At 34.6% G+C, this 54,871-nt stretch carries 47 protein-coding genes; 31 read left to right on the top strand and 16 right to left on the bottom strand.

Translation table 11 applies throughout. From position 1 onward, the window contains the following. Window positions 1-331 precede the first annotated feature (331 nt). The 12 genes from yajC (at window position 332) to M0Q24_RS05265 (ending at window position 14,506) form a co-directional block, all read left to right on the top strand. Complete coding sequence (yajC, locus tag M0Q24_RS05320; RefSeq protein WP_295048163.1) at window positions 332-598, top strand: preprotein translocase subunit YajC; 267 nt, start codon at window positions 332-334, stop codon at window positions 596-598. Further along, window positions 588-2,159 carry a protein translocase subunit SecD gene (gene secD, locus M0Q24_RS05315; protein ID WP_295048161.1) on the top strand — a complete coding sequence of 524 codons (1,572 nt, stop codon included), beginning with the start codon at window positions 588-590 and terminating at the stop codon, window positions 2,157-2,159. The genes yajC and secD overlap by 11 nt, the downstream gene beginning before the upstream one ends. An 18-nt stretch (window positions 2,160-2,177) precedes the next feature. After that, window positions 2,178-3,149 (top strand): protein translocase subunit SecF, encoded by a 972-nt coding sequence (gene secF, locus M0Q24_RS05310; protein WP_295048158.1) that lies wholly within the window; start codon window positions 2,178-2,180, stop codon window positions 3,147-3,149. Window positions 3,150-3,322: 173 nt separating this feature from the next. Next, on the top strand, window positions 3,323-3,661 hold the full coding sequence (locus tag M0Q24_RS05305) for a DUF6394 family protein (RefSeq protein WP_021287206.1): 339 nt from the start codon (window positions 3,323-3,325) through the stop codon (window positions 3,659-3,661). Between the two features lie 14 nt (window positions 3,662-3,675). Beyond that, window positions 3,676-6,126, top strand: coding sequence for a leucine--tRNA ligase (leuS, locus tag M0Q24_RS05300; RefSeq protein WP_295048155.1), 2,451 nt, complete (start codon window positions 3,676-3,678; stop codon window positions 6,124-6,126). A 2-nt stretch (window positions 6,127-6,128) separates the two neighbouring features. Continuing rightward, the gene (gene lptE, locus M0Q24_RS05295) at window positions 6,129-6,650 is read left to right on the top strand and encodes an LPS assembly lipoprotein LptE (RefSeq protein WP_295048152.1); all 522 of its coding nucleotides are present in this window, start codon (window positions 6,129-6,131) and stop codon (window positions 6,648-6,650) included. 2 nt (window positions 6,651-6,652) lie between these two features. Next, a complete protein-coding gene (locus M0Q24_RS05290; RefSeq protein WP_295048150.1) occupies window positions 6,653-8,203 on the top strand; it encodes a GGDEF domain-containing protein in 1,551 nt (516 codons plus the stop codon). 62 nt (window positions 8,204-8,265) lie between these two features. Further along, window positions 8,266-9,363, top strand: coding sequence for a bifunctional folylpolyglutamate synthase/dihydrofolate synthase (locus M0Q24_RS05285; protein WP_295048148.1), 1,098 nt, complete (start codon window positions 8,266-8,268; stop codon window positions 9,361-9,363). Next, window positions 9,360-10,316: a peptidoglycan DD-metalloendopeptidase family protein gene (locus tag M0Q24_RS05280; protein WP_295048146.1), complete on the top strand. Its 957-nt coding sequence runs from the start codon at window positions 9,360-9,362 to the stop codon at window positions 10,314-10,316. The genes M0Q24_RS05285 and M0Q24_RS05280 overlap by 4 nt, the downstream gene beginning before the upstream one ends. Further along, a complete protein-coding gene (locus M0Q24_RS05275; protein WP_295048144.1) occupies window positions 10,313-10,636 on the top strand; it encodes a polymer-forming cytoskeletal protein in 324 nt (107 codons plus the stop codon). Before M0Q24_RS05280 ends, M0Q24_RS05275 begins: the two co-directional genes overlap by 4 nt. 54 nt (window positions 10,637-10,690) lie before the next feature. Beyond that, entirely contained in the window at window positions 10,691-13,696 is a 3,006-nt protein-coding gene (locus M0Q24_RS05270) for a DEAD/DEAH box helicase (protein ID WP_295048141.1), read from the top strand. Then, window positions 13,697-14,506, top strand: coding sequence for a TIGR00282 family metallophosphoesterase (locus M0Q24_RS05265; protein ID WP_295048139.1), 810 nt, complete (start codon window positions 13,697-13,699; stop codon window positions 14,504-14,506). Here M0Q24_RS05265 and M0Q24_RS05260 read toward each other — a convergent pair. The 5 genes from M0Q24_RS05260 to M0Q24_RS05240 are packed head-to-tail and all read right to left on the bottom strand — an operon-like array spanning window position 14,503 to window position 18,924. Next, a complete protein-coding gene (locus M0Q24_RS05260) occupies window positions 14,503-14,958 on the bottom strand; it encodes a hypothetical protein (RefSeq protein WP_295048137.1) in 456 nt (151 codons plus the stop codon). The genes M0Q24_RS05265 and M0Q24_RS05260 overlap by 4 nt on opposite strands. Window positions 14,959-14,999: 41 nt before the next feature. Further along, entirely contained in the window at window positions 15,000-16,232 is a 1,233-nt protein-coding gene (locus M0Q24_RS05255) for a diguanylate cyclase (RefSeq protein ID WP_295048135.1), read from the bottom strand. After that, window positions 16,226-16,720, bottom strand: coding sequence for a Rab family GTPase (locus tag M0Q24_RS05250; RefSeq protein WP_295048133.1), 495 nt, complete (start codon window positions 16,718-16,720; stop codon window positions 16,226-16,228). Before M0Q24_RS05250 ends, M0Q24_RS05255 begins: the two co-directional genes overlap by 7 nt. Before the next feature lie 7 nt (window positions 16,721-16,727). After that, on the bottom strand, window positions 16,728-18,353 hold the full coding sequence (locus M0Q24_RS05245; protein ID WP_295048132.1) for a BON domain-containing protein: 1,626 nt from the start codon (window positions 18,351-18,353) through the stop codon (window positions 16,728-16,730). After that, window positions 18,346-18,924: a hypothetical protein gene (locus tag M0Q24_RS05240; RefSeq protein ID WP_295048130.1), complete on the bottom strand. Its 579-nt coding sequence runs from the start codon at window positions 18,922-18,924 to the stop codon at window positions 18,346-18,348. Before M0Q24_RS05240 ends, M0Q24_RS05245 begins: the two co-directional genes overlap by 8 nt. 160 nt (window positions 18,925-19,084) lie before the next feature. Between M0Q24_RS05240 and M0Q24_RS05235 the strand changes: the two genes are divergently transcribed. The 11 genes from M0Q24_RS05235 (at window position 19,085) to M0Q24_RS05185 (ending at window position 34,532) form a co-directional block, all read left to right on the top strand. Next, a complete protein-coding gene (locus M0Q24_RS05235; RefSeq protein WP_295048128.1) occupies window positions 19,085-20,008 on the top strand; it encodes a HAMP domain-containing sensor histidine kinase in 924 nt (307 codons plus the stop codon). Further along, complete coding sequence (locus M0Q24_RS05230; protein WP_295048126.1) at window positions 20,001-20,687, top strand: response regulator transcription factor; 687 nt, start codon at window positions 20,001-20,003, stop codon at window positions 20,685-20,687. The genes M0Q24_RS05235 and M0Q24_RS05230 overlap by 8 nt, the downstream gene beginning before the upstream one ends. 116 nt (window positions 20,688-20,803) lie before the next feature. After that, a complete protein-coding gene (locus M0Q24_RS05225) occupies window positions 20,804-22,822 on the top strand; it encodes a TolC family outer membrane protein (protein WP_295048124.1) in 2,019 nt (672 codons plus the stop codon). Next, a complete protein-coding gene (locus M0Q24_RS05220) occupies window positions 22,822-24,000 on the top strand; it encodes an OmpA family protein (protein WP_295048122.1) in 1,179 nt (392 codons plus the stop codon). The genes M0Q24_RS05225 and M0Q24_RS05220 overlap by 1 nt, the downstream gene beginning before the upstream one ends. 9 nt (window positions 24,001-24,009) lie before the next feature. Beyond that, window positions 24,010-26,166 (top strand): type I secretion system permease/ATPase, encoded by a 2,157-nt coding sequence (locus tag M0Q24_RS05215; protein WP_295048120.1) that lies wholly within the window; start codon window positions 24,010-24,012, stop codon window positions 26,164-26,166. Between the two features lies 1 nt (window position 26,167). After that, window positions 26,168-27,502 carry an HlyD family type I secretion periplasmic adaptor subunit gene (locus tag M0Q24_RS05210; RefSeq protein ID WP_295048118.1) on the top strand — a complete coding sequence of 445 codons (1,335 nt, stop codon included), beginning with the start codon at window positions 26,168-26,170 and terminating at the stop codon, window positions 27,500-27,502. Window position 27,503: 1 nt separating this feature from the next. Next, entirely contained in the window at window positions 27,504-28,091 is a 588-nt protein-coding gene (locus M0Q24_RS05205; RefSeq protein ID WP_295048116.1) for a LuxR C-terminal-related transcriptional regulator, read from the top strand. A gap of 93 nt (window positions 28,092-28,184) precedes the next feature. Beyond that, the gene (locus M0Q24_RS05200) at window positions 28,185-32,060 is read left to right on the top strand and encodes an immunoglobulin-like domain-containing protein (protein WP_295048114.1); all 3,876 of its coding nucleotides are present in this window, start codon (window positions 28,185-28,187) and stop codon (window positions 32,058-32,060) included. A gap of 124 nt (window positions 32,061-32,184) precedes the next feature. After that, the gene (locus M0Q24_RS05195; RefSeq protein ID WP_295048112.1) at window positions 32,185-32,859 is read left to right on the top strand and encodes a response regulator transcription factor; all 675 of its coding nucleotides are present in this window, start codon (window positions 32,185-32,187) and stop codon (window positions 32,857-32,859) included. Then, window positions 32,853-34,247 (top strand): HAMP domain-containing sensor histidine kinase, encoded by a 1,395-nt coding sequence (locus tag M0Q24_RS05190; protein ID WP_295048110.1) that lies wholly within the window; start codon window positions 32,853-32,855, stop codon window positions 34,245-34,247. The genes M0Q24_RS05195 and M0Q24_RS05190 overlap by 7 nt, the downstream gene beginning before the upstream one ends. A gap of 72 nt (window positions 34,248-34,319) precedes the next feature. After that, window positions 34,320-34,532: a hypothetical protein gene (locus M0Q24_RS05185; RefSeq protein WP_295048108.1), complete on the top strand. Its 213-nt coding sequence runs from the start codon at window positions 34,320-34,322 to the stop codon at window positions 34,530-34,532. On the opposite strand, the gene M0Q24_RS05180 is transcribed toward M0Q24_RS05185, so the two are convergent. Next, a complete protein-coding gene (locus M0Q24_RS05180; RefSeq protein ID WP_295048106.1) occupies window positions 34,529-36,226 on the bottom strand; it encodes a DNA polymerase III subunit gamma/tau in 1,698 nt (565 codons plus the stop codon). The genes M0Q24_RS05185 and M0Q24_RS05180 overlap by 4 nt on opposite strands. Before the next feature lie 130 nt (window positions 36,227-36,356). Between M0Q24_RS05180 and M0Q24_RS05175 the strand changes: the two genes are divergently transcribed. Next, window positions 36,357-37,400, top strand: coding sequence for a chemotaxis protein CheX (locus tag M0Q24_RS05175; protein WP_295048104.1), 1,044 nt, complete (start codon window positions 36,357-36,359; stop codon window positions 37,398-37,400). Window positions 37,401-37,613: 213 nt separating this feature from the next. Here M0Q24_RS05175 and murI read toward each other — a convergent pair whose 3' ends face one another. The 9 genes from murI to M0Q24_RS05130 all read right to left on the bottom strand — a co-directional run bounded on the left by murI (window position 37,614) and on the right by M0Q24_RS05130 (window position 45,282). After that, entirely contained in the window at window positions 37,614-38,357 is a 744-nt protein-coding gene (gene murI, locus M0Q24_RS05170) for a glutamate racemase (RefSeq protein ID WP_295048102.1), read from the bottom strand. Then, window positions 38,357-39,697 (bottom strand): transcription termination factor Rho, encoded by a 1,341-nt coding sequence (gene rho, locus M0Q24_RS05165; RefSeq protein WP_295048100.1) that lies wholly within the window; start codon window positions 39,695-39,697, stop codon window positions 38,357-38,359. Before rho ends, murI begins: the two co-directional genes overlap by 1 nt. A 113-nt stretch (window positions 39,698-39,810) precedes the next feature. After that, window positions 39,811-40,302, bottom strand: a complete 492-nt coding sequence (locus M0Q24_RS05160; protein WP_295048098.1) for a MarR family transcriptional regulator — start codon at window positions 40,300-40,302, stop codon at window positions 39,811-39,813. A 39-nt stretch (window positions 40,303-40,341) separates the two neighbouring features. Continuing rightward, window positions 40,342-40,779 carry a hydrogenase maturation protease gene (locus tag M0Q24_RS05155; RefSeq protein ID WP_295048096.1) on the bottom strand — a complete coding sequence of 146 codons (438 nt, stop codon included), beginning with the start codon at window positions 40,777-40,779 and terminating at the stop codon, window positions 40,342-40,344. Next, window positions 40,779-42,209: a Ni/Fe hydrogenase subunit alpha gene (locus M0Q24_RS05150; protein WP_295048094.1), complete on the bottom strand. Its 1,431-nt coding sequence runs from the start codon at window positions 42,207-42,209 to the stop codon at window positions 40,779-40,781. Before M0Q24_RS05150 ends, M0Q24_RS05155 begins: the two co-directional genes overlap by 1 nt. Before the next feature lie 2 nt (window positions 42,210-42,211). Further along, window positions 42,212-42,745 (bottom strand): hypothetical protein, encoded by a 534-nt coding sequence (locus M0Q24_RS05145; RefSeq protein WP_295048092.1) that lies wholly within the window; start codon window positions 42,743-42,745, stop codon window positions 42,212-42,214. Further along, entirely contained in the window at window positions 42,742-43,461 is a 720-nt protein-coding gene (locus M0Q24_RS05140) for a 2Fe-2S iron-sulfur cluster-binding protein (RefSeq protein WP_295048090.1), read from the bottom strand. Before M0Q24_RS05140 ends, M0Q24_RS05145 begins: the two co-directional genes overlap by 4 nt. Beyond that, a complete protein-coding gene (locus M0Q24_RS05135) occupies window positions 43,454-44,812 on the bottom strand; it encodes an NADH-quinone oxidoreductase subunit F (protein ID WP_295048089.1) in 1,359 nt (452 codons plus the stop codon). Before M0Q24_RS05135 ends, M0Q24_RS05140 begins: the two co-directional genes overlap by 8 nt. Further along, window positions 44,809-45,282 carry an NAD(P)H-dependent oxidoreductase subunit E gene (locus M0Q24_RS05130; RefSeq protein ID WP_295048087.1) on the bottom strand — a complete coding sequence of 158 codons (474 nt, stop codon included), beginning with the start codon at window positions 45,280-45,282 and terminating at the stop codon, window positions 44,809-44,811. The genes M0Q24_RS05135 and M0Q24_RS05130 overlap by 4 nt, the downstream gene beginning before the upstream one ends. 300 nt (window positions 45,283-45,582) lie before the next feature. Here M0Q24_RS05130 and M0Q24_RS05125 point away from each other — a divergent pair, with 300 nt between their 5' ends. The 7 genes from M0Q24_RS05125 (at window position 45,583) to M0Q24_RS05095 (ending at window position 53,762) form a co-directional block, all read left to right on the top strand. Further along, entirely contained in the window at window positions 45,583-46,620 is a 1,038-nt protein-coding gene (locus tag M0Q24_RS05125; protein WP_295048085.1) for an efflux RND transporter periplasmic adaptor subunit, read from the top strand. Then, window positions 46,620-49,772 (top strand): efflux RND transporter permease subunit, encoded by a 3,153-nt coding sequence (locus M0Q24_RS05120; protein ID WP_295048083.1) that lies wholly within the window; start codon window positions 46,620-46,622, stop codon window positions 49,770-49,772. Before M0Q24_RS05125 ends, M0Q24_RS05120 begins: the two co-directional genes overlap by 1 nt. After that, window positions 49,769-51,010 (top strand): TolC family protein, encoded by a 1,242-nt coding sequence (locus M0Q24_RS05115; RefSeq protein ID WP_295048081.1) that lies wholly within the window; start codon window positions 49,769-49,771, stop codon window positions 51,008-51,010. Before M0Q24_RS05120 ends, M0Q24_RS05115 begins: the two co-directional genes overlap by 4 nt. Continuing rightward, window positions 51,010-51,327 (top strand): multidrug efflux SMR transporter, encoded by a 318-nt coding sequence (locus M0Q24_RS05110; RefSeq protein WP_295048079.1) that lies wholly within the window; start codon window positions 51,010-51,012, stop codon window positions 51,325-51,327. Before M0Q24_RS05115 ends, M0Q24_RS05110 begins: the two co-directional genes overlap by 1 nt. An 86-nt stretch (window positions 51,328-51,413) precedes the next feature. Further along, window positions 51,414-51,887, top strand: coding sequence for a Spy/CpxP family protein refolding chaperone (locus M0Q24_RS05105; protein WP_295048077.1), 474 nt, complete (start codon window positions 51,414-51,416; stop codon window positions 51,885-51,887). After that, window positions 51,859-52,530, top strand: a complete 672-nt coding sequence (locus M0Q24_RS05100) for a response regulator transcription factor (RefSeq protein WP_295048075.1) — start codon at window positions 51,859-51,861, stop codon at window positions 52,528-52,530. Before M0Q24_RS05105 ends, M0Q24_RS05100 begins: the two co-directional genes overlap by 29 nt. Beyond that, a complete protein-coding gene (locus M0Q24_RS05095; protein WP_295048073.1) occupies window positions 52,527-53,762 on the top strand; it encodes an ArsS family sensor histidine kinase in 1,236 nt (411 codons plus the stop codon). Before M0Q24_RS05100 ends, M0Q24_RS05095 begins: the two co-directional genes overlap by 4 nt. Here the strand turns inward: M0Q24_RS05095 and M0Q24_RS05090 are convergent. Beyond that, window positions 53,759-54,622, bottom strand: coding sequence for an SPASM domain-containing protein (locus M0Q24_RS05090; RefSeq protein WP_295048071.1), 864 nt, complete (start codon window positions 54,620-54,622; stop codon window positions 53,759-53,761). The genes M0Q24_RS05095 and M0Q24_RS05090 overlap by 4 nt on opposite strands. Window positions 54,623-54,871: the final 249 nt, after the last annotated feature.

Below are 54,871 nucleotides of genomic sequence, written 5' to 3'. Positions count from 1 at the left end.
ATATCTAGATGCAAATATGAGTAAGTTTAATCTAGAAGCACAAAGTTCCATCGCTTATGAAGAGGAAAAAACTTTGAAATTAGCAGAGACTATAAAGCAGATCAAAGGAAATAACTTAGTTAGACTCGAAAATGATTTTACTCTTTATTAGGAAGTGAAGTTTTGTTAGATTAGTGAAAAATATCTTTTTTTTAAACAATTCTACTAAAGAAGAATCAAAATCTTTAAAGATATATATACTAAACTAGCAATATTTAAGAGCCGACATTCAGTCGCTTATTAATCATTTTTTTGTATAATCGCCACAATTTAATAAAAGGACACTACACCCATGGAAATTATAGGTCAATTATTACCGTTTGTTTTTCTAATAGCAATCATGTATTTTGTAATCATCCGCCCACAACAAAAAGAGGCTAAAGCTAGAAAAGAGATGATAGAAGCTCTACAAAAAGGCGATAAAGTCGTTACTAATGGCGGTTTTATAGTAGTTATTCATAAAGTTGAAGAGAAATTTTTAAGTGTTAAGATGAATGATGATGTAATCACTAAAATAGCAAGAGACGCAATCGCAAGAAAGTATGAGGATGAAGCTTAATTACCGCACAGTAATCTTTGCTGTTGCAATAGTGTTTGGGATCTTCTTTTCAGCTCCTTCCCTTCTGCAACTTCAAGATGGAAAAAAAATAACCTTAGGGCTAGATCTACAAGGTGGTTTGCATCTTCTTTTGGGTGTTAAAACCGAAGAAGCTACGAAGTCTCGAGTAAAATCAATAGCGGCTAGTATAAAGCACTATACTCAAAGAGAAGATATCTTAGTTGATGCTCTTACTTTTGATGAGTCATCTATCACATTTTCACTTCTTGATATCGATGATGTTAAACGTGTAAAAAACTACTTAAAAGATACAACCGGAATTAGTATAGATGTAAATGGTGAATCTTTTTTACTAGAACTTACTCCCCCAGAGGTCATAAGAACGCAAAAACAAGCTGTAGATCAAGCTATTGAGACTATAAGAAACAGACTAGATCAGTTTGGCTTGGCTGAGCCTGAAGTAGCTCGTCAAGGGGATGAAAAAATCCTTGTTCAACTAGCTGGTATCAAAACGCAAGAAGATGAGCAAAGAGCTAGAGAGCTTATATCTCGTGCTGCAAAACTTGAACTTATGGCAGTTGATGAAGATAGAGCAGCAAGAGTTCAAAACATGAGCCATGCAGATGCGGCAGCTTATGGTGATGTTATTTTGGATGATGTTAAAAATCCTGATATTAAGTATCTTGTCCGTGAGATTCCAATCCTTGATGGTGGAATGTTAACAGATGCATCTATGGGATTTGATCAAAATAACAGACCACTTATTAACTTTAAGTTAAATGCTGAGGGTGCTGAAATCTTTGGAGATTTTACAGGTAGAAGTGTTGGAAAAAGACTAGCAGTTGTGCTTGATGGCAAAGTTTACTCTGCTCCAAATATCAATGAAAGAATTGGTGGGGGCTCAGGGCAAATCTCTGGAAGCTACACAGTAGAAGAAGCAAAAGATCTATCTATCGCTCTACGTTCAGGTGCACTTTTAGCTCCGATATATGTTATGGAAAAACGTTCAGTAGGACCTAGTTTGGGAGCTGATAGTATAGAAGCTAGTATGATTGCACTTATAGGTGGATTTGTCTTAGTCGTACTTTTTATGATGCTTTACTATAGAGCCGCTGGTGTTGTTGCAAATATTGCACTTATTGCTAACTTATTTATTATTTTAGCGGTTATGAGTCTTTTTGGTGCGACTCTAACTCTTCCTGGTATGGCTGGGATCGTTTTGACTGTTGGTATGGCAGTTGATGCCAATGTTATCATCACAGAGAGGATACGAGAGCTTCTGCTTGAGGGTAAATCTATCCATAAAGCCATAGAAGAGGGCTATGCAAATGCTGTAAGAGCTATACTTGATGCCAACGTTACTACGCTAATCGCAGCAGTTGTTCTATACGCTTATGGAACTGGTGCTATAAAAGGTTTTGCTGTAACTATTAGCATTGGTATTTTAGCATCGATGTTAACAGCAATTTTAGGTACTCATGGAATATACCAACTCCTAGAGTCTAGAATACAAAAGAGCAAAAACAACAGATTTTGGTTTGGAATAAGGGAGTCAAAATGACTCTAGTTAGGAAAATATATGGAATTTTTTAAATATACAAGACCACTTAACTTTATGGGTAAGTCAAAGCTAGCTTTGGCTATATCTGTATTTATGTTGTTAGCGTCTTTTGTACTTCTCATGACAAAAGGTCTAAACTATGGAGTTGACTTTGCTGGTGGAACAATTGTTCAGGTAAAGTACAACACAGAAGCACCAATAGATGAGATGCGAGAAAAACTAAAGTCAAACGAGCTTTTTGATGGTGCATCTATCACAAAATTTGGTACGGCTGATGAAGTAGTTATCCGAATGAAGAGTGCCACTAGTAGTATCACTGTAGATATCGGAGATGTAACTCGCGAAGCATTAGTTGGAACTGGCGAGTATGAGATAAGAAGAGTAGATATAGTTGGACCAAAGGTTGGTAATGAGCTAAAAGAGAAGGGGATAATGTCTTTAGTTCTAGCTACCATTGGGATACTCATCTACGTTGCTTTTAGATTTGAGTGGCGTTTTGCTGTTGCATCTATACTAGCACTTACTCACGACATTATTATAGCTCTTGGGGCTATTGCACTTGTTGGACTAGATGTAAATCTTGATGTTTTAGCTGCACTTTTAACACTGCTTGGGTACTCGCTAAACGATACTATCATCGTCTTTGACCGTATTAGAGAAAATGTAACGGGAAGTAAAAATACAGAGCTTAGTGAAGTGATCAATGAGTCAGTTACAAGAACACTTGCAAGAACAACACTAACTTCACTTACAACTTTCTTTGTGGTCTTTATGCTCTTTATGTTTGGTGGAGAGATTATCCACGCCTTTGCATTTACTCTTTTAGTTGGTGTGGTAATCGGTACTTACTCGTCTATTTTTGTAGCATCACCTATACTTTTATGGTTTGGCTTTGATATAAAAGCTTATCATGTAAAACTAGCTGATAAATCAAAAAGAGAATTAGAAAAACAAAAAATGCGTGATCAGTTTGAATCAGGAGTGATGTAAAAACTCACTTCAAACTACAACTTGACTCATATTTGACATGAGTCAGGTGATACCTTCATCAAAAATAGGTTAATCTCTTAGACTCAAGAAGCAAGCTTATTCAGTCACTACTTAAGTTTTTTTTTGTATAATCACTCAATTTTAGTGTAAAGAATTTTGGTTAAAGGATTGTGATGGATTGGGGTAAAGTAATATATGTATTTTTCTCGTTGATGAGTTTGACATCTATAGCGGGGTTTTTATACGAACATAGTGCAGTAGCACTTTTTGTCGCGGCTAGTCTGAATCTAGTATCAACGGTACTAAAAATAGGTGTTAGAAACTTGCTCTCAGCAGAGCTTTTAGCATCATCACTTGTGGCTGATTTGCATCTTATACCAGCTTTTATCTACTTAGAAGTTGTTGGAAATTTAGAGTGGGCTATAGCACTAACTATTGGTGCATTAATTGCAAATCTTTTTTCTGTTGGACTTGTTTATATAGAGAGTTCCAAAACACACGAAGAATATTAACTTAGGAACTTTTTTTGGATTACAACTTTAAGATTATTGAGAAAACATGGCAAGATTTTTGGGCTAAAAATGATAGTTTTGAACCTAGCGAAGACTTCACAAAAAAGAAAAAATACATATTGAGCATGTTTCCATTTCCAAGTGGAAGACTTCATATGGGACATGTTAGAAACTACTCTATTAGTGATGCACTTGCTAGATACTATCGTCAACAAAACTTCAATGTCCTTCATCCTATAGGCTTTGATAGCTTTGGAATGCCAGCTGAAAATGCAGCTATAAAAAACAACGCAGATCCAAAAGAGTGGACTTATAACAATATAGACTATATGAGGGGTGAGTTTAAAGCTTTAGGCTTTTCTTTTTCAAAAAATAGAGAGTTTGCAACGAGTGATGAACTCTACACTAAGTTTGAACAAGGCTTTATAATTGATATGTACGAAAAAGGCTTAATGTACAGTCAAAAAGGGCTACTAAACTGGTGTCCCAATGATCAAACAGTCTTGGCAAATGAGCAAGTGATCGATGGATGTTGCTGGAGATGTGATACTCCTATAGTAAAAAAAGATATGAATCAGTACTACTTTAAGATAAGTGAGTATAGCGATGAACTTTTAGACTCTTTAAAAAATCTAGAGGGTGGTTGGCCAAAACAAGTTTTGACTATGCAAGAGAACTGGATAGGAAAGTCAAATGGTTTGGCTTTTGATCTGTTTTTTGGTTCTGCTTCTAAAGAAAAACTAAACAACACATTTGACTCTTTTGATGTGTTTACAACTCGCCCAGATACAATTTATGGTGTAACATATACAGCTCTAGCACCTGAACACAAAATTGTCACTTACATGATAGAAAACTCTCTTTTAAGCGATGAAGTAGTCGCTAAAATAGATGCGATGAAAAAGACATCTTCCATAGATAGACAAAAAGAAAAATCTGGTGTAGCACTAAACATTAGTGTAATTCATCCACTTACAAAAAAAGAGATTCCAGTTTGGGTTGCTAACTTTGTTTTGATGGATTATGGAAGCGGTGCTGTTATGGCAGTTCCAGCTCACGATGAGAGGGATTTTGATTTTGCTAAGAAGTATAACTTAAATATAAAGTCAGTCATTAAACCATTTGCTGGAGATGTGAAAGTTGACTCAGCATTTACAGAAGTGGGAGAGCTTTTTAACTCTGGATCTTTTGACGGACAAAACTCTCAAGAGTCTCAAAAAGAGATTATAAAATACTTTGAAGATTCAAAAATGGGTCAAAAAACAACTAACTATAAACTCAAAGATTGGGGAGTGAGTCGTCAGAGATATTGGGGCGCTCCTATTCCTTTTGTGCATTGTGACTCGTGTGGTTTAGTAATGGAGAAAAAAGAAAATCTCCCTATAGCACTTCCAAAAGATGCAGAGATAACAGGTGAGGGTAATCCTCTTGAGAGACACCCCACTTGGAAATATTGCAAGTGTCCAAAGTGTAGTAAAGATGCTACAAGAGAGACAGATACAATGGATACTTTTGTTGAGTCTTCATGGTATTTTTTACGTTTTTGTGCCTCAGAGAGTAACTGGAAAGATGAAGCTTTTTCAAAAGAGCAGATCTCTTACTGGATGGGAGTTGATCAATATATTGGCGGAATAGAACACGCGATACTTCATCTTTTATATGCAAGATTTTTTACAAAAGTATTTCGAGATCTAGGCTACTTAGATTTTGATGAGCCATTTGACAATCTCCTAACTCAAGGAATGGTTCTAAAAGATGGTGCAAAGATGTCAAAATCTAAAGGCAATACTGTAGATCCTGATGCCATTATAGAAAAATATGGTGCAGATACAGCAAGACTCTTTATACTCTTTGCAGCTCCTCCAACTCAAGAGCTAGAGTGGAATGATAATGCAGTCGAGGGTGCATATAGATTTATAAAAAGATTTTATGAGCGAAGTGTAAATGTAGTAAAGTGTAATACTATTCCTAAGATAGAGCACTCAACTCTTAGTAAAGAAGAAAAATTTGCAAGAGTAAAAGTCTATGAAGCACTTGTTCGAGCAAATGATGTTTACAATGAAAGACATACTTTTAACACACTTATAGCAGGGGTTATGGAAGCTTTAAACGCACTTAACTTACAGCAAAACAGTGATGTTTGGAGTGAAGCATACTGGATTCTTAGCTCAATTATGGAGCCAATTATTCCACATGTTTGTTATGAGATAAGCAGTAATTATTTTGGACTTGCTAACCTAAAGCCTCAAGTTGTCCTTGATGAAGTCTTTGTTTGCGACTCTATGATGCTAGGAGTATCCATAAATGGTAAAAGAAGAACTGAGATAGAAGTTAGTACAGATGCTAGCAATGAAGAGATAATTACTCTTGCAAAAGAGGCCGCATCAAAGTGGCTTGAAGATAAAGCCATAGTAAAAGAGATAGTAGTTCCTAAAAAACTTGTAAATATCGTAGTAAAAGGATAGTAGTGAGAATCTTATTGCCCTTTATCTTACTCTTAGTTATTAGTGGATGCGGATATACTCCAAGTTCAAAGTTTGCTCGCGAAGTAATGGGCGAGAAAATAAGTACTAGTATTAGCATATCTGCACAAGATCCTGAAAATACGGTTATCATTAAAGATGCAGTTGATGAGGCTATTATAGAGGTTTTTCACGCTTCACTAAGAAGTAGAGATGAGTCAGATACACATTTGGAAATCTCTATCTCAAACCCAACTTACTCACCTCTTGTTTATGATAAAGATGGTTTTATTATAGGTTATAAGATGAGATTAAATCTAAATATATTAAGACACCATAGTGGCGTAAGTAAGAGATATTCTCTTAATGGAACATATGATTTTTCAGTCTCTCCTAATGCTGTTGTAACTGACCAAGAGAGATTTGAAGCTATAAAATTTAGTGCTGCTAAGGCTATACGCTCTTTTGTTGCTAAGGTTTCAGCTGAAGGTGCAGCTGCTAAAAAAAAGAGTGAATCTAAGGAGTAGTTATGACAGTTGGGACGATTATAAAAAAGACTATTAAAAGACTGGATCTAGAAGGTAAGTTACTTACCCCTGATTTTTATGCTGATGCTTTTTGCAAGGAAGCTCAAAAGGCTGGAGTTGTATATGAAGATTGTGCCCATGTAGATAAATTCTCTAAAACTCTAAATCCAGAGTTCCAAAAAGAGTTAACACAGTATAGAATAACTACTATGGCTGAGTTAGCTAGGTTTTTAATCTCAAGGCTAAATAGAACAAAACCTACTATTTGTACAGAACTCTTAGACGCACAAAATACACTTATAAGAAGAATACTTCAAGTTGTAGAAGTTTTACATAATGCAGAAGCATCGGTGCTTGCAAAAGAGGGCATAAAGCTTTTAAATTCAAATCCAAGTACAACAGAATATGAACACTATAGACAACAATGGATAAATTTTATAACTACTTATGATGACTCTTTTTTAGAAAAACTAAAGTTATTCGCAAGTGTAGATAAAACGAACCTTAAAAAAACTATACAAAGTATAGACTTATCAAAGTTACACTCACAAGAAGGTTCACAACAAAAAGAGTTACAAAAAGTTGTATCTCTTTTGGTTTCATCTTTTGTTCCATCTATCGCATCTAGTGTAAATGAAAAAATTGCAGATTTGAGTAAAAGATTAAATGAAAACCCATCAATAATAGATAATTCAAGCATAGAAAATGAAGTGAAATCAATAATTATGCTTAGAATCGCATTAGATAAAAATAGCGTAAAAGAGATGTTAGCGTCTATAGATGGTGTTTTAGACAAGCTCTCTTTTAGACTAATTGAGATGATAGAACGCTCAGATGACTCAACATTAGAGATTCAAAAAATAAAAAAAGAGTTAGAGTCTTACAATGAAGATGCAGATACAAACTTTAGCATAGCTCATAAAAAACTCTTTATAATTGCTACTGCATTAGAAGAAAACACTCAACTCTTAAGTAGAGATCTTAAAAACCAAAATGGCGAAGTAAAGGTATTGAGTGAAAGAATAAGTAAACTTGAACTAGAGCTCCAAGAGGCGAAAAATGCTTCAAAAGAAGACTTTTTAACAAAACTTTTTAATAAACGAGCTTTAGATGAGCTTTTAAAAGTCAAAGAAGCAGAGTTTGAGAGATATGGGCACAATTTTAGTATTATAATGTTCGATCTTGACCACTTTAAAGATGTAAATGATAACTATGGGCACGAGGCTGGAGATGCAGTCCTTGGTGCTTTTGCAAAGATTCTTAAAAAAGAAGTGAGAAGTGTTGATATAGTTGGAAGATATGGAGGAGAAGAGTTTATAGCTCTTCTTAGTGAAACGGACACAGCAGGCGGAGTTGTTTTTGCCCAGAAGATAAGAGAACATGTTCAGAGGGCTAGATTTATGTATAGAGGTAAAAGAATAGAGGTGACGGTTAGTGCTGGAGTGAGTGAGAGAGTAAATCATACCTCTTTGCAAAACCTTATAAATTCTGCTGATGAGTATCTATATCAAGCTAAAAAAGATGGTCGCAATAGAGTTGCATCTAAAAAATAGTGCAGCTTCAAATATTTTTAGCTAAAAAACCTCTTTTTTATAACGAGATAGATTATACGCGTATGCCTCGTGTATATAAGAGTATAAAAGAGAAATTAGCAAATCCTAAAATAATACATCTTATTGGCACAAATGCCAAAGGTACGACAGGACGATTTCTTGCATCAGCACTCTATAAACGTGGCTTTAGTGTAGGTCACTACACATCTCCACACATCCTAGAGTTCAATGAGCGAGTCTGGTTAGATGGAAGTGATGCTAGTGATGAAGTATTGCAAGAGGCCCACACAAAACTACAAAATATTTTAAAAAAAGAAGACTCGGATGCACTCTCTTATTTTGAATATACAACTTTATTAGCAAGTATAGTTTTTAGTAGTTGTGAATATGTAGTAATGGAAGCAGGGCTAGGTGGGGAACACGATGCTACTGCTGTTTTTGATAAGTTTTTAACCTTAGTGACACCTATAGCTTATGATCATCAAGCATTTTTGGGAGAGAGTATAAAAGAGATTGCAACTACGAAACTTCGTGCTATACAAAATAGTGCTATTTTGGCTACGCAGAGCAGTGAAGTTTATAGTGTTGCAAAAGATCTCGCACTCAAGAATTCTTTGGATATTAGAAAATATCAAGAATATCTTGATACTGAGGATGAACAAAAGATACAAATAATAGCACAAGAGTTAAAGCTAGCTTCCTATCTTGTCGATAATCTATCACTTAGCATAGCAGCTTTAAAGTTTCTTGGCATCAAATATGCTACAGATGATTTTAATGGTGCTAGACTTTTTGGAAGACTAAGTAGATTAGACGATAACATCATAGTTGATGTTGGTCACAATCCTTTAGCTGCACAGGCTATAAAAGAAGCTCTTAGTCCTAAAAAATATGTTTTGGTTTACAACTCTTACAAAGATAAGGATCATGAGCAAATACTTAAGATCTTAAAGCCAATACTTAATAGTGTAGAACTTATAGACATAAATGATAACAGAGCACAGACATTTGAAGTACTTAAAAGAACTTTAAATGAATTAGAGATAAAATACACTAAGTTTAAAAGAGTTGACAAAGATACTTCTTATCTTGTTTTTGGCTCTTTTAGTGTCGTGGAAGCTTTTATTAAAAGTTATAAAGAGTGGAAAAATGAAATATGAATAATCACTTTACAATTACCATCAACGATGATAATGGCGTTAAACAGTTTAACTTGCATCAGATAGTTAAAAAGTTTTTATTGTACATAGTAATATCTATCGGCTTCGTATCTCTGACAGCGGTAGGTACGATTCTCTATCTAGATTACTCAGTTGATCAGATAGAACTAAAGCGACAAAATACTCAAATAGCATATGAAGAACTAAAAGACAAAAATATAGAACTTGATTTAAGTATGAAAGACACTCAGATGAGGCTTTTAACTAAGAAAAAAGAGCTCACTGAAGTTTCAGACTCTCTCTCTGAAATAGAGACACTTATAGGCTTAGCTCCAGTTGCAGATATGTCATTAAAAGAGAGAGTTAGCTTAACAAAGCTAAATTCTGAACATATGGCTACACTCTTACAATTTATTCCAAGTGGCTCTCCCATAGAATATAATGGCGTAACAAGTAAGTATGGCTATAGAGTTCATCCCACATTAAATAGAAAAGAATTCCACCGTGGTCTTGATATGAAAGCACCATTGAAAACACCTGTTTATGCTACAGCAGATGGAATAGTTGAATATTCTGGTCATCATGAAAAAAGTGGTTTTGGAAATCTTGTTATTATTCAACATAATTATGGATTTAAAACTTATTTTGCTCATTTAAACAGTGTTGTGATAAAATCGGGTAAATTTGTAAAAAAAGGTGATCTTATCGCATATACTGGCAACTCAGGAATGAGTAGTGGACCGCATTTACACTATGAGATAAGATTTGTTCAAAGAACAGTAAATCCATTTTATTTTGTAAAATGGAATGTACAAAATTATAAAACCATATTTGAAAAGGAAAATACAGTACCATGGCAATCTTTAATAACAGCGACAGCACACATCAAAATACCAAACCCGACGCAAACACTACCATCATCACAGCTGGCTCTACGATTAAAGGAGAAATGAATCTCTCTTGTAATTTATATGTAGATGGCGAATTTGAAGGAATTATACACTCTAAAAAAGAGGTAAATATCGGTAAAAACGGTCATATAAAAGGCGATGTAAACACTCAAAGACTAGTAGTTCAAGGCTATATAGAAGGAAGTGTAAACGCCCAAAGAGTAGAGATAAAAGCAGCAGGGAGAGTAAACGGAACTATAGAGTCAGCCGAACTTGTTATCGAAGCAAAAGGTGTATTTGAAGGAAGTAGCGTTGTAAAAGATGCAACACCAGCACCAACTCCACAAACATTAGAAATTAAAAAACAAGAACTTAAAGTATAAGAGTTAACTCTTTGCTTTAATAACTTCACAAAAACAAAATCCACTAGGAAATAGATGTCACAAAATAGACTCTTCGAGTACTTTAAAACCCAAAAAAAACAAGATTTAGAACTTTTAATATGTCAAGATGCAAAAGAAGCAGAGGCTCTTAGTAGTGTTGCAAAATTTTTCAACCGTGAAGTTATAGTTTTTCCAGATTTTCGTGCTAGTTTTGGGGATGACTTAAGAGTCTACACAGAAGAGTTACATCAGCTCTTTTTGGGGCTTAAAAAGTATTATGAAAAGAAGCAAAAACCTCTTGTTATATCTCCTTTAAAAACACTTTTATTTCCACTTCCAGAAGCTTCTTTACTTCAAACAAAAACCATAGAGTTTGGCTCTAGCATAGGGCTTAGTGAGTTTAAAGAAAAGATGCTCTTTTGGGGATATAATTTTGTAGATATGGTTCAAGTTCAAGGTGAGATCTCCTTTCGTGGTGATATTATTGATATCTACGCACCTGGATCTAAGCTTCCTGTTCGTATCTCTTTGTTTGATGAGACTATAGAGCAGATAAAGTATTTTGAGCTTGAATCTCAAAGAACACAAAAAGAAGAACTTGAGCAAATTGAGATAAGTCCAGCTTTTTACTCTTTGGATGAGCAGGGTTTTGATGAGCTTGATAAAAGAGTAAAATCAAGTGAGTTTGATTCTTTGGTTAAGGATATTTCATCTCTTGGGTTCTGGTATCTTGAAGATAAGGCTTCAAATTTTTTAACAAACAAAGTAGTCAAACTCTCACAAAACTTAGATGCACTCTTAGTAGATGCATATGCACTCAACAATCCAGTTCTGCCAAGAGAAGATTTTAACCTTGAAGCTTTAAGCTCTAGTGATGATTTTAGAGAGGTTGCAGTTACAGATCTGCATGCTCTGCTTAAAGTCCATAAAAACAAAAAAATAACTATCATAGCGGCAAATGAAGCTTTGATGAAGCAAGCAGGTCTTTTTAATCTTGGTGGTATTAAAGAAGTTTATGCACCATATATACTAAATATCGTCTCAAAAGATGAGCTGATTATCTCACTAAATAAGCCAGAGAAGATTAGAAGAAGAAGAAAAAGTTCCATCCTTCTAGATGACTTAAAGGCTGGAGATTATGTTGTTCATGAAGATTATGGTGTGGGAATATTTGAGAAGATTGAGCAGACAGAGATACTCGGTGGTGTTAAAGATTTTATAGTTATCAAATATGTTGGCGATGATAAGATACTTTTGCCAGTAGAGAACTTAGATTTTATAGATAGATATATCGCATCAGGTGGATCTGTTCCTATCTTAGACAAACTTGGCAAGGGAAGCTTCGGCAAACTAAAAGAGAAAGTCAAAAAGAGACTCTTGGAGATCGCAGGCGTGATAGTAAATACTGCTGCTGCTCGTGAGCTTATTAAAGCACCAAAGATCTTAATTGAGGAAGAAGATCTCATAGAGTTTCAAAAGCTCTCAGGATTTCTTTATACCGATGATCAAAATAGATCGGTTGAGGAGATACTCTCTCAAATGGCTTCTGGGCATATTATGGATAGACTTCTTAGTGGAGATGTGGGCTTTGGAAAAACTGAAGTAGCACTAAATACCATCTATGCAGCTTACAAGTCAGGCTTTCAATCAGCCTTTATAGTCCCTACAACACTGCTCTCAGCTCAGCACTTCAGATCTCTACATGAGAGATTTGAGACGCTTGGAATCAAGTATGCAAAACTAGATAGATTTGTAAGCTCAAAAGATAAAAACGCTATCATAAAAGGGCTTGCATCTGGCGAGATTGATACAGTGGTTGGAACTCATGCGCTCTTTGGTTTAGCTTTTAAAAATCTAGGTGTAGTTATCATTGATGAAGAGCATAAGTTTGGAGTAAAGCAAAAAGAGAAGATCAAAGAGATCTACCACAATGTGCATCTTCTCTCAATGAGTGCAACACCAATTCCTCGTTCACTAAATCAAGCACTGAGTTCTATAAAAACGATGAGTCAGCTACAGACTCCGCCGAGTGAGAGACAGGGCGTTAGAACTTTTGTTAAAGAGTATAATGAAAAGCTTATAAAAGAGGTCATTATGCGGGAACTTCGCCGTGGTGGACAAGTTTTTTATGTACATAATAGTATTGATCATATGCCTATAAAATTTGGAGAGCTAAAAGCGCTAATGCCAGATCTCAGAATGTTGATGCTTCACTCTAAGATCTCCGCGACACAGACTGAGAAAGAGTTACTTAAGTTTGAAGCAAAAGAGTATGATCTTATGATTGCCACTTCCATTATAGAATCAGGTATACATATGCCAAATGTAAACACTATGATAGTAGATGGTGCAGATAGATTTGGAATAGCAGACTTGCATCAGCTTCGTGGTCGCGTTGGTCGTGGACATAGTGAGGGGTTTGCTTACTTTATAGTCCAAAATAAAGAGAACCTAACAGATGAAGCAAAAAAACGACTTTTAGCTCTTGAATCCAACTCCTTTTTAGGAAGTGGATCTGTGTTAGCTTATCATGATCTTGAAATTAGAGGCGGTGGAAACTTAGTTGGAGATGCACAGAGTGGACACATCAAAAACATAGGCTACTCTTTGTATCTTAGAATGCTTGAAGATGCTATCAAGATCCTAAGTAACACAGTTGAGAGTCAAAGAGCAAAGGTAGATATAAAACTTACTATCTCAGCCTTCGTCTCTGATGAAGTTGTTAAAGAGGATAGACTTAGACTAGATCTATACAGAAGACTCTCGCAATGTGAAGATGCAGTCGAGATCTACGAGATAGAAGAAGAGATGATAGATAGATTTGGAGAGCTAGATACTCCAACTAAGCAGTTTATAGAACTTATGGTTATCAAGCTGCTTAGTTTGCAAATGAAGATAAAGAGTATTATGAATTATGGGCAGAATATAACTATAGCTTACCAAAACGACTCTTCACACTCTTCGAGAAAAGAGAGTATCAAATCATCTTCAAAGGATGATGATGACATTATAAAAGCTACTCTTAGTTTTCTAAGAGGGCAAAAACAAAAGGTATTGTAAATGAGAATTGCTTTTATTGGCGACATAGTTGGAAAACCAGGGCGAGATATGATACAAAAACATCTAAAGAGTATTAGAGATGAATATGAGGTGGATTTTGTAATAGCAAACTATGAAAATGCTTCTCATGGCTTTGGTTTAACTTCTAAAAATGCAGATGAATTAGTCTCTTTTGGTGTTGATTGTATGACTGGTGGGAACCATACTTGGGATAAAAAAGAGATAATTCCACTACTAGATACTCATGAGTTACTTCGCCCTCATAACTACCCAGATGAAGTACATGGAACTGGTTGTAAGGTTTATGAAGTTGCTGGGGAGAAACTAGCAATTTTAAACCTTTTAGGACACTTCTCTATGCCACAAGTAGATAATGCTTTTAGAAAAGCTAAACAAGCAGTCAAAGAATTAAAAGAGAGTGGTGTAAAAAATATTTTTATAGACTTTCATGCAGAGGCAACAAGTGAAAAAAGAGCAATGCTTATGATGCTTCAAGGTGAAGTAAGTGCTATAATAGGCACTCACACTCATGTTAGTAGCGATGACTTCCAAATATCAGAAGGCACTGCATATCTAAGTGATATTGGTCTTAGTGGATGTAGAGACAATGTTATAGGAATGGATAGTAAAGCACCTCTAAAGCAGTTTTTAACAGGGTTGAAATCACACTTTGATATACCAAGAAAGTGTAAAAAAATACTTCAAATAGCCATTATGGACATAAGTGATGGTAGATGTTCAAATGCTTTTAAACTAAAATATTTTTGTGATGGACGTATTTTAAAAACTGAGGCTTGGATAGAGTCTTAGGCAGTTATTTTATAATAACTATCATTTGCTAAGTAGGTATTTACCATAGTGTGACGAAGTTGTTTCTCTTGTGCAGATTGTAGATCTGATGGGAGAGTTTTATCTATCTGTGGAGTTTGACTTTGAGTTATTTTTGGCTCAAGAAAGAGCGAAAACGGTTTTGAATTTTGGCTATATGCCTCTTTTGCACTATTTAGCGTGTTTATTTTAGAAAATTTTTGAGTCTCTTTGTCTAGTAATCCATCTTGCATTTTTTGTTTGTTACTAAATGCTTTATAGTTTGAGATGTAGTTTATAGGTAAATTTTGAGCATTTTTTGACTCTAGAGGAGCATACTCTTTTAATCTTGATTCAAAAGATTCACTAGAAGATGATCTCTTCTCTATCTTTTGAGCAGAAGTTTTGTCAGTAGGGTTTGTAGTAATATATGTGTTATATGATGAAACAAACATGATACCCTCCAACTTGTAAAATAACTCTATTATAAGTCATTTTAGCTTACTCTATTCTTTTGTTTTTTTAATCGCATAAGTTTTTTAGACTCAAGTATAAGATTTTTTGCATCATCTGCATCTTTTGGATAGCAAGAAGATGTTAGTTTAAAGTCAAATACTATGGTGTCGTTAGCGCTATAAATAAGTGGAGATGAATCTTTAGTTTCATGTATTCTGTTGATGGTTGATTCTAGGTATTTTTCATCTTTAATTTTGTTAAATAGTATAGCAAACTCATCCACTCCAACTCTAGCTACAATGTCACCATCTCTAACTAAACTCTTTAGGAGTCTACTCAGATGTTTTAGTAACATATCTCCTGCGTGGCGCCCGTAGTTTTCATTGATAGATTTAAAATCACTTAGATCTATAAGGCATAACCACAGAGTTTCATCATCTGTTTTATGGATAAGCTCATCTACTTTTTTTAAAAAACCATTTTTATTTATAAGACCAGTTAGACTGTCATTTGAAGCTGCAAACTTGAGCTCTTCTTCTACTTGTTTTATGTAAGTGATATCTTGACAAATGATAAGATTTTCATAAATTATCTCATCTTTTTGTAGAGCTATTATATTTGTATGAAAAAGAGTCTCTCTACCTTCACTATTAATAGCACGCATAACGCTACTTTGGGCTATGTTAGACTCTCTAGTTTGAAAAAAGTAGGAGAAGTGATTTCCTATCATCATCTCTTTATCTTTTGAAAAGAAGAGTGAACAAGTATCATTTACTTGTGTGATGATGCCATCGCTATCAACATAAAAACTTAGCAGTTTTTTATTTATCAGATCATAATAATGTTTTTGCGTAGATGTCTCTTTTTGCTCTGTTTGAAAGATAAGAGTTTTTTTGTTTATCTCTTGTATAGCATTTGCATACTTTAGTGAAAACTCTGATTTTTTTCTAAAGTAAGCGATCAAAACTCTTTTTGACTTGTTTTGTTCATATATCTCTACTTCAACATTATAAAAAATATCTTTTTTTTGTATCATAGGTATCTCAAAGCTTTTTTGATTATGACTCTTAAAAAGCTTTGTTATCTCTTGCTCAATCCCAATAAACTCCCAAAAAGCTTCTCTTGCATCTGCAGAAAATTTTAGAGAATTTTTGTCATTTGCCATCTCTACTAACTCTTCATTGAAGTCAAGGATATTAAAACTTTGATCAAAGATAAGATATGAAAGGTTACTTTTTTTACATAAAAGAGATGCTATGGACTGACTTAACATGCTATTTCCTTTATTATTTTCGCATTCAATTGTTTAAAGAGATCTTCAACTGCATCCCCACTTAGTGCAGATGTTTTAAAAACACTAATGATATTTGCAGAGAGCCCTTTAATCTGCTCTATGTTAACGCTAAAGTCACTCTTGATATCACTTTTGTTTAGGGCTATACAAATAGGAGCATCACTAACTACGCTTAGAGATGTTTTTATGTGCTCTTGTATAGATTCTATAGTATTCTTACGAGTGAGATCTGCTACTATTATAAATCCTTTTGCACCATTTAAATACTGCTTAAAGATAGGTTTAAACTCAGTTCTTCCTTCAATGTCCCAAAGCATCATGGTAGAGTTACCAAGAACTTTTTTAGATATACTTACCCCTATGCTACTTAGGTATTCTTCGCTAAAACTATTATCAACAAATCGTTTTATTAAACTTGTTTTGCCTGTTGCAAAATCACCAACCATTACTACTTTATATGCAAACATTGTCTTCTCACTTTTTCCATGAAATAATTACGCATCGTGCTTCTTGTGAATCTTTATCAATACCTAACTCTAAGGGAAGTTCATCTCTACCTTGTGCTTTGAGAGTTTGGCTAACTAAAGCTCTGTTTTTTAAAAAATGTTCAACTTCTTTAGCTCTACTAATGGCTAGTTTTTTGTTCATCTCGCTTGATCCAGAAGAGTCACTATAGCCATCTATAGCTATAAAAAACTTGCTCTCTTGTGTCTTTAACAAAGAAGCTAGTTCAATAAGTTTGTCCATCTCACTATCTTTTATCTCTGAAGAGGCTTTGTCAAAATATATGGTAGTTTTTATATCTTCTAAAACTACTTCAATCTCATCTTTTATCTCTTTTACTCCATCTATCTTTTTTAAACTTGCAAGAAGTTTTGCTTTGCTAGACTCACTTGAGACTCTACCTTTTAATTCTACTTTTGGGTAGTTATATGTGTAGCTGATATTTGAATTATACGAAAGATTAAATCCTTGCAAGAGATATGAAATGTTTGAGCTTATCTGCATTGGATCATCAGCTATATTTATAATTATCAGTTCATTTTTAACCCCATGTACACCTAAGATTTCACTCACTTTACTCTCTGCTAGATCTTTGTGAAACTTTGAGGGCACTTCTCCTCTTAAGCTGATAATATTTGAATCTAAAAGTGCATCTATGCGGTAGGATGTAATTTGAGGTGTAGTATAGAGTTTTTGTTTTACCTCAGTTAGTAGTTTTGCATCTTTATTTGCCTCATACCAACTCCATGCAATAAAAAATACAAGAATAAGAGGTAATAAAAATAAAAAAGGATGAATTTTTTTTGAACTCTCTTGTTTAAGTGATTCACTTTTTAATAAATATGATATTTTTTTATATATTGTCATATTTGAAAAACTACTCAAATCTCCATGAAATTCTCTGATGGAATCCCCATGTTCTACAACTATAGATTCTAAAACTTTGCGAATTTTTTTGTGTGAGTTTGCATATAAAGGACCATCTGTTATGATTGCAAAGTAGCTATATCCAGCATCTTCTATGGTGATTTTATTTCCACCAAACTCTATTTCACCAAGCTCTTTATGCTCTTGATTTTTCTCTATCCAGTCATTTATAAAACTCTTAATAGCACTCATCATAGATGCTAGCATTTCAGGTTCATTTATTGGGGCGAGGGGGTTCTGGGCGTGGGCTAGAACTATTCCACTCTCTTTGTGAATAAGAAGTAGAGCTCTAATATTTGAGTTTGCATTTTGGCTAAGAAGGAGTTCAGTTTCGCTCACCCCTCGAATTTTTGCTTGGATTTTTCTTTTGATGACTCTAAAAGAGAGACCTTCTTGGATCTGCTTGTTTATGGATTCTAACATCTCTTGAAATGTTTTTGCAACATAACGGCTAATCATATTTCCCATAACAGGGTAGAGGGCGTCTACTACTTCATCTTTTTGAGATTTTATCTGAACTCTGATGGCACTACCGATAAGTGGTGCTATTTGAGCAGCAATCTTGTCTTTTGAGTTTATATAGTTTCTGTCTATTAACTCATTTACTATGGGAGAAATTGCTTCTAAAAGAGCTTCATCATCTTTTAGAGTTTTGTCGTCTTTAGCCATCTATATCAGTTAGTTGCTGCTCTAATCTTGTGCCTTTTATACGCATTGCAGCTTCTATTAGGATATTTGCTATATCAGCTTTGTCTAGTTTATCTTCATCTAGATCTGATAGTCTCTCTTGTAGAGTGAAAAATAGTTCATCTTTTATGTTTTTTATATCCAAACCTAAAGAGTCTTTGTTATCTTGCTGGATACTTCTTAGTTGCTCATTTTTAGTGTTAAACTCTTCTGAGATAATGTCTAATGAGTTTTGGATTCTTTTTTCTTGTTTAGATGCAGAGTCTCTTACATCTTCTAACTCATCTTGTTGTTTTATAATTATGCTTTTTATTTTTGTTGAAAGTGTTTCAAACTCGTGGTTTATGCGAGAATTTAAATCTCTTTGATTTTGATCTAGTCTTTTACTCAGCTCTTCATGCATGGACTTCATCTCTCGCTCAAGTCTTTCAAATCTAAGGTTTAATTCTCTCTCTTGTGAGCCAAAAAGTATCTCTTTTATATGCTCTACATTTCCCATTTTAGATAAATCTCCTTGATTGCTGATGTCGCCTTTTTCTTTATCTCTTGCCATGATAACACCTTTTGAAATCTTTATATAAGTTAAGAATTATACATAAATATTATAATTAAGACAATGAAAATGAATGAAAAAAAACTCACTACTTACTCACTATTGTTAAGTATAATCTGCAAATTTTCTAATAGTTGTGTGATAAGGTAGTGAAAAACAGATGAGAAAACTCTTTATATTATCCTCATTAATATTGATAGCTCACTCTTATGAGACAGAGTATGAGCCAAGTATTGCTCACTCATCAAATTTTCAACTTCTTTTTATAGCCTTTGTAGTTATTACTCTATTTTTATATAGTAATTTTAAAATGAGAAGATTAAACAAAGAGTTAAAAGAGAAGATGCAAGAGGAATTAAAGAAGTCAGCAGACAAAGACAGAATCCTTTTTCATCAAAATAAAGTATCTTCTATGGGTGAGATGCTAGAAAATATCGCTCATCAATGGCGTCAACCACTTTCACAAATAAACTCTAATGTTTTACTTATTGATGATGTGATGAGTGAGCAAAATATCAAAAGTAAAGAGATAGAAGATAGACTTCTAGAGATAGAATCTTTAACAAAATATCTCTCAAATACTATAGATGACTTTAAAGGATTTTTTAGCACAAGCAGGGATAAAAAAGAGTTTTTTGTAAAAGAGATGATTGAAAAATCACTCTATATAGTAAAAGGAAGTTTAGCTAGAAATGACATCAATGTTGAGATGAAAATAGATAATAAATATAGATGTAACAGCTATGAAAATGAACTTCAACAAGTTATAGTTGTTATCTTAAATAATGCAATAGATGCGATTGTTGAGAGGCATATTTTTAATGCACAAATTATAATTTTATATATTAGAAATGAAGATTCTTGTACAATAAGAATCTGTGACAATGCTGGTGGTATAACAAAGAGCATCAAAGAGAAGATTTTTGAACCATACTTTACCACTAAACACAAGTCACAAGGAACAGGATTGGGTCTTTATATGTCTAGAAAAATTATAGAAGATATACTAGAGGGAGAACTTAGTGTTAGCAACTGCGAGCTTGGTGTTTGCTTTGATATAAGGTTAGGACTAAGTAGTGAATGAGTTAAAAAATGCTTATACGATCTTATTTGTAGAAGATGAAAAAGAGATACGACAAAATTATGTAATATATCTCAAAAAGTATTTTATGGATGTGTATGAAGCCGCTGATGGTGTTATGGCTTATGAGATATATAAGAGCAAAAAACCAGACATAATGATTGTAGATATAAACTTACCTAAGTTAAATGGTATCGAATTTCTTAAAAAAGTAAGAGAGCTAGATCATACAACAAAAGCTATCATGCTAACTGCTCACGCTGATGTGAACTATCTCTTAGAAGCAACATCTTTAAAACTCACAAAATACCTTATAAAACCAATAAGCAGAAATGATCTAAAAGAGGCACTAAATCTTGCAATCACTGAACTAGATAAGTATGAAGTCTCTTCAAAAAAAATACTCTTTTTAAAAGATGGATATAGTTGGAACTATAAAACTCAAGAGTTAAAAGGACAATATAGCATAGCCCTAACAGATAAAGAGAGACAACTTTTACAACTCTTTTTCTCAAATGTTAACATCATATATAGTTATGATGATATCATTATAACTATTTGGAATGATTATGAAGGCGATAAAATAAGCGCTTTAAAAACTATTATAAAAAATCTAAGAAAAAAGCTGCCAAAAGATACTATAAAAAATATCTTTGGAGTTGGATATAAGATAGAGTTGTAGTGTATTGTTTCTTAATATTATAAAAATTTATAAAATTAAATTAAAATCTTTAATTACTCACTATTTGCTCACTCTTGTTAGTTAAAATTGTTAAAATTTAAGCAAGGAAATAAAGAATGTCCAAAAAACGTTTTACTCTGCTCTTAACAGCGAGTTGCCTGCTTTGTACACCACTTTTTAGTTTAACACTAAAAGAGAGTATAGAAGAGGTACTAAATACACATCCAGTTGTCCAAGAGAGGCTCAAAAACTATAGAGCTACTCAACAAGACTTAAATATTGCCGAGTCTGAGTACTATCCTCAACTTGATTTTAGAGCAACTGCAGGCTATACAAAAGCAGGAACTCTAAAAGAGAGCTCAGATAGTAGCTACAACCATAATGTGAAAGATGAAAATTATGGTGCTTATGAGACATCTTTAACATTAACTCAAAATATTTTTGATGGTTTTGGCACTATGCATAAAGTGGATTATGAAGAGGCTAGAATCTTGGCCGCTGCTCATAACTACATAGAAAAAGCAAATGATATAGCCTTTAAGATGACTAGTGCTTATATAAATGTACTTCGTGCAAATGAGCTTACTCAAACAGCTAGAGAAAATGTAGCTATTAATGAAAATATATATCTAAAGGTAAAAGATCTCTTTGATTCAGGTCTAACAACAGACTCAGAGGTTAAAAAGATCCAATCAGCACTCTCCCTTGCTCGTTCAAACTATACTGTTCAAAAAAACAATGCAAGAGATGCAGAATACACATTTAGAAGATTACTTGGTAGGATGCCAGATATATCTCAGATGCAAAGACCTGACTTTGATATAGCAATGCCCGAGAGTATTGAGAGAGCTGCTATGTACTCAGTAGAGCATAACCCTTCGCTTTTAGTAAGCCGCTATAACATCAAAGGTGCTCAGTCACTTTGGGAACAACGCAAAAAAGATTACTATCCAAAAGTAGATCTAGAAGTTTCTCAGTTTTTTAATGATGTTGAGAAAAGAAACGCTTTTGACTCGCCAGATGATAGGTTTCGTGCTCGTATAGTTTTAAACTACAACATCTTTCGTGGTGGAGCTGATAAGGCAAATATTCAAAAGCATCTAAGTAAAATAAACCAAGAGATAGAGATAAAAAGAGATCTTAAACGCCAAGTTATAGAAGGTTTAGATCTATCATGGAGTGCTTATGAAATGGTTGGTAAACAACTAGTAGATCTAAAAGAGTACAGCCAATTTAGTGAACAAACTCTTGAACTTTATGAAGAAGAGTATGATCTAGGTCGTCGCTCACTTCTTGATCTATTATCTTCTCAAAATGATGTTATTAACTCAAGAAGTCAAATCATTACAGCTGAGTATGAACAACTATTTGCAAAGTATCGGATCTTAGATGCTATGGGACTTTTAGTTACTGCAGTAGCAGGTGACGCAAAAGATTATGCAGCAAAAGTAAACTTATATAGTGACTCTGAGGCTCACGAGATCTTAGATACTTTGCCAGTTGTGTTAGATGTAGATGGTGATGGGATCCCAGACAATATTGACCTTTGCGATAACTCACTTTTAGAGAACAACATTATGCCTTATGGTTGTAAAAAAATGATGAGAGATAGTGATGGAGATGGAGTAGTAGACTCTAAAGATAAATGTCCAATGACACCAAAAAACGTAAAAGTTTCTCCTGATGGATGTCCATTAGATAGCGATATGGATGGAGTTATAGATCATATAGATAAGTGTCCAAATACACCAATGGGCTACAATGTAGATGGAGATGGATGTAGTGTTTCACTAAGTTTAGAAGTAAACTTTCAAAACAATAGTGCAAAGATTCCTCTAAGTGCAAAAGCTGAGATAGAAGAATTTGCAAAGTTTTTAAAAGACAATCCTTACTATAAAGCTTTAATCATAGGGCATACAAACAATATAGGTGATGCCTCTTACAACTTAAAACTCTCAGAAGAGAGAGCTAAAGCTATAAAAAAAGCACTTGAACTTGAGGGGATAAGAGGAACTAGGCTCACAAGTGAGGGACGTGGAGAAGAACAACCAATAGCAAGTAATGATACAGATGAGGGATTGGCCCTTAATCGCCGTGTTGAAATAGAATTAACTAAAGAAAGCGAGGAATTATAATGAAAGTTTTATATATAGCACTTCTTGCGTGTTCACTCTTTGGAGGAACTTATGATTATGAGTACAAGATAGAAGATGCAAACACAGCTAAAAGTGCTGAACTTGACGCTTTTATGTATGGAGATTTTAAGGAGATTGTTCGCTTTTCAATGCTTGGCTATAAAAATGGAATCTTATGTGAAGATAATGCTTCGCACTATAATAAAATAGTTGAAACTATCAAAGAGTATAAAAACAATGATGAAGAGATTCGTGTAAAAATCATAGGTCATACAAATAAACCAACTGATGATATCAATGAAAAAAGAATCGATTCTAAAACTTATGCAAATAAGATACAAAATAGTTTTAGATATTCACTAGATACGAATGAGTCTCAAAATTTAAGTAAAGACTATGCTAGGGATATTGCAGATAAATTTATTGCAGATGAGATAGATGAAGAGCTTTTAGTGCTTGAACATCGCGCTGGATCTGATATGGCTTTTACTGATGAGACACAAAAAGGTCGTGACCTCTCAAACCGTGTTATGGTTACTATGTATGTGCTTTTTCCACAAGATATAGATAGTGATAAAGATGGAGTTTTAGATAGTGTAGATAGATGCCCAGGTACTCCAAGAGGTGCTGAGGTTGATGCTCATGGTTGTCCAATTGACAGCGATAAAGATGGAGTTATTGACTATAAAGATGAGTGTCCAGATACACCTATTGGCGTAAGTGTTGATAAAAAAGGCTGTCCACTTGATAGTGATGGTGATGGAGTTCTTGACTATTTAGATGAGTGTCCCGGTACTATACAAGGCTTAGATGTTGATTTAAAAGGATGTCCTCTAAGTAAAGAGTTGGCGCTAAACTTTGAAACTAACTCAGATAAGATACTTCAAGACTCTTATGCTAAAGTAGTGGAGTTTGCAACATTTTTAAAGCAAAATCCAACTTATGATGCAGAAATTATAGGTCATACTGATAGCGTTGGAAGAGCTGAGGCAAATATGCTTTTATCTCAAAAAAGAGCTAATGCTGCAAAATCTGCACTAATTTCTGAGGGGATTGATGAGAGTCGTCTTACGTCAAAAGGTCGTGGAGAGTTAGAGCCTGTTATAAGTAACAGAACAAAAGAGGGAAGAGCTGCAAATCGCCGTATAGAAGTTAAGTTATCATATAGTAATAAGTGAGGTTAAGAGATGAGTGAAAGAGTTGGTGTAGCGGTAAAAGAGGACTCTTTGCTAGATGCATTGGTTTTATATACAAAGTTGTTCCATAAACCATTTAGTGCTGAGGCACTTCTCTCTGGCATGCCTGTGCATGAAAGGGATGGAAGTTCAAAACTCTTTAGTATCGACACAAAATCAAAATCACTCTTCTCTCGTGTGGCAGCAAGAGCAGGGCTAAATGCCACCCTTATAAGAAGAGAGATCCCTGCCATGCTAGATCTACATCTTCCAATGATTTTACTTTTAAGTAACGAAAATGCTTGTATTTTAGAAAAGTTTTCCCCAGATAAAACTAAAGCAAAGATCATCTACACAGATGGTGAAGCTTCAGAAGAGTGGGTAGAAGTAGAAAACTTAGAAAAAGAGTACCTAGGATTTGGTTTTTTACTTAAGAAAAAATTTGAGTACGACACTAAAAGATCTCGTTCATTAGAAGTAAAATCTAAACATTGGTTTTGGAGTACGCTAAACCTCTCTAGATCCATATATAGGGATGTTCTTTGGGCTTCACTACTTGTAAATCTTTTTGTACTAGCCACTCCTCTTTTTACTATGAATGTTTACGATAGGGTCATCCCAAACAATGCAGAGGAGACACTTTTAGTCTTTGCAATAGGTATCATATTTGTTTATATTATAGATTTTTTCTTAAAATTTATTCGTGGATATATGCTTGAACTTGCTGGAAAGAAGAGTGATATTATTATGTCTTCTATCATATTTGAAAAAGTGCTAAATCTAAAGATGGCAGTCCATCCAAAATCTGTTGGATCTTTTGCAAACAACCTAAGAGACTTTGAAGCAGTTCGCTCATTTTTTACTACCGCTACTATGACTGCAGTTATAGATCTGCCTTTTGCTCTAATCTTTTTAGCAGTTATATACTACATCGGTGGTCTTTTGGTTTTTGTACCAATCGTTACGATGTTTTTGATCTTAATTTTTGCCCTCATTATAAGAAAACCACTAAAAGAGTCTATAGAGAGTTCTCACGAGGCAAGTGCCAAGAAAAACTCTATACTTATAGAGACTCTGCAAAACATTGAGACTGTAAAATCTTTAAGTATGTCCGGAAAACAGCAGTGGGAGTGGGAAGAGTCAACTGGTGAAATTGCAGAAAAAAACCTTAAATCAAGACTACTATCATCATCTATTCCAAATATTACAAATCTTCTTATCCAGCTAAATACTGTTTTTGTTGTTGTATTTGGAGTATATCTTATAAAAGATTTTGAGCTTACTATGGGTGGGCTTATCGCAGTAGTAATTCTCACTTCAAGAACTGTAGCACCGATGGGACAAGCTGCAGGACTCATAACAAACTACTCCGATGCAAGGAGTTCTTATGAGGTTTTAAATAATATAATATCTCAAGAAGTTGAGAGACCAGAAGGGCAAGAGTTTGTTCAAAGACCTGGATTTAAAGGCAAGATCGAGTTTAAAGAAGTGACTTTTCATTATCCAGAATCAGAAATGCCAGCACTTGATAGGGTTAGCTTTACTATTGAGTCTGGAGAGAAAGTCGGCATAATTGGCCGCATTGGATCTGGCAAATCAACTATCGCAAAACTCATCCTTAGACTTTACGAGCCAACAAGTGGCACAATTCTTATAGATGACATAGACATTTCACAAATAGATCCAGCAGATCTTCGTAGATCTATAAGTTATGTCTCTCAAGATATAAATCTTTTTAAAGGAACTATAAAAGACAATATTATCTCCTCAGATCTGCATCCTGAGATTGAAGATGTTTTATATGCAGCTCAAATTAGTGGAGTCGAAGAGTTTGTAAAAACACATCCGCGAGGATATGATATGCCAATAGGTGAGAGAGGGGCAGGACTCTCCGGTGGACAGAGGCAAAGTGTTGGAGTAGCTCGTGCTTTGATGCAAAAAAGTTCAGTATTTTTAATGGATGAACCAACAAATGCGATGGATCAAACAACAGAGTTAAATCTTATGAACAACCTAAAAACCGAGTTTAAAAATGAAACTTTTGTTTTGATAACGCAAAAATTAGGGCTCTTAGATCTAGTAGATAGAGTTATAGTTATGCATCGCGCCAAAGTTCTTCTTGATGGGAAAAAAGAAGACGTGATAAAACAACTCGGAGGAGGTGCTTAAGATGAAAGATGAGATAAAAAATCTATCTGCTCGTGATTATGAGTTTATGCACTCTCTAAGTGCTGCAGTTTTGCAAAAAACTCCAGTTTCAATGAAGATCATTTTATACTTTTGGCTTGTTGCTATTGCCTCATTTTTGATCTGGGCAAATTTTGCAATTATAGATGAGATAGCAAGAGGAGATGGCGAGATCAGCCCTAGTGGTAAAAATCAGATGATACAAAACCTTGAGGGTGGAATAGTTGAAGAGATTCTGGTTAAAGAGGGACAAAGTGTTGAAAAAGGACAGATCTTACTAAAAATAGATAACCAAAAATCGCAATCTTCTTTTAGCTCAAATGCGATAAAAGCAGATGCTCTTGAGGCAAAGCTTAGTCGTCTAAGAGCTGAATCTGGTGAAGGAAAATTTGAAATACCTGTTGAAGTACAAGAGAGAATACCAAGCTTAGTCGCAAATGAACAAAGTCTTTATGCTACAAATATGAAACAATTAGAGTCAAAATTAGAAGCTCTTGATGAACAGTTAAACCAAAAAAAACATGAATTATCTGAAGCTCAAACACATAAGTCACATCTAAAATCATCATTAGATATGATAACAAAAGAGGTTCGCATGACGAAGCCTATGGTAGCAAAAGGAGTTCGCTCAAAAATAGACTTCCTAAAACTTCAAAGAGAGGCTAATGAGATAGAAGACAGGTACACTGCTATAAAACAGTCTATACCAAGACTAAACTCGGCTATTAAAGAGGTAGAGAGTAGGATACAAGAGACAAAACTACTCTTTAGAAGTGATGCAAAAGTAAAACTAAACGAAGCAGCAGCAGAGCTACAATCTCTAAAGGCAAACTATACAGCTCTAGAAGATCAAGTAACTCGTACAGTTGTTCGCTCACCTATGAAAGGCATCGTACAAGAACTATTTGTTCACACCGTTGGTGGAGTTATTAAGCCTGGTGAAAATATTATGGAAGTTGTTCCAAGTGATCAGGCTCTTTTAGTTGAAGTGAAGATCAAACCATCTGATATCGCTTTTATATACTTTGGTCAAAAAGCAATTGTGAAGTTTTCTGCTTATGATTTTTCTATTTATGGTGGACTTGATGGCGAAGTAGTGCACATAAGTGCAGACACTATAAAAGATCAAAAAGATAATGTTTTTTATACTGTTAGGATAAAAACTACGAAAAACTACTTAGGAAATGAGACAAAACCACTGAAAATTATACCTGGAATGACGGTGAGTGTTGACATTATAACAGGGCAAAAAAGTGTGCTTGACTATATACTCAAGCCAATCTTAAAAACGAAACAATATACATTTACGGAGCGGTGATTTGAAAGTTTTACTTTATAGCGATGATATAAATTTGATACTATATTGGCAAGAATCTTTACTTGAAGAGTCTTTAGTTTTAGATGAAATAGAAGAACTTATAGACTTGAAAAATAGTGTTATCATCCTTAACTACTCAGCATTGGGCTCAAATGCAAAAAATCTTATAGAAGCTATGAGTCAAAACTCAAATCTTGTAATGGTTCTACATCGCAATCCAGATATAGCAACTGCAAAACAACTCCTTTCCTTTGGTGCAAAAGCCTATGGAAATGCACTTATGAGAGATCATTTTATAAACTCAGCCATTGAAACTATAAAAGAAGGGCTTGTGTGGTTGCATCCTGAATTTACATCTGAATTAATAAACCAGCTACCTCAAACAAAAGATAAAGACAATACTTTAACACTTGAAAAACTAAGTGATAGAGAAAAAGAAGTAGCAATTCTTTTAAAAGATGGAGATACTTACAAAAATATTGCACAGAAGTTAGAGATAACTCCAAGGACCATAAAGGCTCATGCACAGAGCATCTACACAAAACTTCAAGTAAAAGATAGACTAGCCCTAGCTCTACTTTTAAAATAAAACTTTTATACTTGTCCCTATGGACAATAGTAAAAAATCCTAATATTTCCTATACTAACTACAATAAAATTTTATCCATAATAGGAAGAGAAAATGGCAGTAGTAATAGCAACAGTAAAAGAGATAGAAGGTACATTTTTTGCAAAAGATAGTTCTTCAAATATTATAGAGTTAAAAAAAGGTGATGTTATCACTAAAGATATGTTAGTTTTTGGAGATAAAAGCAATAGTTCAAGTGCTAAGATCGAGATGAATGTTGAAGGTGGAAGTAGCATAGTTTTAAATGCTACGCAAGAACAACTATTTGATGCCTCTCTTATAGATGAGTTGAGCCAAGAAGAGGGCTTAACAGAACTTAGTATAAAAAAAGCACTAGATGAAAGTTTATATGCACAAGAAGATGCAGAAGCTAAACAAGAGAATGAAGATCTAGCTCTTTTAGATGAGACTGCTGCGGGTGAGGAGAGACCAAAGAGTAGTGAAGCAGGAGAGGGCGAGTTTGAGCAAAGAGATGGCGCTCAAACTGACATAACTTCAGAACTTCGTGACGCTGAGTTTGGTTTAGATGGCACAAACAGAGAGTTAGACGAAGATCAGATAATAATCAATAACACTACTGATGAAATTGATCCTCCTTATACATCTAGCTACACATTAACTTCATCTATGACAGGAGATGAAGATGGTGCAACTGTTACTTATACTGTAACATTTGACACTCCTCCAACAGCTAATGAAACTATTACATTTAAGGTAGATGGTGTTGAAAAATCAATCACAGTAAAAGCTGGAGAAACTACAGGAACAACAACACTTGAGTACAGCGATCCAGATGTTTACATAGATCCAGACACTATCTCAGCACCAACAGATCTAACTACTACAAATAATAGTGGCTACGATACATTAACACCAGTTAATAGTGCAACTTCACATGAGATTACAGATACAATCAATGATACAACTGTTACACTAAATGATGTAACAGTAAATGAGGGTGCAGGAACTGCAACAATCTCTGCAAGCATAGATAATGCACCAAAAGATGGACCACTTGTAATTGCTCTTGATAATGGATCTACAGTAACATTTAATGTTGGAGAAACATCAGCAACTTCAACTCCATTTGCTATCCAAGGTGATGATGCATATAAAGATGGTGAGACAATCATTGTAAAAGCAAGCGTTCAATCTGGTGGAGATGAGTTTGAAAACCTAGTAACAACAGATACAGCAACAGTTACAGTAAGTGATACAATCAATGATACAACTGTTACACTAAATGATGTAACAGTAAATGAGGGTGCAGGAACTGCAACAATCTCTGCAAGCATAGATAATGCACCAAAAGATGGACCACTTGTAATTGCTCTTGATAATGGATCTACAGTAACATTTAATGTTGGAGAAACATCAGCAACTTCAACTCCATTTGCTATCCAAGGTGATGATGCATATAAAGATGGTGAGACAATCATTGTAAAAGCAAGCGTTCAATCTGGTGGAGATGAGTTTGAAAACCTAGTAACAACAGATACAGCAACAGTTACAGTAAGTGATACAATCAATGATACAACTGTTACACTAACAGCAACATCTACAATTACAGAAGCAGGGGCAGATGTAATTTACACTGCAACTCTTACAAACGCAAGTCAAGGTGATACAGTAGTAACACTTGATAATGGTAAGACGATTACAATCACAGATGGTCAAACTACAGGAACTGCAACTGTAACAGTAGCAGCAGATGAAGATGTATATTTAGATGCAACTTCAATGAGTGCAGCTATCACAACAGCAACAGGTGGAAACTTTGAGAACCTAGTAGTAGATTCAACTCCAGCAGTAACAACTATTACAGATACAATCGATACAACAACAGTTTCACTTACAGGAACAGTTACAAAACCTATAGTAATAGATATAGGTAATGTAAAAGATACACAAAATGGTGTTGAAATTACTGCTTATGATATAGAAGGTAATGAAACAGAGATCTCTATAAATACAAATGAAAACCATGCTGGATTTGGTGTTGAAGGAAAATCTTCAGGTGATGATAGTGAGTTAGGGCATAAAGACGGCAACAGTGAAAAAATAGTTGTTGAGTTTGATAATGAAGTGAAAAGTCTTGATGTGGCATTTGCTTGGAGACATAATGGTGAAAAAGCTGTAGTTACATTTATAGATAAAGAAGGAAATGTAGTAGGTTCAGCAATGATCTCTGGTGGAGGAAACGATCAAGAAGCTTTAGTGACTTATTATGATGAGAATGGTATTAAAACAAAAGAAGAAGCAGCCGCAGGTGGTTCAGATGAAATTGATTTAGAATATAAGTTTGAGCCAGGAAATGGTCAAACATTTTCTAAAGTTGAATTCTCAGCTCCAGGAGATAATGATGATTATTTAATCAACAAAATAGTTTATAAAGAGGTAGTAAATTCGGACACTTCTAATGTTATAAATGAAAATGGTGAAGTTACATTAGAGATACAAACATCAAATCCGCCACAAGAAGGTACAGCAGCAGTTGCTACAGTTGTAGTATATGGAGTAGAGCACAGTATTGAATTAGATGTGAATGGTAGAGGTACTTTAAATGTAGTATTAAAAGAAGGTGAAGAGTTAAATGCTACTGTTACAGAAATAAAAGGTGGTAACTTTGAAGCTGTTGAACTGAGTGGAGCATCATGGGAATTACCTAACCTTGTTCCAACAAGCTTTAATAATGAGTCGCATGAAATGAATTTTAATGAGGCAAATATAGATACAAACTTAGTGTTAACTCTTGATATTTCAGGAAGTATGAGCAGTAAACTGGCTTTGGCTAAAGAATCATTGGTTAATCTGATCAATAAGTATGATGAGCTAGGTGATATTAAAGTTATGTTAACAACATTTAGTGATTATGGAAGTACTGTAAAAGAAGGTAATTCTGTTTGGTTATCAGCAGAAAATGCAATAGAAGCTATTGATAAGCTTAAAGCAAAAGGTGGTACAAACTATGATGATGCTTTATTAAATATAACTGCTGGATTTAGCAAAGAAGAAGCACCATTAGAAGGAAAAACAATCTCATATTTTGTATCAGATGGTGAACCAACTTATGGAATGTATCAAAAAAACAATGGAACTTGGAAAAGAGATGGAAATGGTAGTAAATTAACGGATATCAATGATGATATAGTAAATAATTGGAAGGCTCTAAATATTGATAAGACTTACACTATTGGTATAGGAACTGACGAATTAAATGAATATTTAAGAGAGATATCTAAAACTCCAGATGATGATGTTATTATCATTAATGATGCAAAGGATTTATCATCAACATTAGAGAGCACAGTTGATGCTTCGATCAAAGGTAATGCATTTGATAATATATCAGGCGGTGATGGTGAAATCTCTATAGATAGTATTAGAGTTGATGATAATGAGTACACAAAAAATAGTTTTCCAGAAGATGGTTTAGCTATTGGTGAAGATGGGAAATTATTATTTGATTTTGATACAGGGGACTACTCATATAGTGCAAAATCAGACGAGTTTGATAATAATACAGTCAAATCATTTAGTGTTACTGCTAGTGATGAAGATGGAGATGAAACTACATTTGATGTAAACATTGATATCCAGGTTGATGCCCAAATCAATACACTTGTGTTAAATAGTAAAGAAAACATTGACTTCTCAAACATAGATAATCTTGAGAAAATAGATACTATAGACTTAAGCCAAGAAGGGAAAAATGAAGTTCTAAACTTAAGTTTAGAGGATGTTTTAGAAATTAGCAATTCTGGCAAAAGTATAACCATCAAAGGAGATGATGAAGATAAAGTTAGCTTTGCTGATACAGATGACTGGACAAAAGGTGATAGCTCTGATGGCTTTATCACATATACAAATGATACAAATTCAGATGTAACAGTAAAAATAGATGAAGATATTCAACAACCTATAGGTTAATACTTCTATATATTTTCTCACTCTAAATGAGTGAGAAAATAGTTTTATCTTTCGTAATCCTCTCGTAATCAAACCAAATCAACATTTTGCTACAATATTGAAATATTTTTTAAGGCAAGTATGGATGAGTGCTAAAATAGTTGTAGTTGAAGATGAAGAAGATTTACTAGAACTTCTTGAGTATACTTTAACAAAAGAAGGCTTTGAGGTTATAGGATTTTTAAATACCAAAATAGTTACTCAGATATTACTAGAAGAAGAGATAGATCTTCTTATTATGGATAGAAATCTCCCTGGTGTTGAGGGGAGCGAGTTTGTCTCAGAGTTGCGTCAAGATGGGATCTTAACTCCTGTAATATTTCTAAGTGCTAAAAACAGAGATCTAGATATAGAAGAGGGTTTTTTAAGAGGGGCTGATGACTACATAACAAAACCTTTCAATATGAAAGAGCTGACTTTGAGGATCAAAGCAGTTCTAAAGAGAAGTAGTAAAAAATTTCAAGATTCAAAAATCACACATAGAGATTTGAGCTTAGATAGTAGAACTAGAGAGGTTTTTGTAGATAAAAAAAATATAAGTGTGACTAAGTTAGAGTTTGACCTGCTCTATGAATTTATGATAAACAAAGGTAGTGTCTTAGAGCGTGACTACCTTCTTGAAAATGTCTGGGAAGATTCTGATGAATACCAGTATAAAACTGTAAATGTAGCTGTAAATCGTCTAAAAGATAAGATAGATCCTAAAAAAACAAAAGAGTACATTCAAACAGTACGCGGGGTTGGATACAAGCTGTGCTAAAAATACATCAAATCTTTATCATAAAGTTTTTAATTCTCTTTGTAGGAACTCTTCTTCTAGCCTCTTTGATAGGCTATATAACTTTAAAATCAACAATCATAAATCATAATGAAAAAAATCTTCAAAACTCTATATCTTTGATAGAGTTAGAGATAGAAAATATAGAGAATTTACAAGATTATGCTACAAATGTGAGCCAAGCAACAGAGTTAAGAGTAACTATAATAGGTGAAAATGGAAAGATCATTGCAGACTCTTTAGCGGATGAATCAACTATGGATAATCATAGTTTAAGATATGAAATTCTGCATGCAGATAGTGACTCTTTTGCACATGCTATAAGATATTCTAAGACACTCAAGGTTGATTTTTTATATGTTGCAAAAGCAGTAAAGTATAGAGATAGTTTAATCTATATAAGGCTCTCTATAAGTTTAGATGCGATTATGAGTGAGTTTTACTCTTTATACTCAAAACTTTTTTTACTCTTTTTAATAGTTGTTATTTTAGCTTTTTATATCTCCAAAAGGATGAGCGAGAAAGTGCTTTTAGATATCGCACAAATTACAAATTATTTGGATGAGATCTCTAGTAAAAACTACAAAGCTGTTATAAAAATAAACTATTTTTATGAATTTTTACAAATTTCACTGATGTTAAAAAACCTAGTTAAAAAACTCCACTCAAGAGAGAAGCAAAAAAGAAAATATACTGCAAAACTTAGACTAATAAATAAGCAGAGAAGCGACATGCTCTCAGCTATTTCTCATGAGTTTAAAAATCCAATAGCTGCAATAATCGGTTATGCCCAAACACTCCAAGATGATGAAAATATAGACTCCAAAATGCGACAAAAATTTTTGGGTAAAATCAACTCAAATGCAGATAAAATAACACAAATGATAGATCGTTTAACTATATCTATAAAGCTTGACAATGATGACTTGAAGATACAAAAAAGCTATTTTGATCTCAAAGAGCTATGTCAGGAAGTTGTCTCTAATCTTTTGCTTAAATATAAAGATAGAGAGATATTCCTTGATGTAAAAAGTGTTACAGTAGAAGCAGATAAAACTATGATAGAGTTAGCTCTCATAAACCTTATAGACAACGCTTTAAAGTACTCTAGTGATGAAGTAAAGGTCGTCTTAGTGGATAATACTCTGCAAGTTGTTGATAAGGGCATAGGGATACAAGAGAAGCATCTAGATAAGATAACTTCAAAGTTTTATAGGGTGAATAAAAACTCTTGGGATAACTCTATGGGTATAGGTTTAGCAATGGTCGAATATATACTAAAGTTGCATAGATCTAGACTAATAATAGAGTCTAAGTTTACTAAAGGCTCGATATTTAGTTTTTCTATAAAAGAGATGTTAAAAAAATAGCAAATTGCCATATATTTATAAGTTTGTTTTTTCTTTAGCTATATTTTTACTACTTATTTAGTAGGAGAATATATGCGAGATTTTCATGGAGTTATTGAGGTTTTAAAGTTATACTTGGAAAAAGATAAAAAAGAAAAAATCTTAGATAAAGATGTGGCATGTGCCCTAAAGATGACTCAAGCAAACTTTGCAACAATAAAAAGAAGAAATTCAACTCCTTACAAGCATATATTGGAGTTTTGCAAGGATGAAAATCTTTGTTGTGGAGAGATTTTTTTTAGCTAATTTTTTGACTGTATAGTTATTTTTGTAGCTTCAAAAAGCTCTATTGCTTTTTGTACCATTGGCTCATTTTTGATAGCTGAGTTATCTATCTCTTTTGTATCCTGAGATGATGAACAAGAAGTTACACAGCTACCACTTCCTCCTATCTCGGCATCTTCTATCATAGAAGTGCTTTGCTCATATTCTGGCTCTTCTTGCTCTTTTAGAACTTCATTTTTTTTTTGAGTTATCTCTTTAGTGCAAGGCTCATGCTTTATCTTTGTCTCAAATCCAAAAGTTTCTCGCACAAGTTGCTTTATAACAGAGAAGCCATGAGTCAAGACTTTTTTACAATCATCATTGGCACAACTCTCCCATGTCAGAGTTTCATCTACATAAGAGACAAAACTAATAGACTCTTCAAAGCAAGTTCCAAGATCTGCGTTTCTATCTTTTATACTTTGTTTTAATTCATCAAACATTTTAAGCGAAAGATTTGGAAGTTTTATCTCTTCTTGTGGCTTTGGGATCTCAGTTTTTTCTGCAACATCAAGATCTGGGTGTTGCTCTTGTGTGTTTACTTCAGAAATTTCTTCTTGAACACTCTCGTGAGGTTCTATCTTTACGCATGAGATCTGAGGTCTTTGTACCTCTTTTTGTAAAGATTCTATCATCTGATCAACTTCTTTAATTCGAAGAGCTTCAACCATCTTAAAAAATATCAAAGAGATTACAAAAGAACCATCTGCATTGATGCTAAAGAGATATTTTGAGTCACTTAAAATTCTAAAAAATCTATCCAAAACTAGAGTGGAGTAGAGTGCATCTTGGTTATACATCCTCTCTTTTAAGTAGACTATAAGTTCATCTACAACCATCTCAGCTTCATAATCTTCTAGTATCTTAGTAAACTCAACTAGTTTTGCATAGTCTTTTGCAAAAACTGCACTAAAGAGATCCATGATAAATTTAGGATCTACAAGCCCCAACATATCTGTAACAGTGATAACATCTACATGATTTTTAGAGTAGATGATGGCTTGATCTAGCAAGGTTAGTGTATCTCTTAGACTTCCATTCCCACTTCTAGCTAAGATCTCAAGTGCATCGCTTTCATACTCAATTTCTTCTAAATTTAAAATATGCGCAATGTGATCTATGATCTTTTTAGTAGCAATAGACTTAAATCTAAAGTGCTGAGTACGACTAAGTATGGTAGCTGGAAGTTTTAGTGGATCTGTTGTAGCTAAGATAAATTTTACATAACTTGGCGGTTCTTCAAGCGTCTTTAAAAGAGCGTTAAAAGCAGGAGTACTTAACATATGTACTTCATCTATGATAATTACTTTAAATCTTGCACTTGTTGGTTTGTATTTAGTCTGCTCAACCAAGGCTTTTATATCATCTATACCGCGATTTGAAGCAGCATCCATCTCTATGATATCTATATGACGATTTTGCAGAGCTAAGGTGCAGTTTTGACATACTCCACAAGGCTTGTGTGAGATGCCTTCCTCGCAGATAAGTGCTTTTGCAAAGATACGAGCAGTTGAAGTTTTTCCGCTTCCTCTTAGTCCTGAGAAAAGGTAAGCGTGAGAGAGTCTTTTTGAATCAAGTGCTAAAGAAAGAGTTTGGGAGATCGTCTCTTGACCTATAAGTTCATCAAAATTTGAGGGTCGATACTTTCTTGCTAATACTTCAGAAGATTCTTTCACATTCAACTCCAGATCTAATTTGAGGGGATTTTAACATCTAAAGGGTTAAATTACGATTTAAATAGAATTTTTATAGGAGACTTTAAAGCAAGCGATGATAGTATTTCATTATCAAATTTGAGAGTATGAGATGAATGTAAAGAGTAAAAGTATCGCAATTGTTAACTTTATAGGTGTTGTTGAAGAGCGTAATGCTAGATTGATACAAGGTTTGATAATCTCTAAGTTAGATATGTATAAAGAGCAAAAGATAAAAGCTGTCTTAGTCTCTTTTAAAAGTGCTGTATACAAAGAAAATTCTAAAGATTTAGTCTCTTTAGTGAAAATTTTAGATGCACTATCTAAAAATACAGGTCTAGGTATCGCTATTATTGACTACGATGTAGAGCTTTTTAAAATACTAAAAATTGTTGCCAAAGGAACAAAAGTAAAGCTCTTTAAAAATGCAGAAGTAGCAACTCTTTTTTTAGATCCAAAGGTATATAAAGAGGCTATCTGCGTTTTACTTTATGATGAAGATGAACAAAACTCAAAAGATTTGGCATCAGAACTCTCAAAGTATGGTTACTCTGTTATTCGTGCAAAAGATCCAAAAGAGTTTCAAGAAAGAATGCATGAAAAAGCACACGATATTATTATTACTCAAAGTGCTTTAAATGAGAAGATAAGTAATGTTGTTGAGTCTAAGAATAAGTTACTTCTATCTAAAAAACTTATAATAAACCTTCCAGTTTTTATGGATACTGCAGTTGAGACTCTTGTCTCATTTACAGGACTTCATGCACAAAAGTCAGCTCATAGTATCAAAGGCTTTGATACAAGCATAGATGCAGATAATATCTGTGCTGTTATGCATTTTAAAGGTGATCTAGAAGGTTATTTTACACTTGTATTTCCAAAAAGTTTAGCCATTATAACATTAGAGTCACTTCTTGGCGAAAAGATTAGTGATAACGATATGGAAACATTAAGAGATGGCGTAGGGGAGTTTTGTAATATCATAACTGGATCTATTAAAACTGCTTTTGATAAAAAAGATATAAAGCTTTTGTTTGATCTTCCAAAGACTTACAACTCTTTAAAAGCAACTCAAGGTTATATCGGTGAAAACAATGGTGTTTGGATAGATATGCAACTAGCCGATAAACCTTTTTATATGTTTATCACAAAATAATTGAATGTTCTGAACAATTAGCAAACTAGATCCTGAATCAAGTTCAGGATGACGAGGCGGGAGTTAAGGATGACGAGACAGCAATTCAGGATGACGAGACAGCAATTCAGGATGACGAGACAGCAATTCAGGATGACACCTCCTCACCGTCATTCCGTGCTTGACACGGAATCTAGTTTGTATATTAATCAGAGGGTTCAATTTAACCTAAGACTAAAGAGATAACCACTTAGATGCGATAGCTTTTAGAGCATCTGGATTTTCTGATGCAAAGAATTTTAGAGTAGGTTTTTTGTACTTGTGAGTAAACTCAAACTCACTTTGTAAATACTCTACTATAGCATCTCCAGAATGAATAATCGTACAATCATTTGAAAAGTAGTTTCTTATAGAATCTGAAATTAGTGGAAAATGAGTGCATCCAAGTATGATAGCATCAGGTTTTTGTACATCTTTAAAGTAGTGCTTTAGTGTTGCATCTAAGACTTCTCCACTATAGATCTCTTCTTCAACTATTGGCACAAAAAGACTTGTAGCTTTTACTTGAAGGTTTTTATAACCTCTTTCATTTAGACCCAATTCATATGCTTTTGAGTTTATAGTAGCTTTTGTTGCGATGATAAGAATGTTTGAGTCTTTTTTTGGTAGTGAATTTATAGTAGCTAAGATCCCAGCTTCGACAACTCCTATTACAGGACAAGAAGCGCTCTCCCTCATCTCCTGCAGTGCGTAAGCACTCACGGTATTACAAGCTACAATGATTAGATCTAGCTCAAAGTTTTTGAAAAACTCAACTGCTTCTATAGCGTAGCGAATGATAGTGTTTTTATCTTTGATACCATAAGGAACGCGAGCGGTATCTCCAAAGTAGATAATTTCTTCAAAAAGATTATGTTCAAGAAGTGACTTAACAACAGTTAAACCACCAATCCCGCTATCAAATACACCTATTTTCATTATTTCTCAGTATTCATACTCTCTAAGAACTCAGCATTAGTCTCTTTTTTGCCCATCGTTGTGTAGATAAACTTAAGAGCTTCAACTTCATTATCTTGTTTGTGTAGCATTTGGCGAAGGATAAATACTTTTTGTAGAGTATCAGGACCGATAAGAAGTTCATCTTTTCTAGTTCCAGATTTTAGTATATCGATAGCTGGGAAGATTCTTCTCTCAGCTATTTTTCTATCAAGAACAACCTCAGAGTTTCCAGTACCTTTAAACTCTTCAAAGATAACTTCATCCATTCTACTTCCAGTATCTACTAGTGCAGTAGCGATAATAGTTAAACTTCCGCCATTTTCAATATTCCTAGCTGCTCCAAAAAATCTCTTTGGTTTATGTAGAGCATTTGCATCAACACCACCAGAGAGAACTTTACCGCTTGATGGAGTTACAGTGTTATAAGCACGAGCAAGACGAGTGATCGAGTCAAGTAATATGACTACATCTTTACCTAACTCAACTCTTCTTTTTGCTTTTTCTATAACCATCTCAGCAACTTTAACATGGTTTTTTGCAGGCATATCAAAAGTAGAGCTATAAACATCACCTTTTACGCTTCTCTCCATATCTGTAACTTCTTCAGGTCTCTCATCAACAAGTAAAACCATTAAATCAATGTCAGGATGATTGGTAGATATACCATGAGCTATCTCTTTTAAAAGCTCAGTTTTACCACTTCTTGGAGGCGCAACAATCAAACCTCTTTGACCTCTACCAATAGGAGCAAAAAGATCCATCATACGGCCTGTTAGACCTTTTTCTCTGTACTCAAGTTTGATTTGATCTAGTGCATATAGAGGAGTGAGGTTTTCAAAAAGAGGTCTTTTTTTACTCTCTTCAGGAGGTAATCCATTTACTGCTTCTATTTTTATAAGAGCGTAGTATCGTTCTTGATCTTTAGGAGGTCTAACTTGACCAGTTACAACATCTCCGTTTCTTAGAGCAAAACGGCGGATTTGAGTATTTGATACATAAGCATCATTTATACTTTCATTAAAACTTTTATCTATAGAGCGGATAAATCCGTATCCATCTTGCATAATCTCTAAAATCCCACTAAAGAGGATAAAACCACCCTGTTCAGTCTGAGCTTTGAGTATTTCAAATATAACATCTTGTCTTTTTAACTCATTTGGATGTTCTACATTTAACTCTGAAGCTATTGATACAAGCTCTTCTATGCTTTTTGTGCGTAGCTCTTCTACGCTTGTACCTTTAACTGGTTTATGGGTTCTAGATTTTGTGTTGCTTCTTGGGCTTGTTTTGCGGGGTGTTTGTGAATTGTTTTCACTCATAAAGTATTTACCTTAGTTTAGTTTTGGATATGTTTTGCAGGGGATTCTCTTAAGTTTAATGGGAGGATTTTACAATAATAAACCCTCTAAAGTCAAGAGTATAGGCTATTTTGCTATTTCGTTCCATCTAGCGTTTTAAAAAGTAGCTCAGATAAAGATGCTCTGTCTTTAGTATTTACATGACTAAACATCTTCTCTTCAAGTGCAATAACATCGCTAAGAGACTTCTCAACTATCTCTTTACCACTCTTTGTTAGTCGGACAAGTTTACTTCTTTTATCCTCTTTGTTATCTAACCTTTTTATAAAGCCCTTTGCATCTAGTTTTTTTAAAACTTTTGTCATCCCACCTGAAGAAAAAAAGAGTCTCTCATAGAGCTTTGTAGGGCTTAGTGTGTGTTTCTCATCTACAGATGAATGAAGAGAGGAGAGAACATCAAGCTCACTAGTTGAGATAGAATACTTCTCTTCTAGTAAAATAGTGATGCGAGCTAAAATCTTCTCAGAGATAAGAATAAGAGGGAGTGTAACATAAGCTATGCTACTCCCTTTTGAGATTTTTTTGTCTTTTTTGCTTAAATGTAAAATTAACTCATTTGAATTCATAAGGCAAATTATACTCAGATAATACTTTTAAGTAAATGTCTATTCTAATATCACTTTATCTTCTTTTGGTGCTAAGTTTTTTACAAGCATATCTATGCACTTTTTATATCTTTTTTGATCCTCAATTTTCTCAAAACTCTTACTTATCATTGAATAAACAAAAAAACTTGGCACATTTTTATATAAACTCTTTAATATATGAATAATAGTTTTTGGCGAGATATGGTGGCTAAGGTTAAGATTGTTTTGTTCAGTTAAAGAGCAGGCTAGAGCGTAGTGGTTTTTTTCATCATAAGATGCATCTATAAAGATTATCTCATCAGCGTCCAATAGCTTTAATACTATCTCTGGAGTGAGTTGATGCATAGAGAGTAACTTGGTGTTTTTTAAATTTAGCTTTTGGAGCTCTTTTATAGTGTCAACTCCAAAAGCATCTTCGCCTCTTAACTCATTTCCATAACCGATGATTACCCTCATCAGCTTCTATCAATCACTTGTATTACTTTTTTGTTATGGTCTCGAATTTCTACACTTGAAGATACAATCCCTAATGCGTGAGTAGAACAGCTAAGACAAGGATCAAAGCATCTAATTACCGCTTCGACTCTGTTTAGAGCACCATCAGTTATATTTTTTGGATCTACAAATCTCTGAGCTACTTGCTTTACTCCTGCGTTCATTGCAAGGTTGTTGTTTCCAGTCGCAATGATAAGGTTTACTCCCGTAATTATGCCATCTTTTGCTACATGATATTCATGAAAAAGAGTTCCTCTTGGAGCTTCGGAACATCCAACACCTTTTTCATAACTGACAGTCGAAGTTGATCTTACGTTATCACTCATCGTCTCATCACACTTTAAAAGCTCTTCTATCTTCTCAATAGCGTATATCATCTCTATAAGTCTTGCATAGTGGTAGTAAAAAGTGTTAAGTACAGGTTTTCCATCATTTAGAGCTTTGAACTTTATAAGTTCTTTGTCCGCGATAGGAGTTCCACATGTTTTAGCGATGTTTACTCTGGCTAATGCACCTACACGGTACATTCCCTGCGGATAACCTAGAGGCTTATAGTATGGTGATTTTAGGTAGCTAAATGTCTCAACTGCCTCTCCTATATACTCTTTATAATCTCTAGGTTCGATATTGTCTTTTAAGATATTTCCTTCGCTGTCCATAAAGCAAAGTTTTCCATCATAATGTTCAAGCGTACCTTCATCGTTTGTTATAGCCATAAAAAGTGATGGAAATGAACCTAGGTAGTCTATCTCTTCTTGAAATTTATGAAGATTTTCTCTAAAAAATTCTAAAGCACTCTGTGCTATTTTTAGCATAGCTGGAACTTCTTCTAAGATCTTCTCTTTTGTGGATTCTTCTATTTTATGTGATGCACCGCCGGGGATTATTCCTGTAGGATGGATCCTTTTACCTGCTAGATCTTCTATGATTTTTTGTCCAAAGGCTCTTAGATTTATACCGTCTCTTGCCATTTGTGGATGTGTTTGCATCATTTTAAAGATATTTCTATCCTCTTGTGGAGCATCAAAGCCGTAGATAAAATCAGGGCTAGAGAGATGGTAAAAGTTTAGCGTATGAGATTGGAGCATTTGCGCTAAGTTTACGATTTTTCTTATATTTACACCTGCTTTTGGAGGTGTAACGCCTAGTATCTCATCTATAGCTTTTGTTGCTGAAACTACATGGCTTACTGGGCAGATCCCGCATGTTCTAGCTGTAAGAGCTGGCATCTCTGTGTATGGTCTACCCTCACAAAACTTCTCAAATCCGCGATACTGTGTCACATGTATCTTCGCATCTTCAACTTCATTATTCTCATTTATATCTATAGTTATTTTTGCGTGTCCCTCAATTCGTGTTACTGGGTCTATTACTATTGTCTTTTTTTGCATAATTATTTTCCAAATCTTGTTAGTTCATGTATTTTTATCTCTCTACCCTCTATTAGAGCTTTAAGCATCTCATAAATTGCATCTGCTGGAGTAGGACAACCTGGCAGGAAATAGTCAACTTTTACAGCCTCATGTAGAGGTATAACACTCTCAAGTAGTGTTGGTACTACTTCGGATGGATACTGTTGGTTTAGATCTGCGAGATCAAAATATCCCTTTTGTAAAATTGCCTCACTACCGTAGAGATTTTTCATAGCAGATACATTTCCAGTAATGGCACAATCTCCAAGAGCTAAAATAAGCTTAGAGTTTTCTCTTATCTTTTTTATAATCTTTAAGTCATGATCTGTGCTTAGTGCCCCCTCGACTATAGTTAAGTCAACATTTTTGGGAAACTCTTTCATATCAACATAGGGACTATAAACAACATCAACAAACTCGGCTAACTCAATTAGTCTCTCATCCATATCTAAAAAAGACATATGACAACCAGAACAGCCATCAAGCCAGATGGTACCTAGGCGTATTTTTTTCATTTCTGACCTCTGTTTCTAACAAGCTCTGTAACAATCTCTCGTTTTTTAATAATCTCTTCTTCACTTATATCTTTTTCATAAAGCGCACCAGTAGGGCAAACATAGACACACTTTCCACAACTCGTGCAGCTCGTTGAATCTGCCCAAGGCTCATCCATATCGTGGATGACTCGTGTGCCTAAACCTCTACCAAATAGATCAAGTGCATGCGCTCCCTCTATCTCATCACAAACTCTGATACATCTAGTACACAAGATACATTTGTTTGGATCATTTACAAAGTTTTTATGTGAAGCATCTATCTCAAATCTCTGGTTTAAGTAAGGAGTGAAACTGTGACTAAGTTCAAGTTCTACGGACTTACTTTGAAGCTGACAATCTCCATTGACCACACAAGTGCTACATGTATGATAGCGCTCTGAGAACATCATGGAGAGTATCATCTCTCTTGCTGCTTTTATCTTAGGTGAAGAGGTGGTTACTTCCATTCCCTCTTTTATCTTTGCAGTACATGAGGGGATAGGTTCATGTCTTCCTTCTATTTCGACTATACACATTCTACACGAACCAACATCGCTAAGACCTTTTAGGTGACACATAGTCGGGATCTCGATACCGTTGTCACGAGCCACTTCAAGTATGGTTTGGTTAGATTGCCCCGTAACGCAAATACCGTCTATTGTAAATTTTTTAACTCTTACTTTTTCTCTAATCATCACATATTCCTGCTAGATATTCATCTTCAAAGTACTTTATAGTGCTAAGCACTGGATTTGGAGCAGTTTGCCCAAGTCCACAAAGGCTTGTACTCTTTACAACTAAACACATCTCTTTTAAAAGAGTGAAGTCATGTTTTGTCGCCTCTTTTGCTATAAACTTATCAAGAAGTCCTGTAAGTTGCGTTGTTCCTACTCGACATGGTGTACATTTTCCACATGATTCGTTCGCACAAAAGTCCATAAAAAAGCGTGCGATCTCTACCATATTGGAGCTATCATCCATCACTATAAGCCCACCACTTCCCATGATAGAATCCACCTCTTTAAGTGATTCATAATCAACTTCTAAATCTAGGAGATGTTCTGGAATACACCCTCCACTAGGACCACCTGACTGGATGGCTTTAAATTTTCTACCATCTTCAACACCGCCGCCAATATCGTAAACAAGCTCTCTTAAAGTTGTTCCCATAGGAACTTCAACAAGCCCAGTATTTTTTATATGTCCTGATAGTGCAAAAACTTTTGTTCCGCTTGAGTTTTGTGTACCTATAGACTTAAACCACTCGCCACCATTTTTAATGATTGGAGCTATGTTTGCAAATGTTTCAACATTGTTTAAAATAGTAGGTTTTCCCCACAAACCGTGGTCACTTAAGTGTGGTGGTTTCTGTCTAGGATGACCACGACCACCTTCTATGGAAGCTATAAGAGCAGTTCCCTCTCCACATACAAATGCACCAGCACCTAGTCTTATCTCGATAGTAAAACCAAATCCACTCTGAGCGATATTTTGTCCTAAGATACCGAGTTTAGTAGCTTGTTTTATCGCTCTAGTCAACCTTTTGACGGCTATGGGATACTCAGCTCTAATATATATATAACCCTTATCCGCACCACACGCAAAACCAGCTATTGCCATTCCCTCTAAGACTCTGTGAGGGTCACTCTCCATAACAGCCCTATCCATAAAAGCACCTGGATCTCCCTCATCGCCGTTACAGATGATATATTTCTGCTCACTCTGAACTTTTGAGACGCTCTCCCATTTTAGTCCTGCAGGATAGCCTCCGCCACCACGACCGCGAAGTCCACTTATCTTTAACTCTTCTATGACATCTTTTGGGCTCATTTCATCTAAGACTTTAAAAAGAGGTATATAGCCATCATGTGCTATATAATCTTCTATATCTTCAGGATCAATTATCCCCTCATTTTCAAGGACAATTCTAGTTTGCTTTGTGTAAAAATTACTAGTCATATCGATTTCTATCTCTCTTGGATTTGCATCGTTTTGACTCTTTTTTATCTGAGCTAGTTCTTGAAGTTCTTCTATGGATGTAATCATTTTATACTCTCCTCAATATCGCAAAGCGGATTTTCTAGCGATACATTTGCTTTTATATCTTCATCAAAAACTATAACAGGAGCGATGGAACATGTTCCAACACATCTAGCAGTCAAGAGTGATAAAGCCTCATCCGAAGTCGTCTCTCCTGCTTTGATGCCGTATCTTTGTTCGATTTTTTGAAGAATTTTATCCGCACCTTTTATATGGCATGCTGTTCCTGCGCAGACTACAATGTTGTGTCTGCCTTTTGGTTTTAATCTAAAGTTGCTGTAAAAAGTTGCAACTCCGTAAACTTTTGAGTATGGCAGTTGTAAGCGTTTAGCAATAAATTTAAGAGTATCAAGTCCAAGATAACCAAAAATTCCTTGAGCATTATGAAGAACTTCTAAAAGAGCATTTTTTTCATATCCAAGCTTTTTTATAATTTTTTCAAGTGCATTGTATCTGTCGTCAGTAGCTGTTGACATTCTAGACTCCGATTTAGTAGAGATTTTTCATATTATAAGAAAAAGTTGATTAAAATCAACGTAATATTTTGATTTTGACGGACACGCGTCATCCTGAGCAAACAAACCGTCATCCTGAACTTGATTCAGGATCCAACTTAATAATTGCTCAAAATATTCAATAGTTAAAGAGTATATAAATATGTAATAGCTATCCGAAAATTCTAAAATTCACCATTGTTTTGTGGGGTATAATACAAAGATAAATTAAGAGAGGATATGATATCTTTCGAGCAAGGTAAATATAAGGAACAGTAACATATGAAACACCTACTATTATGCGTAATTATATTTTTAAACATTCAAGGGGCAGATGAGAAACCACGAGCTTCTTTAGTAGTGACTCAAGTTGTAAAAGAGGGTTATGCCTCAGCTCTACAAAGCTATGTAGGCTCACTATACTATGATATCAACTCAAATCTAGCATCACAAAGTTCAGGTGCAGTTAGTAGAGTTTTTGTAAAAGAGTCTCAAGCGGTAAAAAAGGGCGAAGTTTTAGTAAAATTAGATAGTTCAATCCTTGAAGCAAATATCAAAGCAAAAAAAGCGATGCTAAATTCATACTTAGCAAACTTTACAAAACAGCAAAAAGATCTCCAAAGAGCAGATGCACTACTAGAGAAAAACTCTATAGCTCAAAGTTCACATGATGCTACTTTTTATACATTAGAAGCTCTAAAAGCTGAGATAGAGGCACAAGAAGCTGAACTTTTATCTATGAATATACAGCTTGATAAGATGAGCATAAAAGCACCCTTTGATGCTATTGTTGTAAAAAGAAATGTAGATGTTGGGGAGTGGGTTACAGAGGGAAGTAGTGTTTTAAATATAGTAGATCCAAAGAGTATAGAGGCTGTGGTAAATGTTCCAAGCCAACTCTTAGGCATACTAAAAGAGGGACAAAAACTCCAAGCAAAGATAGATGAAAGAGATCTAGAAGTTAGCATCAAAAGTATAGTTCCATTAGCAGATACAGCGAGTAGAACACTTCCACTTAAACTCTCTTTTTCATCTGAGAATAGCTTAATTGAGGGAATGCGAATAGATGTAGAAGTTCCAACTCTAAAAAAACAAAAAGTCTTGTTAGTTCCTCGTGATGCAGTTATTAAAAGATTTGGCAGTTATGTAGTCTTTAGCGTTGTAGATGCTAAAGCTGTAATGATAAATATAAAAGTAGTAAACTATACTCAAAATGAGGCTGCAATCCTTAGTGATGAACTTAGTCCTGGACAGAGAGTTGTTACAAAAGGAAATGAGAGAATTTTTCCAAATATGGACGTAGTTGAGAAGGGCAACTGATGAACTTTATAGATCTCTCTATCAAAAAACCCGTAACTATTTTTGTGGGTGTTCTCTTAATCATAATGTTTGGTTTAGTGGCTCTTTCGCAGCTTCCATACAAACTCACACCAAATGTTGTAGAACCTGAGATTGGTGTTATTACAGTTTGGCCGGGAGCTACTCCTAGTGAGATCGAGCGAGATATTGTTCAAAAACAAGAAGATCAACTAAAATCTACTCCAGGTTTAGTTCATTATGAAGCTATGGCATCAGATAATATGTCTGAAATTACTCTAACTTTTGATGTCTCAACTGATATGAATAAGGCTCTGCTTGAAGTCTCAAACAAGCTAAATCAGGTTGAAAATTATCCTGAGAATGTTGAAAAACCAATTATCCAATCAGCAGGTTCAACTGCCTCACCCACCATATGGATGGGATTTATCGCAGATGATGATAATGATAGAGATATAGACACATATCTTTCATTTTTAGACAATGAGATAAAAGAGCAGTTTGAGCGTATACAAGGAGTTGCTGGGATCTTCGTTCCTGGTGGAACACTAGATGAGCTTCACATAAATCTCTCACCTGCAAAACTTGCAGCTCACTCTTTAACTATAGATGAAGTAGCAAGTGCCATAGTAGCGGAAAACATTGATACAGCCGCTGGAACAGTGGACATAGATAGACGAACTTATCGCGTTAGAACTTCTGCTAGGTTTAAATCCATAGAAGAGTTAGAACAGATGGTGCTTTTTAATGATGGAGTAAGAAGCATACGCTTAGGCGAAGTGGCGAAGATCTCAAAAGGTCATGCAAAAGTAGTTGCAAATATCTTACAGTCAAGCGGAGATGTGTTAAATAAAGCGCTTATCTATGGTGTTAGGATGGAGCCATCAGCCAATGTTGTTGAGACTACAAACCAAGTTGAGGAAGTTTTTAACCATTTAAATGCAAATGTTTTGCCAGAACATAAGATTCACATTGACTGGTTCTTTGACCAAAGAGGTTATATCCAAGGTGCCATCGAGCTAGTTCAGCAAAATATTGCAGTTGGCGGAGTCTTAGCAATTGTTATCTTACTCCTTTTCTTGCGTTCATTTTTACCTACTGCTGTAGTCTCTGCTGCTATTCCTATAAGTGTAATTGCGACTTTTATAGTTTTGAGTGCGATGGATAGAAGTCTAAATACCATCTCACTAGCTGGAATCTCTTTTGCCGTGGGGATGTTGCTTGATAGTGCCATCGTTGTTTTAGAGAACATCGATAGACACTTAAAGATGGGTAAAAAACCATTTGAGGCTGCACACGATGGAACTGTGGAAGTTTGGGGTGCTTTAGTCGCATCTGCACTTACAACCATTGCAGTTTTCTTGCCTGTTATATTTTTACAATCAGAAGCAGGACAACTCTTTAAAGATATCGCCATTGCAGTTACTGCTGCTATCACATTCTCTCTTTTTGTATCTATCTCTGTTATACCAATGTTATGGACTCAGTTTTTAAAGGTGAGCAAAGTAGATCATGAAAAAGAGCATGAAGTAGCTAGTAAGCCAAGGGATTCTTTTTTGGTAGCTATGGCAAAAAAAGTTGGTGCTTTTTTTATGGGTGCAGTTGAGTGGAGTTTAAAAAAAAGAATCAATCAGTTTGTAACAATCATATCTATGGGAGCCCTCTCAGGATTTTTGATTTTCATCTTTTTCCCAAAGATGGAGTACTTACCACAAGGTAACCAAAACTTAGTGATGAACATACTCATTCCACCTCCAGGACTCTCAGAAGATGAGAAAAAAGATATAGGAAAAAAGCTTCACGAACATATGAAACCTCACTATAGTAAAGATGTGGGTGGCATTCCACCTATTAAGCATACATTTTATGTCTCATATCAAGATCTTATTATTCAAGGAATGATCTCCACAGAGGAGAGTAGAGCGGCAGAGTATGTTCCTTTTATGATGCCAGCGGTAAATAGCTTTCCTGGAATATTTGGTATCTCGCTTCAAAGAGGTGTGTTTGAGCAAGGAATAGGCGAGGGTAGAAATATCGATATCGACATAAGCGGTCAAGATATGGAAAAACTAACTCAAATCGGAGGAATGCTCTTTGGTGCGATTTCTCAAGGTATGAAAGGCGCTCAAACTCGCCCAGTTCCATCCATAGAAGTTCTTTTTCCAGAGGCTCTGCTTCTTCCAGATAGAAATGCCCTTGCAAGTGTTGGAATGAGTAGTAGAAGTTTTGGTTTTGCAGCAGATGTACTGCTTGATGGTAGAAAAATTAGTGAATATACAGCAGATGGAGCGAAGTCAATAGATCTGATACTAAAATCAGACGATGAGCTTATTAATTCGCCAGAAGCACTATATTTAACTCAAATAGCAACTCCAAATGCAGGACTCGTTCCTATCTCTGAACTCGCGCATCTGCAACATACTACAAGTATCACTAAGATTCGTCACGTTGAGGGAAAAAGAACCATAACACTTCAAGTGACACCACCAACTACTATGACACTTGAAGAGAGTATTGAGAGGTTGGCTGCTATTGTCAAAGAAACAGTACCTGAGACAATGCTACAAGACTCCACAAAGGTAAAACTAGCAGGAAAGGCGGATAAACTAGCCGAGACTATAGAGTCTATGAAGTATAATCTCCTTTTTGCGCTAGTTATTATATATCTTTTAATGAGCGCACTCTTTGCTAACTTCTTGTATCCACTTGTCATTATGTTTACAGTTCCTATGGCTACTGCTGGAGGATTTATTGGGCTAAAACTTACAAATATGTATGTAGCTCCACAACCACTAGATGTTCTAACAATGTTAGGGTTTATCATACTTATCGGTATCGTTGTAAACAACGCTATTTTGATAGTTCATCAGTCACTAAATAACATCAAACATAGTGCCATGGCTTACAAAGAGGCTATAGTTGAGGCTACTAGCTCAAGACTTAGACCTATCTTTATGAGTTCACTAACTTCGGTTTTTGGAATGTTACCACTTGTTTTAGTACCAGGACCTGGAAGTGAGTTTTATAGAGGTTTAGGTTCAGTTATCACTGGTGGATTGGCTCTTTCTATGCTTTTTACTATCTTAGTAACACCAGCACTTTTGTATCTATTTTTAAGTTTTAAAAAAGATGAAAATGCAAAGGAGATCTCATGAGAATTGCACTAATATTTGTATTTTTTTATACTACACTTTTTGGTTTGACACTAGAAGAATCCTTGGAGTTAGCACTGCAAAACTCTCCAAAGTCTATGATATCTAAGAGCAATGTCAAGTATAATGAGCTTAAAAAAGATGAAGCAAGTTCTGCTTATCATCCAACTCTTGATGCAGGTTTTGAATATAAAGAGCTAGAGAAAACAACAGCCTTTTCCTTTAGTCCAACTCATAACTATAATCTAAGTCTAAAGTACAATCTCTTTAGAGGTTTTACTGACTCTTCAACCATAGACTCTAAAGAGGCAGAGATTATGTCTGCTAGACTTGAATCAAAGGCAGTAGTAGCAGATCTAAAGTTAGATGTTATAGTAGCTTATACAAACTACTTAAAAGCGCAGAAACTTATAGTCTCACAAGAAGCAGAGTTTGCTTCACTTACAAAACAGTATGATGATACGAACAATAGGTACGAACAAGGGATCATCGCAAAAAATGATCTGCTAATGATTGATGTTGAGAGACTAAAGTCAGAACAAGCTCTTATAAAAGCAAAGAGTGACTTTGTGGTTGCAAAGAGCGCACTAGAAAATATCATAGCTACAAAGATTTCAAAAGATGAGACTATTTCTGACTTTGATGCAAGTGTTGATGAGGTTACAAATATAGAGGAGCTCCAAGAAGAGATGATGCACAATCGTAGCGAGATAAAAGCAATGATGTTTAAAAGCAAATCTCTTGTTGCTCAAAGAGATGCAGTAGAAGGTAGATATCTTCCAAGTGTAGATCTGCTTGCAAGATATGATCTAAACGATAAAGAGAGAAAATCAGGAACAAATATAGTCCAACCAAAAGATCAAACAACTTATAGTGTAAATATTTCATGGAATCTCTACTCAGGTGGAAAAGATTTTGCCGCACAAAAAGCTCTTTTAGAAAAAGATAATCAACAAAACTATGAGTTAAATCAACTAAAGCTAGATCTAGCTAGTCAGTTAACAAAGGCTTATCAAGATCTTATAGTAGCAAAGAGTGCTAAAGTCGTGGCAAAAAAAGCAAAAGAGAGTGCAGAGGAGAACTACCGTATCACTGCAGATAGATATAGTTATGGAGATGTAGATACACTTACACTTTTAGTCTCACAAACTAGCCTAACTCAAGCTACAAATGCAGATAATAATGCATACTATAATCTCTATGTAGCTTATAAAACTCTTCGTAGAGTCGTGGCCGAATAATGGCGTGGTTTTGGTTAGTTTTAGCAGGACTCTTTGAGATACTTTTTGCAACATTTTTAAAGCTCTCAGATGGCTTTACAAAGCTTGGATTTACTCTAGCTTTTGTAATTGCAGCTGCTTTTTCTTTTTTCTTTTTAACTAAAGCTATGCAAGTTATCCCAGTTGGAACTGCCTATGCTGTGTGGACAGGTATCGGAGCTGCAGGAGTTGCAATCTTTGGCATCTTCTTTTTTGCAGAAACACTAAGTTTTGCAAGAGTCTTTTTTATCTCAACTCTCGTACTCTCTATCATCGGTTTAAAAGTAGTCTCAAGCTAGATCTTGTTAATCGTTCGTTAAACTCCAATTAACATATGGTTAATGTGGTGAGTCTATACTTCTCTCATCAAACAAAGGAGTTCACAATGAACAAAAAAATAATCTTAGGTTTAACAACTGCACTACTTTTAGCTACATCGGCGATGGCTTATGACGGACATAAGGGTAAACATCATGGAAATGAAAAATCGTGCAAGATGAAGCAAAATAACAACAAACATAAAGGTTCTCATATGTTTGTAGGTATGGTAATGAAGCTAGATCTCACAGACAAGCAAAGAGCCGACGTTGTCTCTATAGTTAAAGAGAGCAAGCAAAATATGCCAAATCCTAGCAAAGCATTTTCAGAGACTTCTTTTGATAAAAAAGAGTTTATAAAGTTAGCAAAACAAAATAGAGATGCAAAAATAGAGCGCAAAGCTGATATGATTGAAAAAGTATATAAAGTTTTAAACTCTTCTCAAAAGAAAGACTTAAGAACTATGCTTGACATGAAAGATATTATGAAAAAAAATAGAGGTAAAAATTGTAATGCTAAAAATTGCAATGGTGGAAGATGATAGAGATCTAGCTGAAGTACTGACTCAGTACTTAGCGAAATTTAACATCAAAGTTACAAATTTTGAAGATCCATTTATAGCTTTGAGTGCTATTGCTCTAGCGGAGTTTGATCTAGTCATACTAGATCTCACTCTTCCTGGCATGGATGGCTTAGAAGTTTGTAAAGAGTTAACCTCAAAGTACGATATTCCCATTATAATCTCAAGTGCAAGAAGCGACATAACAGACAAAGTTATAGCACTTGAACTAGGTGCTGATGACTATCTTCCAAAACCTTATGATCCAAGAGAGTTAGAAGTTAGAATAAGAACAGTTCTTAGGCGAAAAAACAAGTATATGCCAGAAGATGAAGTAGAAGAAATTTTTGTCTTAGATGAACAAAAACAAGAGATAAAAAAAGATGGCAAGTTTATAAAATTTACTCCAGCTGAGTTTGGGGTGATGTCTTTAATGTGCAAAAGAAAAGGTTTTGTAGTTTCAAGATATGATATTTTAGAAAGCTGTGACTTGTTTTGTGGCGATGAAGATAGCTCAAGTATCGCCGTGATAGTAAATAGGATCAGAAGCAAGATAGAAGATGATCCTAAAAATCCAAAACACTTCCTAACCATCAGAGGTATGGGATATAAGTTGATAGAATGAATAGAAATTCGATAACTTTTTTTATAAGCATAACTTTTTTTATTGCACTACTTTTAGTTTTACTAAGCTTTGGGATCTTGTATAAAGTGAGTGAACAAAGAGAAGAATTTTCCACTCAAAAAAGAAATATGCAAGCAATAAGAATGTTTATTAGAGAGTTTAAACATCGTGGTATAACAAAAGAGCTTCAAGAAGATTTAGAACTTCTTAATTACTCCGTAATAAGCCCAGATATAGAACAAAAAATACTAAAAAATCCAAACTTACAATCTCAAAAATCACATAAAAAACATAAAAATCATATGCAGATACAAGAGTTAAAACTCGATGGTAAACACTATATCTACATACAAAGTAAAAGAGGTGATGCTCTTTTGTTAAACAACAATGAGTTGCAGAGCTATAGCCATCTTATATTTGCTCTTTTTATATTTGTTTTTTTTGTGTTTTTATTTCTCTATCTTACAACTCTAAAGAAGCTAAAACCATTAAAGAGTTTAAAGCAAAAGGTTGAAAATCTTGGAGATGAGGAGTTTGATATCTCTTGTGCGAGTGAGAAAAAAGATGAGATCTCGCTTCTTGCAAATGAGTTTGATAGGTCTGCAAAAAAGCTAAAAAAACTAAGAGACTCTAGAAATGTTTTTATAAGAAACATCATGCATGAGTTAAAAACGCCCATCACAAAGGGGAAGTTCTTAACAGAACTTGCATCTACAAAAGAGAACAACCTTAAGATGCAAAAGGTTTTTTACAGACTAGAATCACTCATAAATGAATTCGCTTCTATTGAGGAGCTTATCTCTACTAAAAAGAGAGTTGAGCTAAGAGAGTATCACTTAGAAGATATTATAGACAATGCAACAGATCTGCTGATGTGCGATGAAAAAAGTGTAGTAAGAGAGTTTGAAAATATCAACATAAGAGTTGACTTTAAACTCTTTAGCATAGCTGTAAAAAATCTTATAGACAACGCAATAAAATATTCACCAGACAAAGAGGTGGTTATAAAAACAGATGGTATAAAAATTATATTTGTAAATAGAGGTGAAGCACTGAAATATGATCTTGAGAGATATTATGAGCCGTTTTTTAGCCCAGACAAAAGAGAAGTAGATCAAGGCTTTGGACTAGGACTATATATAGTTGAAAATATCATTAGTGCGAATGGGTATGAGTTAGCGTATAAGTATAGAGATGGCTTAAATATCTTTACACTACAAGAGAAGAACTAAGTTTTAAACCTATCTTTATAGCTACATTTTTTACATAACTCTTCTACTGCAACACCATCTTTAAAACCCTCTATAATCTCTGTAGATCTTTGTGAAGTAAGAATATCTTTTAAACTCTTGTGATGTAAGTTTCCAAGGTTTATAACACCATCTCCATCAAGACAACATGGAACTACAGTTCCATCTGAGAGGATCCCAATATGAGAAGAAAGCCCATAACAAGGTGCGTCACTGTTGTGAGAACTCTTTAATGATGGCCACTCAAAATAGCTATCAAAGTTTAGTAGTATTTTTGAAGCTAAGCGAAGAGACTCTTTTTTGTTTTGGTGATGAGTGCTTAGATCAATGTTAAAAAAAGAGTTAAGTTTTCCAAAAACTTGGTCGTTGTATGGATCTGCGACTGAAGAGTCTTGAAGGTTCCAAAGACGAAGATTTATAAATGGTTTTGGGTAGTTTTGAAGCTTTTTTGAGCAGAGATCTAGGACAGAGTTCATATAGTCATCAAAACTAAGATTTAGGCTGTTTTTATTGAAGCTGTTTAGCGAGATATTTAGTTGGCGAACAGAGTCGTGAAAGAGAGTTTTTGCATCGTGGTTTGGTAAAAAGTAACCACTTGTTGTGAGCTCCACTTCAAAGTTGTGTTTTTTGGCTAGATCTAAGTAATGGACAAGGTTTGAGAGAAGCAGAGGATCTCCCATAACATGAAGAGCAAGAGATCTTGTATAAGGCTTTAATTGAACAATGGTTTCTTCAAAAAACTCTAATGTCATAGTCTTTGAAGGATTTACTTTAGGAGGACAAAAACTACAAGCAAGACCACAAATATTTGTCACTTCAACATGAACACGATGAAACTTCATAAGCACTCCTAAAATTTGTCTACAACTTTAGCATAAAGAGAGTGAAACTAAGTATTCTCGTTCCCACGCTCCGCGTGGTAATGCATATAAATCTAAATAAACTTATATACACTCCAACGCAGAGAGACTGTGAAAGAACTTTCTAAAAGAACTCTTAAATAAGGGTTCTTTTAATCCCTAAAATGGTACAATACCGTCATAAAACTTCGTAATATAGGGCTTTGATGAGTAGTAATTATAAAGAAGGCT

It is taken from the genome of Sulfurimonas sp., assembly GCF_023228785.1.
Classification (GTDB): Bacteria; Campylobacterota; Campylobacteria; order Campylobacterales; family Sulfurimonadaceae; genus Sulfurimonas.
Note: the sequence above shows the minus strand (reverse complement) of the source record. Positions and strands in the feature narration are given on the sequence as shown.

Bases quoted from the DNA above. Each gene is read 5' to 3' on its own strand.
- yajC (WP_295048163.1), top strand. From the start codon at position 332: ATGGAAATTATAGGTCAATTATTACCGTTTGTTTTTCTAATAGCAATC.
- secD (WP_295048161.1), top strand. From the start codon at position 588: ATGAAGCTTAATTACCGCACAGTAATCTTTGCTGTTGCAATAGTGTTT.
- secF (WP_295048158.1), top strand. From the start codon at position 2,178: ATGGAATTTTTTAAATATACAAGACCACTTAACTTTATGGGTAAGTCA.
- M0Q24_RS05305 (WP_021287206.1), top strand. From the start codon at position 3,323: ATGGATTGGGGTAAAGTAATATATGTATTTTTCTCGTTGATGAGTTTG.
- M0Q24_RS05290 (WP_295048150.1), top strand. From the start codon at position 6,653: ATGACAGTTGGGACGATTATAAAAAAGACTATTAAAAGACTGGATCTA.
- M0Q24_RS05285 (WP_295048148.1), top strand. From the start codon at position 8,266: ATGCCTCGTGTATATAAGAGTATAAAAGAGAAATTAGCAAATCCTAAA.
- M0Q24_RS05280 (WP_295048146.1), top strand. From the start codon at position 9,360: ATGAATAATCACTTTACAATTACCATCAACGATGATAATGGCGTTAAA.
- M0Q24_RS05275 (WP_295048144.1), top strand. From the start codon at position 10,313: ATGAATCTCTCTTGTAATTTATATGTAGATGGCGAATTTGAAGGAATT.
- M0Q24_RS05270 (WP_295048141.1), top strand. From the start codon at position 10,691: ATGTCACAAAATAGACTCTTCGAGTACTTTAAAACCCAAAAAAAACAA.
- M0Q24_RS05265 (WP_295048139.1), top strand. From the start codon at position 13,697: ATGAGAATTGCTTTTATTGGCGACATAGTTGGAAAACCAGGGCGAGAT.
- M0Q24_RS05260 (WP_295048137.1), bottom strand. From the start codon at position 14,958: ATGTTTGTTTCATCATATAACACATATATTACTACAAACCCTACTGAC.
- M0Q24_RS05255 (WP_295048135.1), bottom strand. From the start codon at position 16,232: ATGTTAAGTCAGTCCATAGCATCTCTTTTATGTAAAAAAAGTAACCTT.
- M0Q24_RS05250 (WP_295048133.1), bottom strand. From the start codon at position 16,720: ATGTTTGCATATAAAGTAGTAATGGTTGGTGATTTTGCAACAGGCAAA.
- M0Q24_RS05245 (WP_295048132.1), bottom strand. From the start codon at position 18,353: ATGGCTAAAGACGACAAAACTCTAAAAGATGATGAAGCTCTTTTAGAA.
- M0Q24_RS05240 (WP_295048130.1), bottom strand. From the start codon at position 18,924: ATGGCAAGAGATAAAGAAAAAGGCGACATCAGCAATCAAGGAGATTTA.
- M0Q24_RS05235 (WP_295048128.1), top strand. From the start codon at position 19,085: ATGAGAAAACTCTTTATATTATCCTCATTAATATTGATAGCTCACTCT.
- M0Q24_RS05225 (WP_295048124.1), top strand. From the start codon at position 20,804: ATGTCCAAAAAACGTTTTACTCTGCTCTTAACAGCGAGTTGCCTGCTT.
- M0Q24_RS05220 (WP_295048122.1), top strand. From the start codon at position 22,822: ATGAAAGTTTTATATATAGCACTTCTTGCGTGTTCACTCTTTGGAGGA.
- M0Q24_RS05215 (WP_295048120.1), top strand. From the start codon at position 24,010: ATGAGTGAAAGAGTTGGTGTAGCGGTAAAAGAGGACTCTTTGCTAGAT.
- M0Q24_RS05210 (WP_295048118.1), top strand. From the start codon at position 26,168: ATGAAAGATGAGATAAAAAATCTATCTGCTCGTGATTATGAGTTTATG.
- M0Q24_RS05200 (WP_295048114.1), top strand. From the start codon at position 28,185: ATGGCAGTAGTAATAGCAACAGTAAAAGAGATAGAAGGTACATTTTTT.
- M0Q24_RS05195 (WP_295048112.1), top strand. From the start codon at position 32,185: ATGAGTGCTAAAATAGTTGTAGTTGAAGATGAAGAAGATTTACTAGAA.
- M0Q24_RS05185 (WP_295048108.1), top strand. From the start codon at position 34,320: ATGCGAGATTTTCATGGAGTTATTGAGGTTTTAAAGTTATACTTGGAA.
- M0Q24_RS05175 (WP_295048104.1), top strand. From the start codon at position 36,357: ATGAATGTAAAGAGTAAAAGTATCGCAATTGTTAACTTTATAGGTGTT.
- murI (WP_295048102.1), bottom strand. From the start codon at position 38,357: ATGAAAATAGGTGTATTTGATAGCGGGATTGGTGGTTTAACTGTTGTT.
- rho (WP_295048100.1), bottom strand. From the start codon at position 39,697: ATGAGTGAAAACAATTCACAAACACCCCGCAAAACAAGCCCAAGAAGC.
- M0Q24_RS05160 (WP_295048098.1), bottom strand. From the start codon at position 40,302: ATGAATTCAAATGAGTTAATTTTACATTTAAGCAAAAAAGACAAAAAA.
- M0Q24_RS05155 (WP_295048096.1), bottom strand. From the start codon at position 40,779: ATGAGGGTAATCATCGGTTATGGAAATGAGTTAAGAGGCGAAGATGCT.
- M0Q24_RS05150 (WP_295048094.1), bottom strand. From the start codon at position 42,209: ATGCAAAAAAAGACAATAGTAATAGACCCAGTAACACGAATTGAGGGA.
- M0Q24_RS05145 (WP_295048092.1), bottom strand. From the start codon at position 42,745: ATGAAAAAAATACGCCTAGGTACCATCTGGCTTGATGGCTGTTCTGGT.
- M0Q24_RS05140 (WP_295048090.1), bottom strand. From the start codon at position 43,461: ATGATTAGAGAAAAAGTAAGAGTTAAAAAATTTACAATAGACGGTATT.
- M0Q24_RS05135 (WP_295048089.1), bottom strand. From the start codon at position 44,812: ATGATTACATCCATAGAAGAACTTCAAGAACTAGCTCAGATAAAAAAG.
- M0Q24_RS05130 (WP_295048087.1), bottom strand. From the start codon at position 45,282: ATGTCAACAGCTACTGACGACAGATACAATGCACTTGAAAAAATTATA.
- M0Q24_RS05125 (WP_295048085.1), top strand. From the start codon at position 45,583: ATGAAACACCTACTATTATGCGTAATTATATTTTTAAACATTCAAGGG.
- M0Q24_RS05120 (WP_295048083.1), top strand. From the start codon at position 46,620: ATGAACTTTATAGATCTCTCTATCAAAAAACCCGTAACTATTTTTGTG.
- M0Q24_RS05115 (WP_295048081.1), top strand. From the start codon at position 49,769: ATGAGAATTGCACTAATATTTGTATTTTTTTATACTACACTTTTTGGT.
- M0Q24_RS05110 (WP_295048079.1), top strand. From the start codon at position 51,010: ATGGCGTGGTTTTGGTTAGTTTTAGCAGGACTCTTTGAGATACTTTTT.
- M0Q24_RS05105 (WP_295048077.1), top strand. From the start codon at position 51,414: ATGAACAAAAAAATAATCTTAGGTTTAACAACTGCACTACTTTTAGCT.
- M0Q24_RS05100 (WP_295048075.1), top strand. From the start codon at position 51,859: ATGCTAAAAATTGCAATGGTGGAAGATGATAGAGATCTAGCTGAAGTA.
- M0Q24_RS05095 (WP_295048073.1), top strand. From the start codon at position 52,527: ATGAATAGAAATTCGATAACTTTTTTTATAAGCATAACTTTTTTTATT.
- M0Q24_RS05090 (WP_295048071.1), bottom strand. From the start codon at position 54,622: ATGAAGTTTCATCGTGTTCATGTTGAAGTGACAAATATTTGTGGTCTT.